The organism is Streptomyces sp. NPDC005728, from assembly GCF_040630895.1.
Lineage (GTDB): Bacteria > Actinomycetota > Actinomycetes > Streptomycetales > Streptomycetaceae > Streptomyces.
Genome location: NZ_JBEXYL010000034.1, coordinates 1 through 55,689, shown reverse-complemented (window position 1 = coordinate 55,689; position 55,689 = coordinate 1). Strand labels below are relative to the sequence as shown.

Annotated in this window: 53 protein-coding genes and 1 riboswitch (1 of these 54 only partly in view); of the genes, 21 read left to right on the top strand and 32 right to left on the bottom strand. The window is 71.9% G+C overall.

From position 1 onward, the window contains the following. From ABZ471_RS23305 to ABZ471_RS23285, 5 genes are all read left to right on the top strand, one after another. On the top strand, positions 1-1,158 hold the 3' portion of the coding sequence (locus ABZ471_RS23305; RefSeq protein WP_359068712.1) for an MFS transporter. The gene continues 162 nt to the left of window position 1, outside the view; 1,158 of the gene's 1,320 nt are visible here — the last part of the coding sequence; its start codon lies beyond the left edge, outside the window; the stop codon is at positions 1,156-1,158. Next, positions 1,155-2,000, top strand: coding sequence for a putative hydro-lyase (locus tag ABZ471_RS23300; protein ID WP_359068711.1), 846 nt, complete (start codon positions 1,155-1,157; stop codon positions 1,998-2,000). The genes ABZ471_RS23305 and ABZ471_RS23300 overlap by 4 nt, the downstream gene beginning before the upstream one ends. Before the next feature lie 48 nt (positions 2,001-2,048). Beyond that, positions 2,049-2,807: a 5-oxoprolinase subunit PxpA gene (locus ABZ471_RS23295; RefSeq protein WP_359068710.1), complete on the top strand. Its 759-nt coding sequence runs from the start codon at positions 2,049-2,051 to the stop codon at positions 2,805-2,807. After that, positions 2,804-3,421 carry a 5-oxoprolinase subunit PxpB gene (pxpB, locus tag ABZ471_RS23290; protein WP_359068709.1) on the top strand — a complete coding sequence of 206 codons (618 nt, stop codon included), beginning with the start codon at positions 2,804-2,806 and terminating at the stop codon, positions 3,419-3,421. Before ABZ471_RS23295 ends, pxpB begins: the two co-directional genes overlap by 4 nt. A gap of 171 nt (positions 3,422-3,592) precedes the next feature. After that, on the top strand, positions 3,593-4,462 hold the full coding sequence (locus tag ABZ471_RS23285; protein ID WP_359068708.1) for a biotin-dependent carboxyltransferase family protein: 870 nt from the start codon (positions 3,593-3,595) through the stop codon (positions 4,460-4,462). Here the strand turns inward: ABZ471_RS23285 and ABZ471_RS23280 are convergent. From ABZ471_RS23280 to ABZ471_RS23260, 5 genes are all read right to left on the bottom strand, one after another. Further along, complete coding sequence (locus ABZ471_RS23280; RefSeq protein WP_359068707.1) at positions 4,363-5,328, bottom strand: SGNH/GDSL hydrolase family protein; 966 nt, start codon at positions 5,326-5,328, stop codon at positions 4,363-4,365. The two genes, ABZ471_RS23285 and ABZ471_RS23280, sit on opposite strands and share 100 nt — an antisense overlap. Continuing rightward, the gene (locus ABZ471_RS23275; protein WP_359068706.1) at positions 5,325-6,506 is read right to left on the bottom strand and encodes a glycosyltransferase; all 1,182 of its coding nucleotides are present in this window, start codon (positions 6,504-6,506) and stop codon (positions 5,325-5,327) included. Before ABZ471_RS23275 ends, ABZ471_RS23280 begins: the two co-directional genes overlap by 4 nt. After that, positions 6,503-7,633: a glycosyltransferase family 1 protein gene (locus ABZ471_RS23270; RefSeq protein WP_359068705.1), complete on the bottom strand. Its 1,131-nt coding sequence runs from the start codon at positions 7,631-7,633 to the stop codon at positions 6,503-6,505. The genes ABZ471_RS23275 and ABZ471_RS23270 overlap by 4 nt, the downstream gene beginning before the upstream one ends. Before the next feature lie 196 nt (positions 7,634-7,829). After that, a complete protein-coding gene (locus ABZ471_RS23265) occupies positions 7,830-9,248 on the bottom strand; it encodes a HEAT repeat domain-containing protein (protein WP_359068704.1) in 1,419 nt (472 codons plus the stop codon). Between the two features lie 299 nt (positions 9,249-9,547). Continuing rightward, positions 9,548-9,940, bottom strand: coding sequence for an ankyrin repeat domain-containing protein (locus ABZ471_RS23260; RefSeq protein ID WP_359068703.1), 393 nt, complete (start codon positions 9,938-9,940; stop codon positions 9,548-9,550). Between the two features lie 264 nt (positions 9,941-10,204). On the opposite strand from ABZ471_RS23260, the gene ABZ471_RS23255 reads away from it, so the two are divergent. Next, a complete protein-coding gene (locus ABZ471_RS23255) occupies positions 10,205-10,399 on the top strand; it encodes a hypothetical protein (RefSeq protein ID WP_359068702.1) in 195 nt (64 codons plus the stop codon). A gap of 40 nt (positions 10,400-10,439) precedes the next feature. Beyond that, complete coding sequence (locus ABZ471_RS23250) at positions 10,440-12,038, top strand: ABC transporter ATP-binding protein (RefSeq protein ID WP_359068701.1); 1,599 nt, start codon at positions 10,440-10,442, stop codon at positions 12,036-12,038. A 127-nt stretch (positions 12,039-12,165) separates the two neighbouring features. On the opposite strand, the gene ABZ471_RS23245 is transcribed toward ABZ471_RS23250, so the two are convergent. After that, the gene (locus ABZ471_RS23245; protein ID WP_359068700.1) at positions 12,166-13,674 is read right to left on the bottom strand and encodes a PLP-dependent aminotransferase family protein; all 1,509 of its coding nucleotides are present in this window, start codon (positions 13,672-13,674) and stop codon (positions 12,166-12,168) included. A gap of 24 nt (positions 13,675-13,698) precedes the next feature. On the opposite strand from ABZ471_RS23245, the gene ABZ471_RS23240 reads away from it, so the two are divergent. The 4 genes from ABZ471_RS23240 (at position 13,699) to ABZ471_RS23225 (ending at position 17,313) form a co-directional block, all read left to right on the top strand. Further along, a complete protein-coding gene (locus ABZ471_RS23240) occupies positions 13,699-14,493 on the top strand; it encodes a hypothetical protein (RefSeq protein ID WP_359068699.1) in 795 nt (264 codons plus the stop codon). Further along, positions 14,490-15,257: a glycerophosphodiester phosphodiesterase gene (locus tag ABZ471_RS23235; RefSeq protein ID WP_359068698.1), complete on the top strand. Its 768-nt coding sequence runs from the start codon at positions 14,490-14,492 to the stop codon at positions 15,255-15,257. The genes ABZ471_RS23240 and ABZ471_RS23235 overlap by 4 nt, the downstream gene beginning before the upstream one ends. 61 nt (positions 15,258-15,318) lie before the next feature. Beyond that, on the top strand, positions 15,319-16,671 hold the full coding sequence (locus ABZ471_RS23230) for an MFS transporter (RefSeq protein WP_359068697.1): 1,353 nt from the start codon (positions 15,319-15,321) through the stop codon (positions 16,669-16,671). Between the two features lie 267 nt (positions 16,672-16,938). After that, the gene (locus ABZ471_RS23225) at positions 16,939-17,313 is read left to right on the top strand and encodes an RNA polymerase-binding protein RbpA (protein ID WP_003977404.1); all 375 of its coding nucleotides are present in this window, start codon (positions 16,939-16,941) and stop codon (positions 17,311-17,313) included. A gap of 123 nt (positions 17,314-17,436) precedes the next feature. On the opposite strand, the gene fxsA is transcribed toward ABZ471_RS23225, so the two are convergent. From fxsA to ABZ471_RS23205, 4 genes are all read right to left on the bottom strand, one after another. Beyond that, a complete protein-coding gene (fxsA, locus tag ABZ471_RS23220) occupies positions 17,437-18,000 on the bottom strand; it encodes an FxsA family membrane protein (RefSeq protein ID WP_359068696.1) in 564 nt (187 codons plus the stop codon). Between the two features lie 83 nt (positions 18,001-18,083). Further along, complete coding sequence (locus ABZ471_RS23215) at positions 18,084-18,878, bottom strand: polyprenol monophosphomannose synthase (RefSeq protein ID WP_359068695.1); 795 nt, start codon at positions 18,876-18,878, stop codon at positions 18,084-18,086. Positions 18,879-19,411: 533 nt separating this feature from the next. Beyond that, positions 19,412-21,016: an amidohydrolase gene (locus ABZ471_RS23210; RefSeq protein ID WP_359068694.1), complete on the bottom strand. Its 1,605-nt coding sequence runs from the start codon at positions 21,014-21,016 to the stop codon at positions 19,412-19,414. A gap of 53 nt (positions 21,017-21,069) precedes the next feature. Beyond that, positions 21,070-21,510 (bottom strand): Lrp/AsnC family transcriptional regulator, encoded by a 441-nt coding sequence (locus ABZ471_RS23205; protein WP_030951019.1) that lies wholly within the window; start codon positions 21,508-21,510, stop codon positions 21,070-21,072. A gap of 294 nt (positions 21,511-21,804) precedes the next feature. Between ABZ471_RS23205 and ABZ471_RS23200 the strand changes: the two genes are divergently transcribed. Next, complete coding sequence (locus ABZ471_RS23200; protein ID WP_359068693.1) at positions 21,805-22,242, top strand: hypothetical protein; 438 nt, start codon at positions 21,805-21,807, stop codon at positions 22,240-22,242. Between the two features lie 21 nt (positions 22,243-22,263). Here the strand turns inward: ABZ471_RS23200 and ABZ471_RS23195 are convergent, their stop codons facing one another. The 3 genes from ABZ471_RS23195 to ABZ471_RS23185 all read right to left on the bottom strand — a co-directional run bounded on the left by ABZ471_RS23195 (position 22,264) and on the right by ABZ471_RS23185 (position 25,983). Beyond that, the gene (locus ABZ471_RS23195) at positions 22,264-23,358 is read right to left on the bottom strand and encodes a phosphotransferase family protein (RefSeq protein ID WP_359068692.1); all 1,095 of its coding nucleotides are present in this window, start codon (positions 23,356-23,358) and stop codon (positions 22,264-22,266) included. Positions 23,359-23,370: 12 nt separating this feature from the next. Then, on the bottom strand, positions 23,371-24,468 hold the full coding sequence (locus ABZ471_RS23190; protein WP_359068691.1) for a hypothetical protein: 1,098 nt from the start codon (positions 24,466-24,468) through the stop codon (positions 23,371-23,373). Between the two features lie 342 nt (positions 24,469-24,810). Beyond that, positions 24,811-25,983, bottom strand: coding sequence for an acyl-CoA dehydrogenase (locus ABZ471_RS23185; protein WP_359068690.1), 1,173 nt, complete (start codon positions 25,981-25,983; stop codon positions 24,811-24,813). A gap of 331 nt (positions 25,984-26,314) precedes the next feature. Between ABZ471_RS23185 and ABZ471_RS23180 the strand changes: the two genes are divergently transcribed. Next, on the top strand, positions 26,315-27,553 hold the full coding sequence (locus tag ABZ471_RS23180) for a glycoside hydrolase family 18 protein (protein ID WP_359068689.1): 1,239 nt from the start codon (positions 26,315-26,317) through the stop codon (positions 27,551-27,553). Between the two features lie 51 nt (positions 27,554-27,604). Here ABZ471_RS23180 and ABZ471_RS23175 read toward each other — a convergent pair whose 3' ends face one another. From ABZ471_RS23175 to ABZ471_RS23155, 5 genes are all read right to left on the bottom strand, one after another. Further along, positions 27,605-28,264 carry a TetR/AcrR family transcriptional regulator gene (locus ABZ471_RS23175; RefSeq protein WP_359068688.1) on the bottom strand — a complete coding sequence of 220 codons (660 nt, stop codon included), beginning with the start codon at positions 28,262-28,264 and terminating at the stop codon, positions 27,605-27,607. 74 nt (positions 28,265-28,338) lie between these two features. Continuing rightward, on the bottom strand, positions 28,339-28,479 hold the full coding sequence (locus tag ABZ471_RS23170; RefSeq protein ID WP_359068687.1) for an SCO1431 family membrane protein: 141 nt from the start codon (positions 28,477-28,479) through the stop codon (positions 28,339-28,341). Positions 28,480-28,586: 107 nt separating this feature from the next. Beyond that, on the bottom strand, positions 28,587-29,954 hold the full coding sequence (locus ABZ471_RS23165; protein ID WP_359068686.1) for a peptidase C39 family protein: 1,368 nt from the start codon (positions 29,952-29,954) through the stop codon (positions 28,587-28,589). Between the two features lie 199 nt (positions 29,955-30,153). Then, positions 30,154-31,695 carry an amino acid permease gene (locus ABZ471_RS23160; protein ID WP_359068685.1) on the bottom strand — a complete coding sequence of 514 codons (1,542 nt, stop codon included), beginning with the start codon at positions 31,693-31,695 and terminating at the stop codon, positions 30,154-30,156. Positions 31,696-31,735: 40 nt separating this feature from the next. Then, positions 31,736-32,692, bottom strand: a complete 957-nt coding sequence (locus ABZ471_RS23155; protein WP_359068684.1) for a hypothetical protein — start codon at positions 32,690-32,692, stop codon at positions 31,736-31,738. Positions 32,693-32,944: 252 nt separating this feature from the next. On the opposite strand from ABZ471_RS23155, the gene ABZ471_RS23150 reads away from it, so the two are divergent. Both ABZ471_RS23150 and ABZ471_RS23145 read left to right on the top strand, forming a co-directional pair. Beyond that, a complete protein-coding gene (locus ABZ471_RS23150) occupies positions 32,945-33,565 on the top strand; it encodes a hypothetical protein (RefSeq protein WP_359068737.1) in 621 nt (206 codons plus the stop codon). A gap of 430 nt (positions 33,566-33,995) precedes the next feature. Further along, the gene (locus ABZ471_RS23145) at positions 33,996-35,858 is read left to right on the top strand and encodes an AAA family ATPase (protein WP_359068683.1); all 1,863 of its coding nucleotides are present in this window, start codon (positions 33,996-33,998) and stop codon (positions 35,856-35,858) included. A 120-nt stretch (positions 35,859-35,978) separates the two neighbouring features. Here ABZ471_RS23145 and ABZ471_RS23140 read toward each other — a convergent pair whose 3' ends face one another. The 9 genes from ABZ471_RS23140 to ABZ471_RS23100 form a co-directional block, all read right to left on the bottom strand. Beyond that, positions 35,979-37,064, bottom strand: a complete 1,086-nt coding sequence (locus tag ABZ471_RS23140) for a hemolysin family protein (protein WP_359068682.1) — start codon at positions 37,062-37,064, stop codon at positions 35,979-35,981. Continuing rightward, entirely contained in the window at positions 37,061-38,395 is a 1,335-nt protein-coding gene (locus ABZ471_RS23135; protein WP_359068681.1) for a hemolysin family protein, read from the bottom strand. The genes ABZ471_RS23140 and ABZ471_RS23135 overlap by 4 nt, the downstream gene beginning before the upstream one ends. A 204-nt stretch (positions 38,396-38,599) precedes the next feature. Next, entirely contained in the window at positions 38,600-39,055 is a 456-nt protein-coding gene (locus ABZ471_RS23130; RefSeq protein ID WP_359068680.1) for a PH domain-containing protein, read from the bottom strand. Positions 39,056-39,068: 13 nt separating this feature from the next. Further along, entirely contained in the window at positions 39,069-39,917 is an 849-nt protein-coding gene (gene hisG, locus ABZ471_RS23125; protein ID WP_359068679.1) for an ATP phosphoribosyltransferase, read from the bottom strand. Between the two features lie 58 nt (positions 39,918-39,975). After that, positions 39,976-40,248, bottom strand: coding sequence for a phosphoribosyl-ATP diphosphatase (locus tag ABZ471_RS23120; protein WP_031486114.1), 273 nt, complete (start codon positions 40,246-40,248; stop codon positions 39,976-39,978). Positions 40,249-40,282: 34 nt separating this feature from the next. Continuing rightward, a complete protein-coding gene (ribH, locus tag ABZ471_RS23115) occupies positions 40,283-40,768 on the bottom strand; it encodes a 6,7-dimethyl-8-ribityllumazine synthase (protein ID WP_359068678.1) in 486 nt (161 codons plus the stop codon). A gap of 21 nt (positions 40,769-40,789) precedes the next feature. Further along, positions 40,790-42,124: a bifunctional 3,4-dihydroxy-2-butanone-4-phosphate synthase/GTP cyclohydrolase II gene (locus ABZ471_RS23110; protein WP_359068677.1), complete on the bottom strand. Its 1,335-nt coding sequence runs from the start codon at positions 42,122-42,124 to the stop codon at positions 40,790-40,792. Next, a complete protein-coding gene (locus tag ABZ471_RS23105) occupies positions 42,121-42,762 on the bottom strand; it encodes a nicotinamide mononucleotide transporter family protein (protein ID WP_359068676.1) in 642 nt (213 codons plus the stop codon). Before ABZ471_RS23105 ends, ABZ471_RS23110 begins: the two co-directional genes overlap by 4 nt. After that, positions 42,759-43,364 (bottom strand): riboflavin synthase, encoded by a 606-nt coding sequence (locus ABZ471_RS23100; protein ID WP_359068675.1) that lies wholly within the window; start codon positions 43,362-43,364, stop codon positions 42,759-42,761. The genes ABZ471_RS23105 and ABZ471_RS23100 overlap by 4 nt, the downstream gene beginning before the upstream one ends. A gap of 157 nt (positions 43,365-43,521) precedes the next feature. After that, positions 43,522-43,652: riboswitch (FMN riboswitch) on the bottom strand. Between the two features lie 261 nt (positions 43,653-43,913). Between ABZ471_RS23100 and ABZ471_RS23095 the strand changes: the two genes are divergently transcribed. Then, positions 43,914-44,804, top strand: coding sequence for an RNA polymerase sigma-70 factor (locus ABZ471_RS23095; RefSeq protein ID WP_359068736.1), 891 nt, complete (start codon positions 43,914-43,916; stop codon positions 44,802-44,804). A gap of 105 nt (positions 44,805-44,909) precedes the next feature. Next, a complete protein-coding gene (locus tag ABZ471_RS23090) occupies positions 44,910-45,659 on the top strand; it encodes an NAD(P)H-binding protein (protein WP_359068674.1) in 750 nt (249 codons plus the stop codon). Between the two features lie 117 nt (positions 45,660-45,776). Here the strand turns inward: ABZ471_RS23090 and ABZ471_RS23085 are convergent, their stop codons facing one another. Together ABZ471_RS23085 and ABZ471_RS23080 are read right to left on the bottom strand one after the other, a co-directional pair. Then, a complete protein-coding gene (locus tag ABZ471_RS23085; RefSeq protein WP_359068673.1) occupies positions 45,777-46,466 on the bottom strand; it encodes a methyltransferase domain-containing protein in 690 nt (229 codons plus the stop codon). A 238-nt stretch (positions 46,467-46,704) separates the two neighbouring features. Then, a complete protein-coding gene (locus tag ABZ471_RS23080; protein ID WP_359068672.1) occupies positions 46,705-47,988 on the bottom strand; it encodes an ROK family transcriptional regulator in 1,284 nt (427 codons plus the stop codon). A 124-nt stretch (positions 47,989-48,112) separates the two neighbouring features. Here ABZ471_RS23080 and ABZ471_RS23075 point away from each other — a divergent pair, with 124 nt between their 5' ends. Then, positions 48,113-49,327: an MFS transporter gene (locus tag ABZ471_RS23075; protein ID WP_359068671.1), complete on the top strand. Its 1,215-nt coding sequence runs from the start codon at positions 48,113-48,115 to the stop codon at positions 49,325-49,327. Here the strand turns inward: ABZ471_RS23075 and ABZ471_RS23070 are convergent. Beyond that, positions 49,287-49,745, bottom strand: coding sequence for a thioesterase family protein (locus ABZ471_RS23070; RefSeq protein WP_359068670.1), 459 nt, complete (start codon positions 49,743-49,745; stop codon positions 49,287-49,289). The two genes, ABZ471_RS23075 and ABZ471_RS23070, sit on opposite strands and share 41 nt — an antisense overlap. Positions 49,746-49,845: 100 nt before the next feature. After that, positions 49,846-51,102 carry an alginate lyase family protein gene (locus ABZ471_RS23065; RefSeq protein ID WP_359068669.1) on the bottom strand — a complete coding sequence of 419 codons (1,257 nt, stop codon included), beginning with the start codon at positions 51,100-51,102 and terminating at the stop codon, positions 49,846-49,848. Positions 51,103-51,234: 132 nt separating this feature from the next. On the opposite strand from ABZ471_RS23065, the gene ABZ471_RS23060 reads away from it, so the two are divergent. Next, the gene (locus ABZ471_RS23060; protein ID WP_359068668.1) at positions 51,235-52,626 is read left to right on the top strand and encodes a solute carrier family 23 protein; all 1,392 of its coding nucleotides are present in this window, start codon (positions 51,235-51,237) and stop codon (positions 52,624-52,626) included. On the opposite strand, the gene ABZ471_RS23055 is transcribed toward ABZ471_RS23060, so the two are convergent. Next, a complete protein-coding gene (locus ABZ471_RS23055; RefSeq protein ID WP_359068735.1) occupies positions 52,608-53,729 on the bottom strand; it encodes a glycoside hydrolase family 6 protein in 1,122 nt (373 codons plus the stop codon). The genes ABZ471_RS23060 and ABZ471_RS23055 overlap by 19 nt on opposite strands. 243 nt (positions 53,730-53,972) lie before the next feature. Here ABZ471_RS23055 and ABZ471_RS23050 point away from each other — a divergent pair, with 243 nt between their 5' ends. Together ABZ471_RS23050 and ABZ471_RS23045 are read left to right on the top strand one after the other, a co-directional pair. Next, positions 53,973-54,659, top strand: a complete 687-nt coding sequence (locus tag ABZ471_RS23050; RefSeq protein ID WP_359068667.1) for a DUF5995 family protein — start codon at positions 53,973-53,975, stop codon at positions 54,657-54,659. A 97-nt stretch (positions 54,660-54,756) separates the two neighbouring features. Next, positions 54,757-55,686 (top strand): LLM class F420-dependent oxidoreductase, encoded by a 930-nt coding sequence (locus ABZ471_RS23045; RefSeq protein WP_359068666.1) that lies wholly within the window; start codon positions 54,757-54,759, stop codon positions 55,684-55,686. Positions 55,687-55,689 lie beyond the last annotated feature (3 nt).

Sequence of the window (55,689 nt, the reverse complement as noted above, 5' to 3'; positions counted from 1 at the left end):
GACTACTTCACCCTGCCGCTCAGCATGGTGGCGCTCGCGGCGTACTTCGGCCTGGACAGTGGCCAGACCGGCCTGTTCACCACCGTCACGCTGGTGGTCTCCGCGATCGGCGGTGCCGCGGCCGGAGTGATCGCGGACCGCGTGGGCCGGGTACGGGCCCTGATGATCACCGTGATCACGTACGCCGTCTTCACCGTGGCCTGCGGCTTCGCACCCGACTACGAGACCCTGCTGGTCTTCCGTGCCCTCCAGGGCCTCGGCTTCGGCGGCGAGTGGGCGGTCGGGGCGATCCTGGTCGCCGAGTACGCGAGCGCGAAGCACCGGGGCCGCACGCTCGGCGCGATCCAGAGTTCCTGGGCGGTCGGCTGGGCGCTCGCCGCGATCGTCTACACCCTGGTCTTCTCCTTCGCGGGCGACGACCTGGCCTGGCGGATCATGTTCTGGACCGGGGCGCTGCCCGCGCTGCTCGTGGTGTGGCTGCGCCGCCGTGTGCACGACGCACCCGCGGCGACGGCGGCCCGCGAACAGAGCCCGCAGCGCGGCTCGTTCGCGGCGATCTTCCGGCCCGGCGCGGGCGGCGAGCCCGGCCTGCTGCGCACGACGGTCTTCGCGGGCCTGCTGTCCACGGGCGTGCAGGGCGGCTACTACACGCTGGCGACCTGGGTGCCGACGTATCTGAAGACCGAGCGCGGCCTGTCCGTCGTCGGCACCGGCGGCTATCTGACCTTCCTGATCTCGGGCGCCTTCCTCGGCTACCTGACCGGCGGCTACCTCACCGACCGGCTCGGCCGGCGCCGCAACATCTGGCTGTTCGCCCTGCTCTCGGCCGTGTGCATCCTCGCGTACGCGAACATCCCGGATGGCGCCAACACCCTGCTGCTGGTCCTCGGATTCCCGCTCGGCTTCTGCATGTCGGCGATCTTCAGCGGCTTCGGCTCCTACCTCAGCGAGCTGTACCCGACGGCGGTGCGCGGCACCGGCCAGGGCTTCACGTACAACACGGGCCGCGCGGTGGGCGCGGTGTTCCCGACCCTGGTGGGCTTCCTGGCCGACAGCTGGGGCGTCGGCGGTGCTCTGGTCTTCGGTGCGATCGGCTACGCCCTCGCGGCACTGGCGCTGCTCGGGCTGCCGGAGACGCGCGGGAAGGAGCTGGCGTGACGCGGGTGAACCGTAACCGTACCGAGGACCGGCCCGTGACCCTCGTCGACGAGCACGCGCACGCGTGGCGCCCGGAAACCGCACGGGCCCGCTTCCGGGAGGGCCTGGCGGGTCCCACTGCGGGCGTCGCGGCGGGCCACACACAGGCCAATCTGATCGCGGTGCCGGCCGACTGGGCGTACGACATGCTGCTGTTCTGCCAGCGCAACCCGAAGCCCTGCCCGGTCCTGGACGTCACGGACGCGGGCTCCGTCAGCACCGTCCTCGCCCAGAACGCGGATCTGCGCACCGACCTGCCGCGCTACCGGGTGTGGCAGGACGGCGAGCTGGTCGAGGAGCCTACGGACGTGCGCGCGCACTGGCGGGACGACCTGGTGTCGTTCCTGCTCGGGTGCAGCTTCACCTTCGAGTGGGCGCTGGCCGGGGCGGGCGTCCCGATCCGGCACGTCGAGCAGGGCCGCAACGTACCGATGTACGTGACCGGCAGGCAGTGCCGCCCGGCGGGCCGGCTGCGCGGCCCGATGGTGGTGTCCATGCGTCCGGTGCCGCCGGAACACCTGCACAGCGCGATCCGGGAGAGCAGCCTGCTGCCCGCGGTGCACGGCGGTCCCGTGCACTGCGGTGACCCCTCGGCCCTGGGCATCGAGGACCTCGGCCGGCCCGACTTCGGGGACCCGGTGGACGCCGCTCCCGACGACATCCCGGTGTTCTGGGCGTGCGGGGTGACGCCGCAGGCGGCGGTGATGGCCTCCCGGCCGCCGTTCGCCCTCACCCACGCACCGGGCCAGATGTTCCTGACCGACGCCCGCGACGAGCAGTACCGCGTGGCCGGCCTCGACTGACGCCGGTCGGCAGCACCCACGACACGAGAACCGGAGACACGGAAGACCATGACCGCGATCGATCTGAACGCCGACCTCGGCGAGGGCTTCGGCCGCTGGCGGCTGACCGACGACGAGCAGCTGCTGTCCGTCGTCACCAGCGCCAACGTGGCCTGCGGGTTCCACGCCGGGGACGCGGCCACCATGCGCCGGGTGTGCGAGCTGGCCGCCGAGTGCGGGGTGACGATCGGCGCTCAGGTCTCCTACCGGGACCTCGCCGGCTTCGGGCGGCGCGGGATGGACGTGCCGCCCGCCGAGCTGGCTGCGGAAGTGGCCTACCAGATCGGCGCCCTGGAGGTGTTCGCCCGGGCGGCGGGCTCGCGCGTGGCGTACGTGAAGCCGCACGGCGCGCTCTACAACCGGGTCGTCCACGACGAGGAGCAGGCCGCGGCGGTGGTCGACGGGGTTCTCCTGGCCGACGGCTCGCTGCCGGTGCTCGGCCTGCCCGGCTCGCGGGTGCTGGAGCTGGCCGCGAAGGCGGGTCTGCCGGCCGTCACGGAGGCGTTCGCCGACCGTGCCTACACCGACGAGGGCACGCTGGTGCCGCGCGACCGGGAGGGTGCCGTGGTGACCGATCCGGACGCCGTCGTGGAGCGCTCGCTGAGCCTCGCGCGCTCCGGCGCGGTCCTCGCGCACTCCGGCGCGCGCATTCACGTGCGCGCCCGCTCGCTGTGCCTGCACGGCGACACGCCCGGTGCGGTGGAACTGGCCCGACGGGTGCGCGAGCGGCTGGTGACGGACGGCGTGCGGGTGGAGGCCTTCGCATGAGGGCGCTCCCCGTCGGCGACGACGCCCTGCTGGTGGAGCTCGCCTCGGGCGCGGAGGCGCAGGCTCTGCACGCGGAGCTGCTGCGCCGCCGCGCGGAGGGCTCCCTGGCCGTCCGCGAGATCGTCCCGGCTGCCCGCACGGTCCTGCTCGACGGCCTGGCCGACCCGGACCGTTGGGCATCCGAACTGACCTCCTCCGAAGTACCTCCGGCTCCCCCGCACGCGCGTGAGCTGATCGAGGTGCCCGTGCGCTACGACGGCCCGGACCTCGGCGAGGTCGCCGCCCACTGGAGCGTGTCCGAGCGCGAAGTGGCCCGGATTCACGCGGACACGGAGTTCACCGTGGCCTTCTGCGGGTTCGCGCCCGGCTTCGGCTACCTCACCGGGCTGCCGACCCGCTACGACGTGCCGCGCCGGGCCACGCCGCGCACGGCGGTACCGGCCGGCGCCGTTGCACTGGCAGGGTCGTACACGGGCGTGTATCCGCGCTCCTCGCCGGGCGGCTGGCAGCTCATCGGTACGACGGATGCGGTGCTGTGGGACCACGCGCGCGTGCCGGCCGCGTTGCTCGCACCGGGCACGCGCGTGCGCTTCGTACCGACGGGGGGCGCATGACCAGCCGACCGCGCCCGCGCCTGACACCCCTGAAGGGCGCATGACCAGCAGTCCGGCCGGCGCCCAGCTCCCCTGGACGGCGCATGACCAACCGCCCGCGCCGGCGCCCCGCACCCCTGGAGAGCGCATGACCGACCGCCCACGCCGGCGCCCCGCACCCCTGGAGGGCGCATGACCGACCGTGCGCTCCTCGTCGTACGCGCCGGGGCGCTGACCACCGTGCAGGACCGTGGGCGGACGGGGTACGCGCATCTCGGTGTGCCCCGCTCCGGGGCGCTCGACCCGCACGCGGCGGCCCTGGTCAACCGGCTGGCCGGCAATCCGCCGGACGCGGCCGTCCTGGAGACCACCCTCGACGGCTGTGCCCTGCGCCCCCGCTCGGCGGTGACCGTGGCGGTCGGGGGCGCGCCCTGCCCGGTCACCGTGGGCGGTCGCCCGGCGGCCTGGGGCGCGCCGGTCGTCGTACCCGCCGGCGCACTGCTGGAGGTAGGCGCGGCTGTCGCCGGCGTACGCGCTTATGTGGCCGTGTCGGGCGGCATCGCCGTGGAGCCGGTCCTCGGCAGCCGCTCCACAGACCTGCTGTCCGGCCTCGGGCCGCCGCCGCTGACGGACGGCATGGTGCTGCCGCTCGGCACCCCGACCGGCCCTCCCGCGCGCGTGGACGCCGTCCCGCAGCCGGGTCCGCCGGCCGAACTCGTGCTCCGGGTGACCCTGGGCCCGCGTGAGGACTGGTTCACGGCGCGCGCGGTCCGGGATCTCACCACGCGCGCGTACCGGGTGTCCTCGGCGAGCAACCGCATCGGCCTGCGCACCGAGGGGCCCGCCCTGGAGCGGGCCCGGACCGGCGAACTGCACAGCGAGGGCATGGTGCTCGGCGCGGTCCAGGTCCCGCCGGACGGCCGTCCGGTGGTCTTCCTGGCCGACCACCCGACCACCGGGGGCTACCCGGTGATCGCGGTGGTCGGCGCCGCCGATCTCCCGGCGGCCGCGCAGGCGGTCCCGGGCACTCCGGTGCGGTTCGTGGCGGTGCGGCGCCGCTGAGCCCCGGCGTCGGCACTGCCGCCCTCCGGCTGGTCCGGCGTCGACAGCGCGGCCAGCGCCTCGGACACCGCGGCGGACGCGTGCAGGTCCAGGCGGGAACTGGTGCCCCACGCGCGGTGCCGCAGTTCGTTGGCGGCCAGCCGCATCAGCTGCGGCAGCAGATCGGTGCACCGCCGGGCCACCCAGCCGGTACCGGCGGTGGCGAGCCACAGGAGGCTCGCCGAGCGGCTCGGGGTGGGGAACTCCGGTTCGGGCGACGGCGGCCTCCCGGTGGCCAGGCCGGCGTCGGCGAGCAGAGCGTGGAAGCGGACGGCCAGCTGCCGGTGGCCGCGCTCTCCCGGGTGCAGCCGGTCGGCGCTCCACAGGGCTCGGTCGGTGAGCCAGGTGCCCCCCGAGGCGTGCAGGTGGACGGCACCGTAGCGGTCGGACAGTGAGTGGACGACCTCGTTGACCGCCCGCTGCCGGCGGGCCAGCGGGCGGGCGAGGGCGCCCGGGAGTCCCAGCATCGCGCCGGGGTCGGGCAGGCAGGCGGTGAGCAGCGTGGTGCCCTGCCGGGTGAAGGCCGCGTACACCTCGTCGAGCCGGGTGGTCACCGCGTGGATGTCGAAGGTGTGGCGCAGCGTGTCGTTGACGCCGATGACCACGGAGACCAGGTCGGGGCGGAGTTCGAGACCGGCCGGAGTCTGCCGTTCGAGCACGTCCCGCGTCTGGGCCCCGCTGACGGCCAGGTTGGTGAACTCCACCTGCCCGGCCTCGGCGAGGCCGCCGGCCAGCAGCGCCGCCCAGCCCCGCCAGACGTCCCCGGCAGGGTCGCCCACGCCTTCGGTCAGTGAGTCCCCGAGCGCCACGAAGTGGACGGATCTCATGCCACGCCCTCACGGGCGGAGGGCCGGACCGGGGCGTCCGCACGCCTCAGCACGGTCGCGTCGTGCGCAGCCAGGAACGCCTCCACCGAGGTTCCCCACCCGAAGCACTCGGCCCGCGCGCGTGCGGCCTCCCGGCGCTCGGGCTCGGAGCGTGACAGGAGCCGCTCCACGGCGTCCGCGAAGGCGTCGGCGCGATCGGCCGCAGCCGCCCCCGCGGACCCGATCACCTCGGGCAGTGCCGAGGACGCGCTCGCCACCACGGGCGTCCCGCACGCCAGGGCCTCCAAGGCGGCCAGCCCGAAGGTCTCGGCGGGCCCGGGCGCCAGGCAGACGTCGGCGGACGCCTGGAGGGCGCCGAGCACGGCCCGGTCGGAGACGTACCCCAGGAAGGTGACCGGCAGCCCGCGCTCGCGCGCACGCTGTTCCAGCCGCGCCCGCAGCGGGCCGTCCCCGGCCACCACGAGCACCGCCCGCCGTCCGCGCCGCAGCAGCGCCTCCAGGGCGTCCAGTGCCGTGCCGGGCCGCTTCTCCACGGACAGCCGGGAGCACATCACGAGCAGCGCCTCGTCCCCGCGCGCGTGCAGGGCGCGCAGCCCCGGGTCGCGCAGGGCGGGGTGGCGCGCCATCAGGTCGACGCCGAGGGGGGCGCGTACGACGTTGCGCGCGCCGATCCGTACGAACTCGCGCTCGGCGAACTCCGTCGTGCACACGACCCGCGAGTAGACGTGCGCGGTACGGGTGTTGAGGCTGTCGGCGGTGCGGCGGGCGAGGCTCTCGGACAGGCCCCAGGTGCGCAGCACGCCGTCGGCGGTCTCGTGGGAGACCATCACGGCGGGCACGCGCGCTCGGCGGGCCCAGCGGCCGGTCCACCGCAGGGTGGTGCGGTCGGAGACCTCCAGGCGGTCCGGGGCCAGGTCCTCCAGGAGGGCGGCCACGCGCCGCTTGTCGGCCAGGACGCGGTAGCCGCCGGTGCCGGGCAGCACGGGGCCGGGCAGGGTGATGACCCGGCCCTGCTCCGTGTCACGGTCGGTGTGCCGCTCGCCCGGCACGATCAGCACCGGCTCGTGGCCTGCGGCACGGAAACCCTTGCCCAGTTCGTGCAGGGCCGTGCGCAGGCCGCCGGAGGCCGGGGTGACGAAGTTGGCCAGCCGGACGATGCGCAGGGGTGCGCCGGTCATACCGCCACCGCCGTCCTCCGTGCCGCGAGCACGTCCTGGTAGTGCGCGATCAACTGGTCGCCGACGGCGGCCCAGGTGCGCCCCTCGACCATGGCCCGCCCGGCGGCGCCGTACTGCGCCAGCAGGTTCGGATCGGAGGCCAGGGTGCGTACGGCCTCCCGTACGGCGTTCGCGTCGCGCGGCGGGACGAGCAGTCCGGTGCGGCCATGGGCGACCAGGTCGAGCGGGCCCCCGGCGGCGGGCGCGATCACCGGCACCCCGCTGGCCATGGCCTCCTGGACGGTCTGGCAGAAGGTCTCGAACGGGCCGGTGTGCACGAACAGGTCCAGCGAGGCGAAGATCCGGGCGAGTTCGCCACCGGTGCGGCGGCCCAGGAAGACCGCGCCGGGCAGGGCCTCGGTGAGGTGGGGCTGGCTGGGGCCGTCGCCGACGACCACGACCCGCACGCCCTCCAGGCCGCAGACACCGGCGAGGAGTTCGACCTGCTTCTCGGGAGCGAGCCTGCCGACGTAGCCGACGATCAGCTCGCCGTTCGGGGCCAGTTCGCGACGCAGCGCCTCGTCGCGGTGGTCCGGCCGAAAGCGGACGGTGTCCACGCCCCGCGGCCACAGCCGTACCCGGGGTACGCCGTGGGCCTCCAGGTCGTGCAGAGCGGCGCTGGACGGGGCCAGGGTGCGGTCGGCGGCGGAGTGCACGGAGCGGATCCGGCGCCAGGCGGCGGCCTCGCCGGCGCCCACGTAGGTGCGGGCGTAACCGGCCAGGTCGGTCTGGTAGACGGCGACGGCGGGGATGCCGAGCCGGGCGGCGGCGGCCATTCCGCGGACGCCGAGGATGAAGGGACTTGCCAGGTGGACGACGTCGGCACGGTGCTCTGTGAGCGCCGCGGCGAGGCGCCGGCTGGGGAGCGCGACGCGCACCTGGGGGTAGCCGGGGAGCGGGAGGGAGGGGATACGGACGACGGGGCACGGCGCCTCGAGAGCGTCGGCCTTGGTGCCGGGCGCGGTGGCCGGCGCGACGACGAGCGGGAGGTGGCCGCGATCCACGAGGTGCCGGGCGGTCTGGAGCGCGCAGTGGGCGACGCCGTTCACATCGGGGGGAAAGGATTCGGTCACTATGACGACACGCATACGGGTGTTGTCGCCGCGCAGGACGTGGCCGCGTCAACGTCGATCTTTCCGGACGGGGAACGTCCCATGAGCGTTGGGCTGCACACCCGAGCAGGTCAGACGGCCGCCATGCCCGCCTGACCTGCGAGTCACCCGATGTTCACATGACGGGCGGTCTCCCGCCCGTCATGTGCGCGTACGACGGTGCCCGGTGGGGTCAGATGGCCTGGGCGTCGGGTCCGAACCGGCTGCGGACCGCGGTCTGTACCTCGGCCTCCTCGGCCGGATCGGCGGCGAGGCGGCGGAGCCGTTCGACGACCCGGGCGTCACCGGTCTCGGCGTGCCGGGCGGCGACCTCCCGGGTGGTCTCCTCGCAGTCCCACAGGCATTCGACGGCGAAGCCGGTGGCGAAGGAGGGGTCGGTGGCGGCCAGGGCGCGTGCCGCGCGGCCGCGGAGGTGGGAGGACGCCGTCTCCCGGTAGATGTGGCGCAGTACGGGGGCCGCGCAGGCGATGCCGAGGCGTCCGGTGCCGTCGACCAGGGTCCACAGCGTGGGCGCGTCGGGGCCCTCGCCGCGTACGGCCTCGCGGAGGGCGCCGAGGACGAGGTCGCTGTCCTGGGCTCCGCCGCGACAGGCGAGCATGCGTCCGGCGGCGGCACCGAGGACGTCGGGGCGCTGGGCCCAGCGGCGCGCACGGTCGACGGCGGCGATGCTGCGCATGCGTTCGAAGGCGTCGACGGCGGCCTCCACGACGACCGTCGGTCCGTCGGCGACCGCGGCCTCGATCAGGTCGAGGGCGTCGGGGTCGTTGCTGTCGGCGAGGTAGCGCAGTGCCGTGCAGCGGGCGCCCTCGAAGCCGTTCCTGGCGGCCTCGAGGATCTCCGGCCGGTCCTCGGGGCCGGCCACGGCGACCAGACAGCGGGCGGCTGGGACATGCAGAGCCGCGCCGCGTTCGAGGCCCTGGTGGGCCCACTCGAAGACGGCTCGCACACTCCACCCGGGGCGGGGCCCGGTGGGCCGCATCTGGCGCTGCCAGCGGTCGAAGCAGCCGGTTTCCTGGGCGGCACGCACGCGCGTGGCGATCGATTCACGCGGATCCTCGGCCCACAGCCGCCAGGGCCTCGGCTCGAAGGCGTCGCGCACGGCGACTGCCAGCTCGGCCTCGCCCTCGGGGTCGGTGGCGAAGCGGGCCAGGACGGGGGCGGCGAGGGCTCGCAGGCCCGCGTCGTCGTCCCTGAGGGCCAGCTCGTCCAGCGCCCAGGCCCAGTTGGAACCGTGCGCGGCGTACCTGCGCAGCAGTTCGAGCGCGTCCCGCCTGCCGTAGGAGGCGAGGTGCCCGAGAACGGCCAGGGCGAGGCCGGTGCGGGATTCGTCCGAGTCGAGGACGTCTTCGGAGTCGAAGAGGTGGGCCTCGATGGCGTCCAGCTCGCCGTTCAGGTCGAGGTAGAGCCGGGCGTAGTAGAGGGAGCGGTTCTCCACCTGCCAGTCGTGGCGGGGGTCGCGGAGCACGCAGTGGTTCAGGGCCGCGAGCGCTTCCGCGCGCGGGGCGGTGAGCGCGTGCAGCGTGCCGTCGCCGCGGCCCCGCTGGAGCAGGCCGAGCAGCGTACCGCTGGGCGCTATGACCGGATCGAACATGGGAAACAGCCTCACATCAAGCGTCGACGCAACCGGGAAACACGCACTACCTGGCCGCGTGACACAACGTCGGAGCGCCCGCCGTCTCTTGCTTGCTGTAGACCATTTCTCTCTGCCTCTCGTCGGTGGCCCATGCGGACCGCATCACGGTCCGCGCGGTGCGGCAACACCTGCCCAGCCATCGCGTCCGTGAATCACGTCGTCATGATGACCCGCGGTGTGTGCTGCCGCGACCGTATTTCCGGCGGCCCTTTACCGCCTCCCCCGTTTTCTGTGTCGTGCCCGGTCAGGACATTCGATCAGTGTGCGCCGAACAATTCCAGGAGTTCTGTCTTGGCGAACATGCGTGCCGTGTCCACGGCCGAGGGAGTGCCCGCGGCGGGATCGGCGCCGCCCTCCAGGAGGGCCTTGATCACTTCTGTCTCACCCTTGAAGACGGCCCCCGCGAGCGGGGTCTGGCCTCGGTCGTTGATCCGGTCCGCGTCCGCGCCGCGGGCGAGCAGAGCGCGTACCGCGTCGGCGTGACCGTGGTACGCGGCGAGCATCACGAGCGAGTCACCGCGGTCGTTGGTGAGGTTGGCCGGAACGCCCGCGTCGACGTACGCCACGAGTTCCTCGGTCTGCCCCTGCCGGGCCAGATCGAAGATCTTGGTCGCCAGCTCCACGACCTCTGGGTCGGGGGCTTCGCTCATCGGCCGGACCGCCTCTCGTTACAACCGTTCAGGTGAATCGCAAGGGTACTGGCTCGCGCCTCACATGACCCGATGTGCCCGAGGTAAAGATCACTGCAGACCCCGCCGGGTGCAAGTGCCCTGCTCAACCGGCCTATGAACACTCCACCACCTGGGGGAAATGGGCTGAATTTCACCCAGTTGCACCTTTTATCGTATAGATACATCCTGTGATCCTGGAAGTACTCATGGTGACTGTCCCCTCTCGACACCAGGAGACCTCAAATGATCCTCTCCATGTCAGGCGTCGTCCTGCTCGGCATCGTCGTCTTTCTCTTCTTCCGGAAGGACGGGCTCAAGGGCTCACACGCGTGCATCTCGGCCCTGTTCGGCTTCTACCTGGCCAGCACGGCCATCGCCCCGAGCATCAAGGCCGGCGGCGAGAGCCTCGCGAGCCTCCTCGGCGGCATCAAGTTCTGACGCCCCACCACCCGCCCGTACGCACCACCAGGAGACAGCAGTGGCCCGGCGCCCTCTTCCCCGCATTCTGAGCAAAGACAGCGCGCAGATCGCCCGGACGCAGATCGCCCGGAGCCGGGAGCTGGCCCGGACGGCGGCCGACAGCGCCACCGACGTCCTCCACCCGCTGATCACCATCTCGCGCGGGCTGCGCCGGCTGGCCTCGGCCGGACGGCGCAAGTGGGCCGACACCCCCAAGGACAAGCGCGGACCGCTGCTGTTCCTGGCGTCCTCCGTGGTCCTCGTCGTGGCGCTGATGCCGTACGGGCCACTGCTCGCCGCCATCACCCTGATGGCGGCGGCGGCCTGGCAGGGTCGCGACCGCACCCCGCCGGCGCCCGAAGGGCCGGACGAGTCGCAGACCGAGCGGCTCCGGTCCCTGTACGAGGCGCTGGTGCCGTACTTCTCCACCGCCGAGGACCCGGCACCGCTGTACGCACACGGCGGGGAGTGGGAGAAGGCCTTCGAGGCACACGAGTTCGACGACGGCGGGCGCTTCGGTCACCTCGTGATCCGCTATCCCGCCTACTTCCCGGACGCCGAGCCCGCGGCCCGCGCGCGGATCGAGCAGTTGCTCACCGCCAAGGCCGGGCGGGGCCGCGAGTACCACTTCGAGTGGGACGGGGAGGGCAACCGGCTGACGGTGACCGTTCTCGCCCCGCTTCCCACCAACATCGCCGCCCAGCGCTTCGTCACCGCGCCGGGCGAGACGGTGCTCGGCTTCACCGACCCCAGCGAGGTCCAGCGCACGCTTCCCCTCTCCTACGGAGACGAACAGCGCGACGTCCCGCCGGTCGTCTGGCGCACCGGCATCCGCTCGACCGAGCCGCACCTGCTGGCCATGGGCCACCCCGGCAGCGGCACGTCGACCCTGTTGCGCTCGATCGCCCTGCAGGCGCTCCAGTACGGCGACCTGCTGATCGTCGACGGCGGCGGCACCGGCGAGTACGCGTGCCTGATCGGCCGGGACGGTGTGCTGGCCGTGGAGTGCGCGGCGGCCGGGGCGCTGGCCAGTCTGGAGTGGGCCGCGCAGGAGACCGAGCGGCGCCTGGTCGCGATCAACCGGGCGCGGCAGGCGGGCGCCCCACCGCCCGAGAACACCCGGCGCCCGCTGTGGATCCTGCTGGACCGGCCGACCGTCTTCACCCACCTCAGCGCCGCGGACGGCCGCAAGGACCCGCAGGCGCTGCTCCAGACGCCGTTGCGACACGGGCGTGCGGCGAACGTGACCGTGGTCGTGGCCGAGCAGTTCGAGAGCGCGGAGGCGTTGAGCGAGGGGGTGCGGCAGCACACGCGCGCGCGTGTCGTGCTCGGGTCTGCGACGCCTGAGCAGGTGGAGGCCGTGCTGGGGGCGCGGCCGCACACGACGACCCTGGCGCACATGTCGCCGGGGCGGGGCTATGCGCGGCTCGGTTCGGGGTCCGTGCACCGGCTTCAGGTGCCGTCGACCCCGGATCCCTACGACGATGCGACCAGCGATGCCGACCGGCAGGCGGTGCAGGAGTTGCTGCCGCCCCGGACGACTCCCGCCGTCGCCGCACAGACAGAGCCGGTCGAGGCCGAACCGCTGACCGCGGAGGCTGTGGCCGCGGAGAGCTGACGAGCGCCGCCGGCCGCGGCCGGTCTTCGCCGGACCGGCGCAGGGAACTGCGCGAGCCGCCACGACGGATCCGCAGCCGGGCGATGACACGCACCCCGACGGCGCGCAGCCGAAGCGGCCACCACGCCTACGCCACGAACGTGCGAAGGGACTCCGTACCTCCCGTCGCCCCCGACTGCACCAGCTGAGCCGCCGCGGCAAGCCGCGACGCGGCCTCCTCCGCCACCGCTCCGCCGACCGTGAACGGAAGGCGGACATAGCCCTCGAAGGCCCCGTCGACGCCGAAGCGGGGGCCCGAAGGGACCCGGACACCCACCCGCTCCCCTGCCTCGGCCAGCCTGGATCCCGAGAGGCCGCCCGCGCGGACCCACAGGGTCAGGCCGCCCCGGGGGATCTCGAACTCCCAGCCGGGCAGTTCACGGCGTACCGCGGCCACCAGGGCATCCCGGTTCTCGCGGGCCTGGGCCCGCCGCAGCTCGACCGCCTGTTCCCAGCCGCCCGTGCTGAACAGCCAGTTCACGGCCAGCTGTTCCAGCACGGGCGTGCCGAGGTCGGCGTACGCGCGGGCGGAGACCAGGCTGCGGATCACGTCCGGGGCCGCACGCACCCATCCGATCCGCAGGCCGGCCCAGAACGCCTTGCTGGCCGAGCCGACCGTGATGACGGTCGAGCCGGCCGGGTCGAAGCTGCACACCGGGCGCGGCATCCCGCCGCGCCCGAACTCCTCGTCGAGCCACAGCTCGGTCATCGTCTCGTCGGCCACGAGGACGGTCCCGGCCGAGCGGGCCGCGTCCACCAGCCGGCGCCGCTGGTCCTCGTCGGCGAGCGCGCCGGTCGGATTGTGGAAGTCGGCGACGACATAGGCGAGCCGGGGCGCGGCCTCGCGCAGGACCTGGCGCCAGCGGTCCATGTCCCAGCCGCTCAGCCCCTCGGCCATGGCGACCGGCACGAGCCGGGCGCCCGCCTCCCGCATCAGCTGGAGGATGTTGGCGTAGGACGGCGACTCGACGGCGATGCGCTCGCCGCGGCCCGCGAAGAGGTGGCAGATCGCGTCGATGGCGCCCATCGCCCCGGTCGTCACCATGATCTGCTCGGGCATGGTGGGGATCCCGCGCGCGGTGTAGCGCTCGGCGATCATCGCGCGCAGGGCCGGCAGTCCGGCCGGGTAGTCGCCGTGCGTGTGGGCGTAGGGCGGCAGCTCCTCCAGCGCGCCCTGCACGGCACGGGTGAGCCACGGCTCCGGGGCCGGCAGCGAGGCGCATCCCAGGTCGATCAGCGAGCCGAGGGCCTCCGGGGGCAGGGGCTCCAGGCCGCGTGCGGGAAGCGGGTTGCCTGCGGGCACGGCGGTCCAGCTGCCGGCGCCGCGCCGGGACTCCAGGAATCCCTCGCTGCGCAGCGCCTCGTAGGCCGCAGCGACCGTCGTACGGCTGACGGAGAGGGCGAGGGCCAGTTCACGTTCGGCGGGGAGCCGAGCAGCCACGGGCACGCGTCCTTCGAGCACGAGGAGCCGGATGCCGTCGGCCAGGGCACGGTAGGCGGGCGGACGGCGCGTGCCGGGGCCGGCCGGACGGTCCTGCTGGGAGGTGAGCTGCCGGGCGAGCTGTGCGGCCCCTACCGCTGAGGTCCACTGCGTCATGACGATCAGTCCACCTTCCCCGAATTGGCCATGGATGGGATCTCATACCAAGCCACAGAGTGTCATGCGCCAGGCCACCGCCACCACCCAGGGGGGTATGTCGTGTCCACTCCGGGCCGTCCCGTAACCACCACCAGCAGCCCCGCATCCGCTCCCAGCAGTCGGGCATCCGCTCCCGGCCGTCTCGGACGGCGTCTGTTCCAGCTGTACACAGGCCTCGCGCTCTACGGCGTGAGCTCCGCACTGCTGGTGCAGGCGGGACTCGGGCTCGAGCCCTGGAACGTCCTGCACCAGGGCCTCGCCGAACTCACCGGGCTCAGCATGGGCCTGGTACTGACGATCGTGGGGGCGGCCGTCCTGCTGCTGTGGATCCCGCTGCGCCAGCGCCCCGGGCTCGGCACCGTGTCCAACGTCCTGGTGATCGGTTTCGCGATGGACGCCACCCTGGCCGTGCTCCCGGAGGTCCACTCCCTGGCGGTCCGGGTGCCCCTGCTCCTCGCGGGCGTCGTGCTCAACGGCATGGCCACCGGCCTCTACATCTCGGCGGCCTTCGGTCCGGGCCCGCGCGACGGCCTGATGACCGGACTGCACCGGCGCACGGGCCGCTCGATCCGGCTCATCCGCACGGCCGTGGAGGTCACGGTCGTCGCGACCGGCTTCGCCCTCGGCGGCACCGTCGGCGTCGGCACCGTCCTGTACGCCCTGTCCATCGGCCCGCTCGCCCAGTTCTTCCTGCGCGTCTTCGCCGCCCCCTCGGCACCGGAGCGCAGCACAATCGTTGCCACCGGGCAACCGGAAGGGGCGATACTGCGTCCGTGACCACCGCGATACGCCACCCCTATCTCGACCACCCGGGCCCCATCGCCTTCGCCCACCGCGGCGGGGCGGCCGACGGGCTGGAGAACACCGTGGCGCAGTTCCGGCGCGCGGTCGACCTGGGCTACCGGTACATCGAGACCGACGTCCACACGACGGCGGACGGCAAGCTCGTCGCCTTCCACGACAGCACCCTCGACCGGGTCACCGACGGCGCGGGCCGTATCGCCGACCTGCCGTGGCAGGACGTGTCCCACGCGCGTGTGGGCGGGCAGGAACCCGTACCGCTCTTCGAGGAGCTGCTGGAGACCTTCCCCGAGGTCCGCTGGAACGTGGACCTCAAGGCGGAGCCGGCCCTGCGGCCCTTCCTGGAGCTGATCGAGCGCACGGACGCCTGGGACCGGGTCTGCGTGGGCTCCTTCTCCGAGGCACGGGTGCTGCGCGCGCAGCGGCTGGCCGGGCCGCGCCTGGCCACCTCGTTCGGCACCCGCGGGGTGCTCAGCCTGCGGCTGCGCTCCTGGGGGCTGCCGGCCTCGGTGCGCCGCTCCGCGGTCGCCGCCCAGGTACCAGAGGCCCAGTCGGGCGTCCCGGTGGTCGACGAGCGCTTCGTCCGCGCCGCCCACGCACGCGGGCTCCAGGTGCACGTGTGGACGATCAACGAACCGGAGCGGATGCACCGGCTCCTGGACCTGGGTGTCGATGGCATCATGACCGATCACATCGACACGTTGCGCAAGGTCATGGAGGACCGCGGCGTCTGGGTCTGAGCGCCCGGGGCGACCGGGCCGCGCCTTCGCACGGCACTTCAGCGGGGAAGCGAGGGCACGGGTGGGCACCGACACCGTGCGGACACAGACGGCCGAGGAGGCCGCTGGACTGCGGCGCGAGCAACACGGCTGGTACGTCTACGACTGGGCGTGCTCGGTCTATTCGACGACCGTTCTCACCGTCTTCCTGGGCCCGTACCTCACCTCGGTCGCCGAGAAGGCGGCGGACGCCGACGGCTATGTGCACCCGCTGGGGGTGCCGGTCCGTGCGGGCTCCTTCTTCGCCTACTCGGTGTCCCTGTCGGTGATCGTGGCCGTCGTGCTGATGCCTCTGGTGGGCGCGGCGGCGGACCGGACCGGCCGGAAGAAACCCCTGCTCGCGGCGGCGGCGTACACCGGCGCGGCCGCGACGACGGGCATGTTCTTCCTGGACGGCGACCGCTATCTGCTCGGCGGCGTGCTCCTCGTGGCGGCCAACGCGGCGCAGTCCGTGGGGATGATGCTCTACAACTCCTACCTGCCGCAGATCGCCCCGCCCGAGGAGCGCGACGCGGTCTCCTCCCGGGGCTGGGCCTTCGGCTACGCGGCGGGCTCCCTGGTCCTCGTGGCCAACCTCGTCCTGTATTCGGCGCACGACTCCTTCGGCCTCTCCGAGACCGCCGCGGTCCGGGTCTGCCTGGCCTCGGCCGGACTGTGGTGGGGCGCCTTCACACTCGTACCGCTGCGCCGGCTGCGCGACCGGCAGGCGCGCGTGGAGCGTGCGCGTGCCACCTCCCCTGGGCTGCGGCAGCTCGCGGCGACCGTCCGGGACATGCGCCGGCACCCGCTGACGCTCGCCTTCCTGCTGGCGTACCTCGTCTACAACGACGGCATCCAGACGGTGATCTCCCAGGCCTCGGTCTACGGCTCCGAGGAACTGGGGCTCGGGCAGTCGACCCTCATCGTGGCGGTGCTGCTGGTGCAGGTGCTGGCAGTGGCGGGCGCGCTCGCGATGGGGCGGCTGGCCCGGACCTACGGGGCCAAGCGGACGATTCTCGGTTCACTCGTGGCCTGGACGGTCACGCTGGGGGCCGGCTACTTCCTGCCGGCCGGGGTTCCGGTGTGGTTCTTCGTGCTGGCCGCCGGGATCGGGCTGGTCCTCGGCGGCAGCCAGGCGCTGTCCCGATCGCTCTTCTCCCACCTCGTGCCGCCGGGCAAGGAGGCCGAGTACTTCTCGGCGTACGAGATGAGCGACCGGGGGATGAGCTGGCTCGGGCCGCTGCTGTTCGGCGTGACCTACCAGCTGACCGGAAGCTACCGCTCCGCGATCATCTCGCTGGTGGCCTTCTTCGTCATCGGCTTCGCCCTGCTCGCGCGGGTTCCGGTGCGACGCGCGATCGACGAGGCGGGCAACCCGGTTCCGGACAGGATTTAGCGCTCAGCGCGAAAGGGCGGTAGTGTACGCGTTTGGCCTGCCAGGCGGACCGTTACTGCGCGTCAAAGATGCCGAAACGCTGGGTGACATCTGCTAGCAGATGTGACAAACCGGGCGCTGGTGGGTACAACAAGGGGCGGCTACGACGGCGACGCACGACCCGGAACGGGACCCGGAACGGGAATCTTTACCGCCGACCGGACGTTGACCGGATGACGACGACAGCGACACCTGTCCTGTGGGCGACAAGCCCGGGAGGCACGATTCATGAGTGAGCGAGCTCTTCGCGGTACGCGCCTCGTAGTGACCAGCTACGAGACGGACCGCGGTATCGACCTGGCTCCGCGCCAGGCCGTGGAGTACGCATGTGAGAAGGGGCACCGTTTCGAGATGCCCTTCTCGGTCGAGGCGGAGATCCCGCCGGAGTGGGAGTGCAAGGTCTGCGGGGCCCAGGCACTCCTCGTTGACGGCGACGGCCCGGAAGAGAAGAAGGCCAAGCCCGCGCGTACCCATTGGGACATGCTGATGGAGCGGCGCACCCGTGAGGAACTCGAAGAGGTCCTCGAGGAGCGCCTGGCGGTTCTGCGCTCGGGGGCGATGAACATCGCTGTTCACCCGCGCGACAGCCGCAAGAGCGCGTAGCGCGAGACACACGAAACCGCGGGCGCCGTACGTGAAGACGTACGGCGCCCGCGGTTTCGTGCTGCCCGGAGAAGGATTTTTGCTGCCCGGAGACAGCCTCGGCTCAGCGGGGCTCAGCGGGGCTCAGCGCGTCAGCGGCGGCCACTGCTCCCCCGGCTCGGACCTGTCCTCCCTGATCACCTCGCCCTGCACCACCTTCCCGTCGGGGCGGTGGATGCGGACCTGCTGGAACGCGTCGCCGAGGCTGCCCGGGGCCGCCTGGCGGAGCCTCCTGTCCAGGGTGCGCTCCGCGTAGCGGCTCACAGCCTTCTGGACCGGCGGGAGCAGCAGGAGCAGGCCGGCCGCGTCGGAGATCAGACCCGGGATGATCAGCAGCAGGCCGCCGAGCATCATCAGGCCGTTGCCGTTGCCGTTGCCGTTGCCGCTCGTCGGCGAGCCGCCGCGCTGCAGCGCCTCGTTGAGTTTCTGGAAGGCGCGCCGGCCCGCTCGTTTGATCACCACGGACCCGGCGACGAGGCCCGCCACCAGGAGCAGGAACACGGTGAGGCCGCCCGCCGCACCGGCGACCTGGATCAGCAGCCAGATCTCCAGCACCAGCCACGCGGCGATCCCCAGCGGCAGGTACCTGCGCAGCCGGGAACGCCGGGGCCGGGCGGTGGACGGAGAAGTGGGAGCACCAGTCGTCATGCCCCCAGTGTGCCTGGACACGGCTCAGCGCGGGATAAGGGGCCGATCAGCCACAGCTGCGACCCGAGGCCGCGAAGCGGCCGCTAGGCCTGCTTGCCCTTGCCCGTGAGCTTGCCGACGCGGTCGCCGACGCCCCAGGCGGTGACCCGCCACAGCGCCTCGACCACGATGTTGCGGCTCATCTTGGAGTCGCCGAGTTCGCGCTCCACGAAGGTGATGGGCACCTCGACCACGTGGTAGCCGGCCTTGACCGCCCGGCGGGCCAGGTCGACCTGGAAGCAGTAGCCCTGCGAGGCGACCTCGGTCAGGCCCAGGCCCTCCAGGGTCTCGCGGCGGAAGGCGCGATAGCCGCCGGTGATGTCGCGCAGTGGCAGGTCGAGGGCGAGGCGGGAGTAGAGGCTGCCGCCGCGGGAGATGAACTCGCGGGACTTGGGCCAGTTCACGACCCGGCCGCCGGGCACCCAGCGCGAGCCGAGCACCAGGTCGGCGCCCTTGAGGGCGGTGAGCAGACGGGGCAGTTCCTCGGGCTGGTGGGAGCCGTCGGCGTCCATCTCGACCAGCACGCCGTAGCCGTGCTCCAGACCCCAGCGGAAGCCCGCGAGGTAGGCGGCGCCCAGGCCCTCCTTGCCCTTGCGGTGCAATACCTGGACGTGGTCGTCCTCGGCGGCCAGTTCGTCGGCGAGCTTGCCCGTGCCGTCCGGGCTGTTGTCGTCCGCCACCAGGACGTGCACCTCGGGGACGGCCCTGCGCACCCGGCCGACGATGGTCTTGATGTTCTCCGCCTCGTTGTAGGTCGGGATGATCACCAAGGCCTTGCCGAGCGGACCGAACTGCCTCCCCTGGGCCTTGGCCGCGAGGGTCCCGTCGCCGTCGTTCACTGCTGCCCCTTCATGTCGTACACAGACGTCCACCATAGTGGCCGCGGCCTGGGATGACGCGACTGCTCGTTCGTACGGTGGTGTCGATTCCTCAAGAGTGGGGTAAGAATGCGCTTTTCGGCATCTTCGTCCCACGACGGATGGGGGCCCGGCGCCCTTCGGGCCGACCTGGGACCCGCCGGCTGCGGGTCGACCTGAAGCCGTTGTCTACTGAGCGCCCGGGCCCCACCCGGGTCACACCTTGCCGACCGGCCGGAACGTTCCCTCGTCGGCGCGGGCGCTGAGCCTGGCTCCCAGTGACGGTGCCCCGGTGCGGCACACCGTCCCTGACCCAGCGGCGCTGCGACGCGTGCGAACACTCCCCGGTAGGGCGTCCGGTGGTGGACTCGGCCGAACCTACCGGCCCCCGGCCGTCGACTGTCAACAGCCGTCTGACCTGCGCCGAAGCCCTCCCGTGCGGGGTGAGCGCGGAGGATGCGCAGGTGGGGCGACGCGGCAGCGGGGAACGATCGCCACCGCGCCACCCCGGGAGATCACTCGCCCGGCCGTACGAACACCGTCCGCCCGCCCACGACGGTGCGCAGACAGACCGGGAGGTCATGCCCCGGCGTCAGGTCGGGCAGACCGGGGGTGCCGGAGCGCGGGTCGGTCGACCAGCGGGCCAGGCGGTCGTCGGGGGCCTGGACGATCAGTTCGTCGGTCCGCCAGACGGCGTAGTCAGCGGGCGCGCCGGGCACCAGGACGCCTGCGTCGTCGCGGCCGATGGCCCGCCAGCCACCGCGCGTGTGCGCGGTGAAGGCTGCACGCACGGAGACCCGGTGCTCGGGGGTGTGGTGGAAGGCTGCGGCGCGGACCGTGCCCCACGGGTCGAGCGGGGTGACCGGGCTGTCGGAGCCGAACGCGAGGGGTACGCCGGCCCTCAGCAGGGCGGCGAACGGGTTGAGGGTGCGGGCCCGTTCCGCGCCGAGGCGCTGGGCGTACATGCCGTCCTCTCCACCCCAGAGCGCGTCGAAGGCGGGCTGGACGGACGCGATCAGGCCCAGCTCGGCGAAACCGGCAACGGTCTCGGGGGTGAGCATCTCGGCGTGCTCGACACGGTGCCGGGCGGCCCGGACGCGGGCGAGGCCGACCTTCCCGGCGGCGGCGCGCACCCCTTCCACGACCGCGTTCACGGCGGCGTCGCCGATGGCGTGGAAGCCTGCCTGGAGCCCCGCCTCGGTGCAGGCGGCGACATGGGCGGCGACGGCGTCGACGTCCAGGTAGGCGGTGCCGGTGTGGCCGGCGTCGGTGTACGGCCGGTGCAGACAGGCGGTGTGCGAGCCGAGGGCGCCGTCCACGAAGAGGTCGCCGGCGGCGCCGTGGGCGCCCAGGTCACGGGCCTTGTCGACGTTCTGCTCGGCCCAGTAGCCGACGACGCGCGGTCCCGGCACCTCGCCGGCCAGCTTCAGCAGGTCCGTGAAGTCGTCCTCGGAGGAGATCTGCGGGCCGCCGCACTCGTGCACCGAGCCGATGCCGAGGGAGGCGCCGTGGGCGAGCGCGGTGCGCTGGGCCTCGGCGCGCTGGGCGGGGGTGACGGCGGCGAGCGCGGCTTCGCGTACGGCGTGGTGGGCGTCGCGGGTGAGCGGTGCGTCCGCGCGGCCGATGTCGCCTGGCACCAGGTCCAGCAGGGCGGTGGTGACGACCGCCGAGTGGACGTCGATGCGCGAGAGGTACAGGGGGCGGCCGCCGGTGGCCGTGTCGAGTTCGGCACGCGTCGGCGGACGGCCGCCGGGCCAGCGGGCGGCGTCCCAGCCGTGGCCGAGCAGGACCCGGTCGTCCGGGCGGGCGGCGGCGAAGTCGCGGACCAGCGCGAGGGCCGCCTCCAGGGACGGCGCGTCGGACAGGTCCAGACCCGTCAGGGCGAGGCCCGTGGCGGTGGTGTGCACATGGGCGTCGGTGAAGGCCGGGGTGACCAGGGCGCCGTCGAGGTCGATCACCTCGTCCACGCCGTCGGCGAAGGCGTCGGCGGCACCCTCGGAGCCGACCCAGGCGACCTGGCCGCGCTCCACCACCATCGCGGTGGCGAAGGGGTCGGCGGGGCTGTGGACCTCTCCGCGGCGCAGGAGGACGGTCTCGGGGTCGGCGGACTGCTCACTCATGACCGACAGTCTCTCGCGTGCGCGGAGTGCGCCGGGCACCGGGGCGGGGCCCGTCAGACCTTCGGGGGACGCGCCTCGTAGGGGGTCGACAGCACCACGGTGGTGCGCGTGGAGACCCCGGCCAGGCTGCGCACCCGGGCGAGCAGTTCCTCCAGCTCGTGCGGGGTGGCCACGCGCACCTTGAGGATGTAGTTCTCGTCGCCGGCGACGCTGTGGCAGGCCTCGATCTCGGGGACGCCGGCGAGGCGGTCCGCGATGTCGTCGGGGGCGCTGGGGTCGAAGGGCTTCACCGAGATGAACGCCGTCATGGGCAGCCCGACGGCCTCGGGGTCGACGACCGCGGCGTAGCCGCGGATGACGCCACGCTGTTCGAGCCGGCGCACCCGCTGGTGCACGGCCGACGTGGACAGGCCCGTGGCCTTGCCCAGGTCTGTGTAGCTCATCCGCCCGTCCTTGACGAGCAGCTGCACGATCTGACGGTCCAGCTCCTCCATGGCGCCAAAACCTACAGTGCGCGTGATCTCCTCGGATACCCGAGCAACGCAGGTCATGCCCGGGTTGTGATGTGCCCGAGAGCTGCCTGTGCGCCGTCCGAGGGGCAAAACTGGGGCGGCCGGCGCGGGACGAACACCATCGCACCGGGCATCTGCGTGCGGCATGTGACGAACGCCACAGCGCTCGAACGGGCTCCGTGATGTTCTCGTGATTACCGCCGAGAGCGGACGGGAAGTGCTTGGTGTGGTCGAGGCCGCAGTGCCTTCACGGCCCAGCCTTAGGGGGAGAAACCCATGCAGAGTCTTAAGCGCCCTGGTCGTTCCGCGTCCAAGCGGCAGCAGTCGGTGGTCGAGCCCGAGCCGGAGGGCGTCGAACCCGACGTCGACGAGATCGAGGAACTCGACGCCTACGACACCCTTGAGATGTACCGGGTGATCTGCCCGGACTGCGCGCAGCCGATCGCGCTGCTCGCGGACGAGGAGATCCTGCCGGAGCACGCGCTGTGCGCCTCACCGTGGAACCCGTTCGGACTCACGGTCTGTGCGGGCACGGGCCGTACGGCGACCGATGCCCGACCTGCGGACGAGTCCTTCGCACCGCAGGAGCAGGACACGGCCCTGCTGCTCACGCTCCCCCAGGGGCTGGACTGGCGGACGCAGCCCTTCTCGCACGTCGGCGGCCCGGGCTCGCGCCCGATGCATGTGCCGGCGATGCGCCAGCACGCCGCCTGAGTCCCTCCGGACCGGCCCGGCTCAGTCCCAGTAACTGCCCTGCACCAGGGCGCGCAGACTGCCGTGGTGCAGGATCAGTGTGTCCGGGTCCGCCGGGACGGCGACCTCTCCGAAGTACGCCTGGCGGTAGGCGATGCGCAGCATGACGATCGCGTGCCGCAGGGCCGCGTAGAGGATGTGGAACTCCATGTCCCGCGGGGTGTGGCCGGTCAGCCGGGCGTAGCGGGCTTCGACGCGGTCGCGGCGCAGGAAGTCCGGCAGCCCGCGCTGTCCGGAGGACACCGTGAGGTCCTGGAAGAAGCGGTGCAGGTAGACGGTCCAGCCGAGGTCCACCTCGCGCGGGGCGAGGGCCGCCATCTCCCAGTCGAGGACGGCGACGGGGTCGAATCCGTCGTAGACGACGTTCCCGATGCGCGCGTCACCCCAGTTCAGGACGGGCGTGCCGGGCTCGCGCGGCCACAGCTGCTCCAGCCGGTCGAACGCGGCCTCGATGAGGGGCGAGCGGGCAAGCCCGTCGATCACCCAGGAGTAATAGGCCCGTTGGCCCGTCACATGCCGGCGCAGGGCGTCGCCTCGGCCGGGCAGCGCGAGGAACTCGGCCTGTGAGGGCGGGACTTGGTCGTGCAGCCGGGCGAGCAGACCCACCGTGGCGGATTCCAGCTGCTCGCGCTCCGCGTCGCTCGCCGCGTGCAGCCAACTGCCCCCGTACGTGTACGGCATGACGTCCGGAGGCACGCGACCCGCCACCCGTTCCATGACGAAGAACGGCGCCCCGAGCGGTTCCGGGTCCTCCTCCAGCCACAGCACGCGGGGCACCGGCAGGTCGGTGTGGTCGGCCACGAGCCGCAAGGTGCGGTACTGGCGGGCCATGTCGTACTCCGGGAAGACGGTGTACGCCGCCGGGTCCGCCGCGAGCCGCAGGGCGCAGGCACGCAGCGGTGGCCGGGGATGCTCGATGTCGAACAGCAGGGTCTCGCTGGACATGCCGTTGGAGGCCGGGACGGTGACGCCGACCGCCTTGGCACCGGGCAGCCGGGAGCCGAGCCAGACCGTCAGGCGCCGGCCGAGTTCCTCGGGGTCCCGGGTGCTGGTGCGTGGACGCGGTGCCGTGGCCATCCCGCCCCTCCTTCAGGGTGCGACCGAGTCGAAGCCGGTGAACCCGCTCGGGTCGTGCCGGCCGAACGAGCCGTGCTCGAAGATGCCGTAGCCCGTCCGGCCCTCCATGCGGAACCGGGCGGAGTGGTCGGTGACGCCGTAGGCGGCGCGGGGGTGCGGTGCCGACAGGTCGTAGGTGCGACGGTCGGTCCACGCCCGGCCCTGCCAGGTTCCGTGCTGCCAGTCGTCCGCCGGCGCATAGCCGGCGCCGATCGCGAGCGGCGAGGAGGCCAGGATCTCCGCCTCCACTTCCAGCGGCTTGCGCGGATCACCCAGGTGCAGGACCGCACGCTCGGGGCGGCGGGTGCCGGAGCGATACGTGATCTCGGCCTGGGGCCAGCCCAGTTGACGGTCGCGACGGCCGGGGCGTACCAGGGTCGCGTCGTTCAGGGAGCGGTGGCCGTCGGCGTCCTCCTGGGTGATGACCATCAGGAAGCGGTCCTCGAAGCGGACCGGGCACCAGATCCAGTGGAAACCCTCGGTCGGGTGGTCCTGGGCGAGCCGCCCGCCGTCCTCCCCGGGGACCGGCCGCACGCCCCAGCTGCGGTCCCGGGTGCCGGTCCAGTCCTGAGCGGTGACGTCGAACCGCGCACCGCCCGCCCGGATCACGCCCTCCACCGTGCCCGCCTGGACGAATCTGCGCCCCTCCAGGGTGAGCCGGTCGCCCCGGCGCTGGAGGTGGTGGGGCTCCCAGAGGGCCGGGAAGGCGGCGGTCCACGTGAGGTCGTACGACAGTTCGTCCTCGCAGACCAGGCGCAGCCGCCGGAGCGGCTCCTGGACCTCGATGCGCAGCGGGCCGACGGCGAGCCGCATCCGGTCCTCGCCGAGCGCGTCCGAGGCCCGGACGGCGTGCAGGGTGTCCCCGGTGCGCAGGGTCGCGTAGGCGTCGATCACGCCCAGATTGGGGTAGACGCCCAGGCCGAGGATGAGCAGGGCGCGGCCGGTGTGGTCGAAGACGTGGAAGATGCAGCGGTCATAGGCGTTCCGGTCCCCGGTCGCCACGTGCTTCATGGACAGCGGCACCTGGTGCACGGGGTACTCGTCGAGTGCGATGGGACGGTCGTCGGCCACGGACACCCCCTGGGAGACGGTCCGCTGACGGTACGTCAGACACCCTGAGGAGACCAGAGCGGGAACCGGACGTCCGTGAACTCACGCTCGATTCCGGGGAGCGGTGACCTGTCCCCAGTCCGCCGCGTTGCCCAGGTATGACCCCCACGTACACGGCGACCGGGCGTCAACGCCGCATCTTCGTGCCCCGTCCCGCAGAATCGGTTCCGCCGCCTCTGCCGCAGGACCCGCCCATCTACCGCGATCTGATGCGCGCCTGGGCCGACCGGGGCCGCATGCTGCCGGGCCGCCACGACCCGGAGTGGGTCAGGCTGGCGACCCCGACGGTCCTGCGGGGGCAGTTCAGCGACCCTCCGGTCCTGCCACGTGACGGGCGATGACCATGCGCTGGATCTGGTTGGTGCCCTCGACGATCTGCAGGACCTTGGCCTCGCGCATGTAGCGCTCGGCCGGGAAGTCGGCGGTGTAGCCGTAGCCGCCGAGTATCTGCACGGCGTCCGTGGTGACCTTCATGGCCGTGTCCGTGCAGTGCAGTTTGGCCATGGCCGCCTGCTTGGCGAACGGCTTGCCCGCGTCGCGCAGCCGGGCGGCCGCGAGGTACAGCGCGCGGCCGGCCTCGATCTGGGTCGCCATGTCGGCGATCATGAAGCGCAGGCCCTGGAAGTCGCCGATCGGGTGACCGAACTGCCGGCGCTGGGAGGCGTAGGCGATCGCCTCGTCGAGCGCCGCCTGGGCGAGTCCGACGGCGCAGGCCGCGATGCCGAGGCGGCCGGAGTCGAGGGCGGACAGGGCGATGGAGAAACCCTGGCCCTCCTCGCCGATGCGCCGCTCGCCGGAGACCCGGACGCCGTCGAGGTGCACCTGGGCGGTCGGGCTGCCCTTCATGCCCATCTTCCTCTCGGGCACCGCGGCGCTCAGCCCCTCGGCGTCGCCCGGCACCAGGAACGCGGTGATCCCCCGCGGACCGTCCTCCCCGGTGCGGGCCATCACGGTGTAGAAGTCGGCGATCCCACCGTGGGTGATCCAGGCCTTGGTGCCGGTGATGACCCAGTGGTCGCCGTCCCGGACGGCCTTGGTGCGCAGGGAGGCCGCGTCCGAGCCGGAGGCCGGCTCGGAGAGGCAGTAGGCGCCGAGCAGGCCACCGCCGAGCATCGCGGGCAGGCGCTCGACCTGCTGCTGCTTGGTGCCGTACGCGGCGAGGGCGTAGGAGGCGAGCGTGTGCACGCTGACACCGAGGCCGACGGTCAGGCGGGCCGCGGCCAGTTCCTCCAGGACCTGGAGGTAGACCTCGTAGGGCTGGTCGCCGCCGCCGTACTCGGAGTCGTACGGCAGGCCCAGCAGGCCCGCGTCCGAGAGCAGGGTGAAGACCTCGCGCGGGAAGCGTCCGGCGTCCTCCTCCTCGGCCGCCTTCGGCGCGATCTCGCGCTGTGCGATCTCACGGACGAGCGCGAGCAGATCGCGCGCCTCCTCCGTGGGCAGTTGACGCTCCACCGGCTGCGGGTCGCGGTCGGACATGGCGTCGGTCTCCTCCCTGTCGGGCACTGGCGGCCCGGCCCGTTGGGTGAGGGCGGCTCCGCCTGATCGTTCCGATTCGGCCGAGGGCGCCCGCTTCCGGGTCTCGGAAGCTGCTGACCAGCGGCTCTGCGGTGAGTATGCCCGATCGGCGACCTCTCGTCACCAGTTAACGACCGCTTACTTCAAGAATCCAGCCGGAACGCTCCGCATCCCCGAAATTGGTCCGAACCATTGACGCAGTGGTCTAGTCCTCCTACTGTGCATTGCCAACGCTTTACCGCGTTCATGCCAATCGGCGCGCGTTCCCCTCTCCCCCACGAGGAGCCACCCGATGCACACTCCCCACCGTCCCCGCGCCCGTTTCCGGGCGCTCGTCGCCGCCGCGTGTTCCGCCGTCCTGGGCGCCGGGCTGCTGGCCGGCGCGGGAACGGCGACCGCTGCCGCACCGGCCGCCCCGCAGCTCAAGGCGGGGTCCAAGGTCGTCGGCTACTTCACCGAATGGGGCACCTACGACCGCAAGTACTACGTCAAGAACATCGAGACCTCGGGCTCCGCGGCCAAGCTGACCCACATCAACTACGCGTTCGGCAACGTCACCGGCGGCAAGTGCGCCCTGGGCGACTCCTACGCGGCCACCGACCGCGCCTACACCGCCGCCGAGTCCGTCGACGGCGTCGCGGACACCTGGGACCAGCCGCTGCGCGGCAACTTCAACCAGTTGCTGAAGCTGAAGAAGAAGCACCCCGGCCTGAAGGTCCTCTGGTCCTTCGGCGGCTGGACCTGGTCCAACGGGTTCGGCGAGGCCGCGAGGAACCCTGCCGCCTTCGCCCAGTCCTGCTACGACCTGGTGAAGAACTCCAAGTGGGCGGGCGTCTTCGACGGCATCGACATCGACTGGGAGTACCCGAACGCCTGCGGCAACACCTGTGACACCAGCGGCCGGGAGGCGTTCAAGAACGTCATGGCCGCCCTGCGGTCCAAGTTCGGTTCCGGCAGCCTGGTCACCGCGGCGATCACCGCCGACGCAAGCAGCGGCGGCAAGATCGACGCGGCGAACTACGCGGGAGCGGCCCAGTACGTCGACTGGTACAACCCGATGACGTACGACTTCTTCGGCGCCTGGGACGCGGCCGGCCCGACCGCCCCGCACTCCGCGCTGAACTCCTACTCGGGCATCCCGAAGGCGAACTTCTACACCTCGGCGACCATCGCCAAGCTCAAGGGCCTCGGCATCCCGGCCTCCAAACTGCTGCTCGGCATCGGCTTCTACGGGCGCGGCTGGACCGGCGTGACGCAGGCCGCACCCGGCGGCACGGCGACCGGCCCGGCGGCGGGGACGTACGAGCAGGGCATCGACGACTACAAGGTGCTCAAGACCAAGTGCCCGGCGACCGGCACGGTGGGCGGCACGGCCTACGCCAAGTGCGGAAGCAACTGGTGGAGTTACGACACCCCGGCGACCATCGGCACGAAGATGACCTACAAGAACGCCCAGGGCCTCGGCGGCACCTTCTTCTGGGAGCTGAGCGGCGACACCTCGAACGGTGAGCTGATCAAGGCGATCAACTAGCCCCGGGACGGGGGCCGGGAGCGGAGGACCACGAGCCTCCGCTCCTCGCCGTCAGCCGTCGCGGCGGGCCTGCGGTGGGGCCGGATGGGCCGGGTCCAGTTCCTCGATGGCGCGCAGGGCTCCGCCGAGGGTCTTCACCAGCAGGTCGCGCATGGTGTCGCGGGAGAGCCCGGGCCGGTCGATCCAGTCGAGAGTGGCCCCCTCGACACTGCACACCCAGGAGAACAGGCCCATGCGGGCCAGCGGGGCGATGTCGCTGCGGCCGTAGGCCCCTTCGGCGATGGTGGCGACGATCGCCTCGCGCACGCCGTCCCGGATGGCGTGCACCTCGGTGTCGAAGCCGACCCCGCCGCTGACGATGGTGCGGTAGGCCGCCTGGTGGTGCTCGGCGAAGCGCAGGTAACTGTCGACCGTGCGGTGGACTCGGCTCACGGCGGGCAGTTCGAGGCCGCTCGCGGCGAAGGTGACCAGATCGGCGACGGAGTCCTGGATGATCGCCAGGTAGTAGCCGCGCTTGGACTGGAAGTAGTAGTAGATCAGCCCCTTGGCGACATGCGCCTGGCGGGCGATGTCGTCCATGGACAGCGCGTCGTAGGACGTGTCGGCGAACAACTTTCGCCCGATGGCGATCAGTTCGGCGCGACGCGCCACGGAACGCTCGGTGCCGCGCGCCCGGGGACGGACGGCGGCACGCTGTTGACGCATATTCAATTTCGACCCTGGTCTAGGCGGTCGGCGGGACATCCGCAGTATGTCAGAACATGCCGATCGCGCAGGGAGTCGGGTCAGAGCAGGCCGAGCCGGGTCACGAGCATCGCGACCACCACGACGAGCACCCAGCCCATGACGTGCTCGAGGATCTTCGGGCCGTCTTCCTTGGGCCCGCCGGTGCGGACGCGGGTGGCGGTGGCCGGGTGTGCGGTCATGGTTTCTCACTAAGGTCGGACGTACGGAGTGGAATCCCCCCACCCATTTGTCCACCTTGCCACCCGCGACGGCGTTTGCGGCGGAGACGTTGCTCACACAGGTCGGGTCAGCGCACGCCCACCGCCTCGAGCGCCCTGCGCTGGCGCGGGTTCGGGTGGGCCGGGAAGTAGAGGTAGCAGACCCCTCCGGTGCCGGAGACGACCTTCCCGGAGGCGTTGTACCGCTTGGTGCGCAGCCAGATGTTCTCGAACTCCCGCCGCAGATAGACCCGACGTACCGCCGCGTCGTCGGCCGAGGCCGGGTCGTTGGCGATCACGTCGCCGTCCGCGGTGAAGCCGATCACGGTCATCAGGTGACCGGAGGTGCCATAGCCGGCGCCGGTCAGCTCGGTCTTCAGGAAGGACTGGGACGTTATGGCCGGGATGCCGGCCGCGATCAGCCTCTCCAGCTCGGTCAGCGAGGCGAGCCGGGTGACCACGCCCTGGAGGTCCTTGAACGTGGCGGCGTAGGCGGCGTTGAAGGGCCAGTTGCCGCAGCCCTGGTACTGGTGGTCGTAGGTGAAGCGGGCCGCGTGGTCGACCTGCGGGTCGGCGTAGGACGGATCGACCCAGGACAGCTGCTCGGGAGTGAGGCGGCCGCCCCAGTACTCGACGATCATCTGCGAGGAGGTGGGGCTGCACCAGGCCTCGCCGCCGTTGTCGTACTCGGGGTACTGGCCCTTGTGGATCTCCTGCGAGTAGCGCGGGACGCCCAGTTCCGCGGCGAGCCCGGGGACGGAGGCCGGGACGGTGAAGCGGTCGGGGATGTCGGAGCCCATGGCACCGAGCCGCCAGACCGTCGGGGTGAGCCGGGTGCCGGGCTTGCGGTAGAGGGTCAGGCGCAGCCGGTACGAGGCCAGGCGCAGACCGGTGCTCGCGTCGTCGATGGCGAAGGTGTCGGTCCAGATCGTGCTCCTGCCGTCGCTCTGGTCGTCCACCGAGGTCCGCTTGATGTCCTGGTCCCCGGCCGCCCAGCGGCCCATCACGTACCAGGGGCTGTCGGTGCCGTCGGAGTACGTGCCCTGCAGTTCGACCTGGAGCCAGGTGCCGTCGGGGGTGCGGGCGTTCCAGGAGGCGACGGCCTCGGTCGCGGGCGCGGCGAGCCGGTGGACCGGTGAGGTCCAGGTCGCGTACTCCCAGGTGGCGGTGGTGCCGGTGTGCGGGTCGGTGTAGTCGGTGCGGCCGGCGGCGGCACCGATCTCGACACCCGGGCGGCGACCGGGGACGGCCCGCACCCCCTGCGCGGTGCCGCGGCGCCAGTCGCGGTACGTGGTCCAGGCGTGGTGGTCGATCGGGCGGACCGGCGCCTGGGCGGGTTCGTCGGTGTCGGCGACGGAGGCCGGTGCGGCGGCCGCGGGCACCGCTCCTGAGGCGACCGCGGCGACCACGGCGGCGGTGAGAACGGTACGGCGGGACGGCTGTTGGGCTCTGCTCATGAGCGCGGTTACCCCCAGGTGTCCGGGCTGGTCCGGTGTGGTTGTGCGCCAACTATGAAGGAGACGGCATGCCCCTGCCAGCACTTGTGCGCATGGCGCGCCACCAATATTGGTCTGGTCCACTGGAGTGATCCCTGCGGACACGGGACGGCCCCGGCGCGGGCGCAGTGCCGTACGCCGGGGCCGTGGCCGGTGAGGGTCAGACGAGGTCCATCGCGGCGACCTCGTCGGGGCGGCCGTAACTGACCGGGCCCTGGAAGCGGCGGCGGGCGGTGGCGAACCACCAGACCGTGGCCACGATCAGGACGACGGCCAGCGCGATCGGCGCGTAGTTGAAGGAATCGACAGTGATCGGCGAGGCCTGCGGCAGCATGAACAGCACGCTGCTGAGCAGGATCCAGATCACCGCGAGCCAGCCGATCGGCTTGCCCCAGCGGCCCAGGTGCCAGGGGCCGGGCTGGAACGCGTCGCCGAGCCGCAGCCGGAGGAAGATCGGCACGGCGTAGGCGAGGAAGAGACCCACCACGTTGACGCTGACGATGGCGGTGAACGCCGTGTGCGACCACCAGCCCGGGACGACCAGGGCGAGCGAGCAGGCCACCGCGAGCCACACGGCCTTCACGGGCGTACGGGTGCGCGGGGAGACCGAGTGCCACAGGCGCGAGCCGGGCATGGCGCCGTCCCGGGAGAAGGCGAAGATCTGCCGGGTGTTGCTGGTGAGATTGGCGAGACCACAGAAGAGCATCGCGCCGATCACGACGAGGAGCATCGCCTTGGCGGTGCCGAGGCCGAGCCCGTCGATCAGAATCTGGACGGGCGGGGCGGAGGAGCCCGCCACCTTGGCGTAGTCGCTAATGCTGTAGACCAGTGCCAGCATCAGGATCAGGCCGGTGATCGCCGAATAGCCGATGGCGCGCGTGATGCCCTTCGGCGCGTTGACCGTCGCGCGGACCGTTTCCTCGGACATGTGGAAGCTGCCGTCGAACCCGGTGAAGGTCCAGCTGGTCACCAGCAGACCGAGCATGCCGCCGTAAAGTCCGCTCGTGAAGCCGGTGTTGTTCTCGAAATGCGTCACGAACGACGCCGACTGATGATGGTCGGGCATCACTATGAGTGTACTGACGATCACCACGAGTCCGATCAGCAGCCACCACACGGAAATCCGGTTCAGCAGGGCGACGAGCTGGACGGTGTAGGTGTTGGCGAGGCCCTGGAGCACGATGATCACGGCTGTGATCAGGACCGTCTGGTGCGCGGTCGGCCGGTACGAGGACCACTGCAGGGCGACGAAGGCCTGGATGAACGTGGCCGCCGCGTAGCCGGTGGCGGCGGTACCGCCGATCTGGCCCACGAAGTTGAGCCAGCCGGTGAACCAGGACCAGGCACCCTTGTGCCGCTTGGCGAGTTTACCCGCCGAGAAATACAGCGCACCGCTCGTCGGATAGGCGGAAGCGACCTCGGCCATCGCGGCGCCGATGAACAGCACCATGACGGAGACGCCGACCCAGCCGAACACGAGAATGCGGGGGCCGCCCGCGTTCATTCCGTATCCGAAGGACGAGAAAATACCCGAAAGGATATTGATGATAGTGAAGGAGATAGCGAAGTTGTCGAATGCCTGGAAGCGTCGGGTTAGTTTTCGTGGATAACCCATCGCATGCAGGGTCGCGTCGTCGTCGAGCACGACCTTGTCTTCCTCCCCGCGAGCCTTCGCCCGTGGAGTCGATGTCCGTTCCGACACAGTTCGACCTTTCTCTCGGTGGGACAGAGCACGTACGGGTTCAGGCGGGTCCCGGCACGGGCAGGCCGCAGGCGCGCCGGGCCCGGGAGAGCTGCTCGGCGGGGTCACCGAAGGCGCTCCAGGGCATGCGCGAGGCGTACGGGCCCATCGCCGCGAAGACCGCCCGGGCCTCGAACTCGCGCTGGGCCATGACCAGCGCGTGCGCGAGGTAGGCCAGGTCGAGCACCGGGGTGAAGCGGTATCCGGCCGCTGCGGGCAGCCAGTTGTGATAGATCGCCAGCGCGGTGGAGCGCCACTGGGGCTGCTCCCAGACCCGGTCGGCGAGCAGTTGGGTGGGGTTGTAGCTCTCCACCAGGGCCACCAGTGGCAGCAGCCGGAGGGCGGAGTCGGCGGGCGCCCGCTGGCTGAGGAAGGCGGCCACGTCCCAGGCTGCGTTGACCGAGCCGCCGTAGCGCGTGAAGAAGAACGACAGGAAGCGGTGGTGGCCCTCGCGGTGCCACGGATCCAGGGACAGGACGTGGGCGAACAGCTGCCAGGGCCCGGGTGGGGCGGTGAGAAGCCCCTGCGGGGCGGGGTCGCGCAGCCGGTGCAGCCGGGCCATGGTCAGCTTGGCGACCCAGGGCGTGGGATCGTCGGGAGCCATGACGGCGGCCCGGTCGCAGGCGGTCAGCGCGATCCGCTCCAGCGCCTCGGCCCGCTCGTCGTGCGCGTCGGCGGCGCGCATCGCGCGTTGCACCGCGACCCGGGCCCACATCAGCGCCGCCTCGGGGGTCGGCTCCTCGGCCAGCCAGCGTTCGACCAGGTCACTGCCGGCGGCCTCGGAGGCCAGTACCAGCGAGCGATGGGCGCGCAGGGCGAAGTCGGAACGCGTCTCGGCAAGCGCTTCCGACGCGTATCGATAACGGCCCGCCCGCACATCGACGCATACGCTCGCCAGGACACGGTCGTCGGCCGCCGGATGCCATACATAGTGCCCTTCGAATAACTCCGCGGCCATGTCCCCCTGTCCGTCCCCGTCAGATGCGTCCCAGTTGCGCAGGAGGCACTTTACTCAGCAGTCGCCCCACCGGGAACGCCGGGTTTCACCTATCGGTCGGCGGATGGGAAATATTAATCCGTTCGATTGACCGGCAGTCAGCCAGTAGTTCAAGAAGTGACTTTTCCGGGCCCCCCGGGTCCAGTGCCTATGGGCCTCTATTAGACTGTTTCCGGAAAACACCCCACACCGCACCACACCTCAGGAATCGCCATTCACGACCTCGCCGCCCGGCTGCGCGGGCTCCCCCCGTCCGTGGGACCGGTGCGACTGATCGCCGTCGACGGGCATGCCGGCTCCGGAAAGTCCACCTTCGCCGAACGGTTGGCCGCGGCGCTGGGTGGGGCGCCGGTGCTGCACCTGGACGACATCGCCAGCCACGAGCAGCTCTTCGGCTGGACCGACCGGTTCCTGGCCCAGGTGATCGGCCCCCTCTCCCACGGCGAGAGCGCGTACTACACCCCGTACGACTGGCGCGCCCGCACGTTCGGCCCGCCGCAGCCGCTGCCGATCGCCCCCGTGGTCGTGATCGAGGGGGTCGGCGCCGGCCGCCGGGCCCTGCGGCCGTATCTGGCTCGGCTGCTGTGGATGGAGCTGCCCCGGGAGGAGTCCTGGGCGCGAGGCAGGCAGCGGGACGGAGCGGAGCAGCGGGAGTTCTGGGCCGGGTGGGTCGAGGCCGAGCGGGCGCACTTCGCCGCCGATCCCTCGCGCCCCCATGCCGATCTCCTGGTGCACCAGAGGCCGGAGGGGTACGCGGTGCTGCCGGGGCCCGCGAACACCCCTGGACCGGACCAGGATGTCACCCACGGTGACGGATCGTCCGCGATGTGCTGAACTTGTGAAGACCCTTGCGGGGGAACTTCTTTGAGAGCTCCAACGGCGCTTGACCCGGGGACCGTACAGGTCTTACGTTCTCAATGTGCGGCCATTCGAAGCCGCCCACCTACGCGAAGCCCCCGGTTGTTCCCCCGTGATCGGGGGCTTCGTTCTGCCCGCGTCCCGTTTTCCGGGCGCCCCGCGCACCGATCCGCTCACCCTCGGTCACTGTTTCGTGTGCGCCCCGTCTGCTCCCACCTCGCCAAACGGCCCGTGCGGCACCCTTCGGCGCGCGGTCGTCCCACGGGTACGATGCCCTCGGTGCGACCTTCGAGCGGCTGCCTCGCGCACCTGCAACTCCGGTCCGCGGCACAGCGGTTCGACCGCGGCGGCCGCCGGGCGACTGCCCGGCGGTGAACCAACGGGGGCACGGTCTGTGGGGGACGTGATGGACTTCGGCACGCAGGGCCCCGAGGCCCCGGCCGACCTCGCCTGGCTGCGAGGTGTGGACGCCTACACGATGGGTGCCTATCCGCAGGCGGAGGAGGAGTTCCGCGCCGCGGCGCGGATGGATCCGGGGATGGCCGACGCCTGGCTCGGGCTGCACGCGCTCCGGGTGGACACGACCACCGCGCTGCTCAGGATGTTCCGGCACCGGGACCGCTTCGGGGAGCAGCGCGCCCGGCACCGCCGGACCCTCAACTCCTGGTACTGGCTGGGCTGGTGGGTGCAGCCGGTGCTGGAGAGCCCCCGCGATCTGCTGCTGGCGCACGCCTCGCACTGGCTGGACGGCCGGCACGTCCCGGAGCTGGACCGGGCGCTCGCCGGGCTGCCCCCGGTCGACACCGACCCGCAGGTCCGCTTTCTGCACTCCTGCCGCGCCTATCTCGTCAAGGACTGGGACCAGTTGGTCCGGCACACCGATCCGCTGCTCGACGATCCCCTGCTCGGCATCGAGGCGGGCCTGTTCGGGGGCATGGCCCGGGTGCGGCTGGAGATGTACGGGCAGGCCGAGCCGCTGCTGTCGGCGGCCCTGATGCGGTGCCGCAGCGAGCAGCCGCAGCGCAAGGAGCTGCGGTACTGGCTGGCGCGAGCGCACGAGGGGACCGGGCGCAGTGCCGCGGCACTGCCGTTGTACCGCGCGGTGCACCGGGTCGACCCGGCGTTCATGGACACCTCGGCCCGGCTCGCCGCGATCGCCGAAGGGGACGGGTACGACGATGCGGCGGACCTCGCGGCGATCACCCTGACCGGGGCCGGTGCCGACGCCGTGGACGGGCCGGACGGGTTCGATCCGCTCTTCGGCGGCGAGGGGCGCGATCTGCGGCTGCCGGAGCCGGACCTGCCGACCGGGCCGCTGCCGTCGGTCCCCGATCCCGCGGTGCGCGTGAAGAGCGGTGTGCCGTCCTCGCTCCTGCCGGCGGGGCCGACCGACCCCGTGTTACTCGAGGAGGCGCTCGCCGAGCTGGAGCGCATGGTGGGGCTCGAGCCGGTCAAGCGCCAGGTCAAAGCGTTGTCGGCGCAGTTGAACATGGCGCGGCTGCGGGCCGGCCAGGGGCTGCCGGTGCAGCCGCCGAAACGGCACTTCGTCTTCTCCGGGCCCTCGGGGACCGGCAAGACCACGGTCGCCCGGATCCTGGGCCGGGTCTTCTACGCGCTGGGCCTGCTCGGCGGCGACCATCTCGTGGAGGCCCAACGGGCCGATCTCGTCGGGGAGTATCTGGGGCAGACGGCCGTGAAGGCCAACGAGCTGATCGACTCCGCGATCGGCGGGGTGCTGTTCGTGGACGAGGCGTACTCGCTGTCCAACTCCGGGTACGGCAAGGGGGACGCGTACGGGGACGAGGCGCTGCAGGTGCTGCTGAAGCGCGCCGAGGACAACCGGGACCACCTGGTGGTGATCCTCGCCGGCTACCCGGAGGGCATGGACCGGCTGCTCGCCGCGAATCCCGGGCTGTCCTCCCGCTTCACCACCCGGGTGGACTTCCCCTCCTACCGGCCGCTGGAGCTCACCGAGATCGGGAAGGTGCTCGCGGCGGAGAACGGGGATCTGTGGGACGTGGAGGCGCTGGAGGAGCTGCGGTCCATCGCCGGGCATGTGGTCGATCAGGGGTGGATCGACGAGCTGGGGAACGGGCGGTTTCTGCGGACGCTGTACGAGAAGAGCTGCGCATACCGGGATCTGCGGTTGTCCGCGTATCCCGGTGCGCTGTCGCGGGAGGACCTTGCGACGCTGCGGCTGCCGGATCTGATGCAGGCCTACGGGGAAGTGCTGTCGGGCCGCGGGCCGCACGGTCCGTCGGCCATGTGAGTGCGGTGGGCGGCTGCCGGGCGGGGGTGGGCACGCCAGGGCCTGTCCGGCGGGACCGCGACTCCCCAGGGGCGCGGGGCACTGCGCGACCGGCCCCCGCGCCCGCAGGCGGGGACGGCGCTACGTGGCCAGGGCTTCTTCCGGTTCCCCGCTTGCCCTCGGCTCGGAGAGCCTCGGTTCCGGTGTCCGCCGGTGTGCCGGGTCGCGGACCTCGCCCACCAGGAGTTCCAGTACGTCCTCCAGGGCGACCAGGCCGAGCACCTTGCCGGAGGCGTCCGCCACCTGGGCCAGGTGGGTCGCTGCTCGGCGCATGACCGTGAGGGCGTCGTCCAGGGGGAGTTCCGAGCGCAGGGTGGTCATCGGGCGCCAGACGTGCTGGGGGACGGCCCGGTCGGAGTCCTCCACGTCTAGGACGTCCTTGACATGGACGTAGCCCATGAACGCACCCGTACCGGCCGCCACCGGGAAGCGGGAGTAGCCTGTGCGGGCCGTGAGGCTGACGATCTCTCCCGGCGTGACCGCCGGAGTCACCGTCACCAGGGACTCGCGCCGCAGCAGGACGTCCGTCACCGGGCGGGAGCCCAGTTCCAGGGCGTCCTCCAGGCGCTCCTGCTCCTCGGGATCGAGCAGGCCCGCCTGACCGGAGTCCTCCAGCAGACGGTTCAGCTGCTCGCTGGTGACGACCGCCTCGACCTCGTCCTTCGGCTCGACACGGAAGAGCCGCAGGATCCCCTGGGCGCAGGCGCCGAGGGCGACCGTGATCGGCCCGCACAGGCGGGCGAAGGCGACCAGACCGGGGCTCAGCCACAGCGCGGCCTTCTCCGGGGCGGCCATCGCGAGGTTCTTCGGCACCATCTCGCCGATCACCAGGTGGAAGAAGACCACGGCGGCGAGGGCGATCACATAGCCCAGCGGATGGACCATGCCGTGCGGGAGGTGGACCGCCTCGAACAGCGGCTCCAGCAGCTGCGCCACCGTCGGCTCGGCCACCGCGCCGAGCGTCAGCGAACAGACGGTGATGCCGAACTGCGCTGCGGCCATCATCTGCGGCAGCCGCTCCAGGCCGTACAGCACCTGCCGGGCCCGGGCCGTGCCGAGCGGTTCGATCTGGCTGCGGCGGACGGAGACGAGCGCGAACTCGGCGCCGACGAAGAAGCCGTTGGCGAGGACCAGCAGTGCGGCGAAGACCAGTTGGAGGAGGCTCATCGGACGGCCTCCATGACGTTCCCCGCCGGGACCGTCCTGACCAGGCGGACCCGTTCGGCGCGGTAGTGGCCGACCTGGCGGACGGAGAGCCGCCAGCCGGGCAGTTCGGCCCGGTCACCGGGGGCCGGGATCCGGCCGAGCAGGTCGGCGACCAGGCCGGCGACGGTCTCGTACGGCCCCTCGGGCACGTCGAGGCCTATGCGCTGGAGGATGTCGACACGGCAGCTGCCGTCGACGTCCCAGGCGGGCCTGCCGTCCTCCGGCGGGGCGGCGGCCAGCTCGGGCACGTCCTTGGCGTCGTGCTCGTCGCGGACCTCACCGACGAGTTCCTCGACGATGTCCTCCAGGGTGACCACTCCCGCCGTACCGCCGTACTCGTCCACGACGACGGCGATGGGCTGCTCGCTGCGCAGCCGGGCGAGCAGGGGCTGGACCGGCAGCGTCTCGGGGACGAGGAGCGCCTTGCGGGCGATACGGCCGACCGGAGTGCGCAGCCGGTCGTGCACGGGGACCGCCAGCGCGTCCTTGAGGTGCGCCATGCCCACGATCTCGTCGATCTTCTCCCGGTAGACGGGGAAGCGGGACAGGCCGGTGGCGCGGGTCAGGTTGACGACGTCCTCGGCGGTGGCCGAGTCCTGGAGCGCGCTGACCTTCACACGCGGGGTCATGACGTGCTGCGCGGTCAGGTCGCCCAGGGACAGGGTGCGCACGAACAGGTCGGCCGTGTCCTGCTCCAGGGCGCCGGCCTGGGCCGAGTGCCTGGCCAGGGAGACCAGTTCGCCCGGGGTACGGGCGGAGGCCAGTTCCTCGGTGGGCTCGACACCGAGTGCACGCACCAGCCGGTTGGCGACCGTGTTGAGCACGGTGATCATCGGGCGGAACAGGCGGGCGAAGTGGTGCTGGGGGCCCGCGACGAAACGCGCGACCTGCAGCGGCCTGGACACCGCCCAGTTCTTGGGCACGAGTTCGCCGATCACCATCTGGACCGCGGAGGCGAGCAGCATGCCGACGACCACGGCGACACCGGAGACGGCACCTCCGGGGATGCCGACGGCCGCGAAGGGGCCGCGCAGCAGCTCGGCCAGGGCCGGTTCGGCGAGCATGCCGACGACGAGCGAGGTGATGGTGATGCCGAGCTGGGTGCCGGAGAGCTGGAAGGACAGTTCCTTCAGCGACTCCACGACCGTACGGGCGCGCTTGTCGCCCTCGGCGGCGGCCTTCTCGGCGTCCGGCCGCTCGACCGTCACGAGGCCGAACTCGGCCGCCACGAAGAAGCCGTTGGCGAGAATCAGCAGGAAGGCCGCTCCGAGGAGCAGCAGGGGGGTGGTCATGATGCCGCCGCCTCCGACTTGCGTAGGGAGGGGGCGGCGCAGGTACTACAGGACGATCCGTCCATCGCCGGAGAGGGTCACTCCTCGGTTAGCAGGAACCCTCTGTGCACCGGACGGCGCACAGAGGCGGAGGCGCAGCGAAAACGCCTCCGCCAACAGGTTAATCAAGACACGGCCTACTGGGGCAGAGTGGACGGCCCCGAGTCAGCCCCGATCTTCCGTCTCGGAGGCCGCCGAGTGGGCCTCGGCGAGCGCCCGCAGGGCCCTCGCATCGGCGATGGCGTGCTGCTTGGCGATGCCGGGCTGGATGCCCAGGGCGGGCAGGCTGGTGCCGTCGCTGAGGTCGAGGAACACCCAGGGGTCGCCCGGACGGAGGTTCACCTGGAGGATCTCCGCCCAGGCCAGGCGCCGTTTGCCGGCGATGTTGACGACGGTGACGCCGGACTCGTCGGCGACGACCTTCACCCGGGCGAGCTGGGCGAGCACCCAGAAGATCAGTGCTCCGGTGATGACGAAGCTGAGCCGCTCCCCCGGGCCGAGGTGCTCCAGCAGCATCGCGATGCCGGATATCACCAGGAAGATCGCGACACCGGCGGTGAGCAGGATCGCACGGGTGCGGCCCGGCCGGAAGGTGACGGGCAGGGTCGGCAGGTCGGACATGTCTCCGGGCCCCTCAGAGACGGCAGGCGTGGATGGCCGTGGTCAGGATGGCCCGGGCACCGATCTCGTACAGGTCGTCCATGATCCGCTGCGCCTCCTTGGCGGGGACCATGGCGCGGACGGCGACCCAGCCCTCGTTGTGCAGCGGGGAGACGGTCGGCGACTCCAGGCCCGGAGTCAGGCCGACGGCCTTCTCGAGCTGCTCGACGCGGCAGTCGTAGTCCATCATCACGTAGGTCCGGGCGACCAGGACACCCTGGAGGCGGCGCAGGAACTGCTGGACCTTGGGCTCGTCCTGGTCGGCGCCCACGCGGCGGATGACGACGGCCTCGGACTTCATGATCGGCTCGCCGAACACCTCCAGGCCGGCGTTGCGCAGCGAGGTGCCGGTCTCGACGACGTCGGCGATGACCTCGGCGACGCCCAGCTCGATCGCGGTCTCCACGGCACCGTCGAGGTGGACGACGGAGGCGTCGATGCCGCTGTCCGCGAGGTGCTGGGCGACGATCCCCTCGTAGGAGGTGGCGACGGTCCTGCCCTTCAGGTCCTCGATGCCGTTCGCGGTGCCCGGCTTGGCGGCGAAGCGGAAGGTGGAGCGGGCGAAGCCGAGCGGCAGGATCTCCTCGGCGTCGGCGGCGGAGTCGACCAGCAGGTCGCGGCCGGTGACGCCGATGTCGAGTCGGCCGGACGAGACGTAGATCGCGATGTCACGGGGGCGGAGGTAGAAGAACTCGACCTCGTTCTCCGGGTCCACGATCCGCAGCTCTTTGGACTCCCGGCGCTGCTGGTAGCCGGCCTCATGCAGCATCTCCGCCGCAGGGCCGGACAGTGAACCCTTGTTGGGGACGGCGATGCGCAGCATGAGGTCGGCTTCCTTTGCGTGAAGGGGAGTGTTCTTGCGGCTCTTTGCGGCGTGCGGCTTACAGGTGGGCGTAGACGTCGTCCAGGGAGATCCCGCGGGCGACCATCATCACCTGGACGTGGTAGAGCAGCTGCGAGATCTCCTCGGCGGCCGCCTCCTTGCCTTCGTACTCTGCGGCCATCCAGACCTCGGCGGCCTCCTCGACGACCTTCTTGCCGATGGCATGGACGCCCTTGCCCACCAGCTCAGCGGTGCGGGAGGTGGCGGGATCGCCGTTGGCGGCCTTGTGCTGGAGCTCGGTGAAGAGCTCCTCGAACGTCTTCTTGGACATGGTGAGCCCCACCCTACGCGGTGTGCGGGTCTCTCTAGTGCCAGGGTTCAGATACTGAGCGGAGCGTGGCAGCGGTCGCCACCGCGGCCGTCACCGCTTCGTGGCCCTTGTCCTCGTTGGAGCCCTCGATGCCGGCCCGGTCCAGGGCCTGCTCCTCGGTGTCGCAGGTGAGCACGCCGAAGCCGACGGGCACGCCGGTCTCGACCGCGACCTGGGTCAGGCCCTGGGTCACGCCCTGGCACACGTAGTCGAAGTGGGGGGTGCCGCCGCGGATGACGACGCCGAGGGCGACCACCGCGTCGTAGCCGCGGCCCGCGAGGACCTTGGCGGCGACCGGGAGCTCGAAGGTGCCGGGGACCCGGATCAGGGTCGGCTCGTCGATCCCCAGCTCGTGCAGGGCGCGCAGGGCGCCGTTCACCAGACCGTCCATCACCTTCTCGTGCCACTGCGCCGCGATGACGGCGACCCTGAGGTCGCTCACATTGCGTACGGACAGCTCCGGTGCACCCTTGCCGCTCACGTCTCTCCTAAGTGCTTTCGCTTACTGGTTGCCACAGGTGGCCGCGGACGCGGCCACAGAAGCAGTCGCGGACGCGGCCGCTGAGGCTGCCACGGCCGGTGTGTCCAGCCAGGGCAGGTCGTGTCCCATCCGGTCCCGCTTGGTGCGCAGGTACCGGAGATTGTGCTCGCCCGCCTGGACCGGCATCGGCTCGCGGCCGGTGACCTTCAGGCCGTGGCGTAGCAGCGCCTCGGTCTTGTCGGGGTTGTTGGTCATCAGACGGACGCTGCGGACCCCCAGGTCGGCGAGGATCTGCGCACCGGCACCGTAGTCGCGGGCGTCGGCGGGCAGGCCGAGTTCGAGGTTGGCGTCGAGCGTGTCGTGGCCCTGTTCCTGGAGTTCGTAGGCCCGGAGCTTGGACAGCAGTCCGATGCCGCGTCCCTCGTGTCCGCGCAGGTAGACGACGACTCCGCGGCCCTCCTCCTGGATGCGGTCCAGGGCGGTGTCCAGCTGGGGGCCGCAGTCGCAGCGCAGCGAGCCGAAGACGTCACCGGTGAGGCATTCGGAGTGGACGCGGACCAGGACGTCCTCGCCGTCGCCGATCTCGCCGTGGACGAGGGCGACGTGCTCGACGCCGGCGGTGGACCGGTAGCCGTAGGCGGTGAAGGTGCCGTGCGCGGTGGGCAGGCGGGTCTCTGCCTCGCGGCGGACGGTGGGCTCGCTGTTGCGGCGGTAGGCGATCAGGTCCTCGATGGAGATGATCGTCAGGCCGTGCTTGCGGGCGAACGGGATCAGCTTGGGCAGCCGCAGCATGCGGCCGTCCTCGCCGGCGATCTCCACGATGGCACCGGCCGGGCGCAGCCCGGCGAGCCGGGCGAGGTCGACGGCGGCCTCGGTGTGGCCGTTGCGGACGAGGACACCGCCGGGCCTAGCGCGCAGCGGGAAGATGTGGCCGGGGCGGACGAACTCGGTGGGTTCGGCGGTGCCGTCGGCGAGCAGCTGGAGCGTGGTGGCGCGGTCGGCGGCCGAGATGCCGGTGGTCACGCCGTGGGCGGCGGAGGCGTCCACGGAGACGGTGAACGCGGTCTTCATCGACTCGGTGTTGTCCTCGACCATCTGCGGCAGGTGCAGCCGGTCGAGTTCCTCGCCCTCCATGGGCGCGCAGATGAGTCCGCGGCACTCGCTCATCATGAAGGCGACGATCTCGGGGGTCGCCTTCTCGGCGGCGATGACGAGGTCGCCCTCGTTCTCCCGGTCCTCGTCGTCCACGACCACGACCGGGCGGCCGGCCGCGATGTCGGCGATGGCCTGCTCGACCGGGTCGAGCCCGAACTCCTCGATGTCGTCGGTGCGGTACAGCAGCGGTGCCGAGGTCATGCCGGTGCTCCTTCCAGGACGGGCTGCGGGCCCCGGCGGGAGCGCAGCCACCAGTCGCGCATGCCCCACAGGACAAGCGCGCCGTAGATGACGTAGACGAAGCCGGAGAAGGCGTAGCCGTTGGCGAAGTTGAGGGGCACGCCGACGAGGTCGACGAGCAGCCAGGCGATCCAGAACTCGACCATGCCCTTGGCCTGGGCGTACATGGCGACGATGGTGCCGACGAAGATGTAGGCGTCCGGCCAGGGGTCCCAGGAGAGGGTCGGGTAGGCCGTGAAGAGCAGGGCCACGGCGACCGTGCCGACGGCGGCGGCGGCGATCATCGCCCCGCGCTCGGTCCAGGTGGCGAACCGGGGGACGATGTGCCCGTCCCCGGACCGGCCCTTGGTGCGCTGCCACTGCCACCAGCCGTACAGCGCGACGGCCATGACGACGGTCTGCTTGCCGGCGCTGCCGGTCAGGTGGCCGTAGAAGGCGGCGAAGAGGACGAGGCCGGAGAGGAACTGGACGGGCCACGTCCACAGGGAGCGGCGCCAGCCGAGGGCGAGCGTGATGAGACCCAGGATGTTGCCGACCATGTCGGACCAGATGATGTGCTGGCCGAACAGCGTGAAGGCCTGGGAGTTGAGCCAGTTCACCGGCCGGCCCCCTGACCGGCCGCGAGCAGCCGCTCCACGTACTTGGCGATGATGTCGACCTCGAGGTTGACCGGGTCGCCGGGCTGCTTGTGGCCCAGCGTGGTCAGGTCGAGGGTGGTCGGGATGAGGCTGACCGTGAAGTGGTCCGTGCCCGCTTCGACGACGGTGAGGCTGATGCCGTCGACGGTGACGGAGCCCTTCTCCACTACGTAGCGGGCGAGGTCCGCGGGCAGCGAGATCTTCACGATCTCCCAGTTCTCGGAGGGCGTGCGCGCCAGCACCTGCCCGGTGCCGTCGACATGGCCCTGCACGATGTGCCCGCCGAGGCGCGCGCCGACGGCGGTGGGGCGTTCGAGGTTGACCCGGGAGCCGACAGCGAGTGCGCCGAGGCTGGAGCGGTTCAGGGTCTCCGCCATGACGTCGGCGGTGAACTCGTCGCCCTCGTGCTCCACGACGGTGAGACAGACTCCGTTCACGGCGATGGAGTCGCCGTGCTGCGCGCCCTCGGTCACAACGGGGCCACGGAGCCGGAAACGGGAGGCGTCGCCGAGATTCTCGACGGCGGTGACCTCACCCAGCTCTTCGACGATTCCGGTGAACACTTCCCGGGTCCTCCTGCCTCATTCGGGCACGGACTCCGGGGCCTGTCGATGGACGACAGAATGTACGGGTGAGCACACCCAGTGCGACGCCGACAAGGACCCGTCCGCATACGGACGAGCCCAGATACGGCGGCGCGCACGGATACGTGCCCGCCCGCCGCGCACTGCCTCCCATCCGGACTTTAACCGTCGGTCCAGGAATTTCACCTGGTCAACCGGCCGCTGGAAGCGACCGGGTCGCGGACTGTAACCGCCGGTTCGGACTTTCACCGACCCCGGAGTGCGCTGCTTCTGGTACACGGCCAGTGTGCCACGCCGGGTGGTCGTCCATACAGGTGACCGGTGTGGGTTCCCTCACAGTGCGTGTCGCTGGACTTGCGCGGCGAAACCGTCCTGGTCAACTGCCCTGCGCAGGGCGCTGGTTGACCTTGGTCCAGACCCATTGACCGTACTGGTCTAGTCCTTTTAGGGTGCGGGCGGGCCCGGTGGCGGTGACGACGGCCCTTGCCCGCCGCCGGGCCGCCACGCCTCTGGCAGGGTGGGCCCATGATGACGACGTCCCTGCTCGCCGACGAGTTCGAGCCCCACCGACCCCGGCTGTTCGGCCTGGCCTACCGTCTCCTCGGCTCCGCGCAGGAGGCGGAGGACGCGGTGCAGGACGCGTATCTGCGGTTCAGCGGCGCCGACCGTGCGGTGATCGAGCACCCGGGGGCGTGGCTCGCCAAGGCGGTCACCAACCTCTGTCTGACCCGGCTGACCTCGGCGCGGGCGCGGCGCGAGGAGTACGTCGGGGCATGGCTGCCGGAGCCGGTGGTCACCTCCGACGGCACGCTCGGGCCGCTGGAGTCGGCGGAGCGCCGGGAGCTGGTCTCGATGGCGGTACTGGTGCTGCTGGAGCGGCTGACACCGACCGAGCGGGCGGTGTACGTGCTGCGCGAGGCGTTCGGCTACGGCCACCGGGAGATCGCCGGCGTCCTGGAGCTGAGCGAGGCCAACTGCCGTCAGTTGTACCGGCGGGCGGTGCAGCGGGTGGCCGTACCGGAGGGCCGGTTCGAGCCCGCTCCCGAGCGGCGGGAGGAGCTGGTCACGTCGTTCCTCACGGCGGCCCGGGAGGGTGACCTGGCCGGCCTGGAGAAGCTGCTGGCGGCGGATGTGACCTGGTGGAGCGACGGCGGCGGCAAGGTCACCGCGGCCCGGCGGCCGATCGAGGGCCGGGAGAAGGTCATCCGCTTCCTGGTGGGCGCCGCCCGGCGGCTCGTGGGGGATCCGAAGTACACGCTGGTGGAGGTCAACGGCGCGACCGGGCTGGCCGCGTGGGAGGGCGACACCCTGTACGCGGTCGCCGAACTCGAGCTGCGGGACGGGCGGATCGCGCAGGTGCGGGCCGTGATGAACCCGGACAAACTGGAGTACGTACGACGGCAACTCACGGCCCCGTAGCCGGGCCCGCCGGGGGTTGTCACATTTCACGGGGGCTGCGCGGTCCCAGCTGTGGAAGGGCGCTCCGACAGGGAGCGCCCCGGTGTCCGGAGGGACGGAAACAGCATGACCACGATCCTGGTGACCGGCGGAACCGGCACGCTCGGGCGGCTCGTCACCGAGCGGCTGCGGGCGGACGGACATGAGGTGCGGGTGCTGAGCCGGCACACGCAGCCGTACGCCGTCGACCTGCGCGAGGGCGGGCCCGGTCTGGATGCGGCCCTTGCGGGTGTGGAGACGGTCGTGCACTGCGCGAGCACGCCGCGGGGCGGGGACGAGCAGGCGGCGGACCATCTGATCGCGGCGGCGCGGCGCGCCGGGGTGGGCCACCTGGTGTACATCTCCATCGTCGGCGTCGACCGGGTGCCGTTCGGCTACTACCGGTCGAAGCTCGCGGTGGAGCGCCGGATCGAGGAGTCGGGGCTCGGCTGGACCGTGCTGCGGGCGACCCAGTTCCACGACCTGCTGGTGACGCTGTTCCAGGGGCTCGCCAAGCCGCCCGTCATGCTGGTGCCGGCCGGGGTGCCGGACCAGCCGGTGGAGGTGGCCGAAGTGGCCGCCCGTCTGGCCGAGTTGGCCGTGGCGCCGCCGGCCGGACGGGTCCCGGACATGGGCGGTCCCGAGGTACGGTCACTCGACTCGCTGGCCCGCGCCTACCTCCGGGCGACGGGACGACGCCGGGCGGTGGCCCGCATACCCCTGTTCGGCAAGACGTACCGCGCGTTCCGCGCGGGCGGCCATCTGGCACCGGAGCAGGTGGGCAAGGGCAGCTTCGAGGAGTACCTGGCACGACGGTTCGGGGGCGGGCGGGGCTGAGGCACCCCTGGCGGTCCGGGCCATGACGCGATCGGATGCACCGGCGTTCACCCGAACGCCGGGCGCGTCCGTCACAACCCGGCGTCCTGCCGCAATCGCGCCACAAAACCGACCGCCTCAACTCCTCGCCTTCGGCCGGCAAATCATGAAGTACTGCGAGCTCAACCACCAGGGCGCATGCCGCACCGGGCTCAGATGCACGGCATCGATGTAAAACCGCTCGCTCACTACCTCTCGCAGTTCACGAAAGTCGAAACCCTTGTGCGTCGTGCGAGGGTTCTGCGGCCGAGTAACACGCCTTCCGACCATGGCCTTCAGTACTTCCGAAGGCGAGTATTCCGACCTGAGCGAGCGGCTGCGAATCATCCAGTTCGACACCTTCGGCGCGATCGCCAGGCCGTACATGATCGGTACGGACATCACGAGTGCGCCGCTCTCGTTGAGAATTCGTGATGCGTCTTTCAGCAGCGCATCGACTTCCTCGTCGTAAAGATGCTCGCAAACCTCGAACGCCGTCAGAACGTGCACACTGTCCGACGCGACGCTGTCCAGCGATTCTGCATACTTCAATTCGGGATACGTCGGTGCCATGTACGGATCGTGTCCGACGAGCGTGACGTCAGGGCGCACCTCGCCAAGCATGTGCAGAAAAAGGCCCGGCCCTGCCCCAAAATCGACGACAGTGCCACGCTCGGCACAGACCCCGGCGACGAGATCGATTCCCTTCTTCAGACGAGCGCGATGGGCGAAACGTGCCAGCGGATTTCCGGATCCGACTGTTTGTTCTTCGTAGGAAATTTCGCGCATACAGAGGCTCCGTCACCGTGACTACGGCCAGTTGGTCCCGAGTTTTCGCTGCGATTTTCGTCCCGCCACACGCCGACTTCTGAAGCGTTCGTCTCGGCGAGATACCGGCGGACGGACAGTAGCAAGGAGTCCGGACCGCACGAAGAGCAACGCGCCCCATCCGATGAAGGCCATCCCCCCGGGCCAATCGACGTCACCCAGCAAGTAAGCGCGGACGACGGGAATCGCCGGACAGGCCCTAGCGCTCCGGCGGTGCGAAGAGTTCGTCCTGGGCTCGTTCCCGGGCCGTCAGCAGGGCCCCGCGCAGGACCGCGGCGCCGCCGAGGCTGCCGGCCCGCACCTCGGTGACCAGCGGGGACATGCGTCGCAGCCGCTCCTCCACGAGCCGTGCCAGCACTGCTCCCCCGGCCTGCCCGATCTCACCGCCCAGCACCACGCATCCCGGGTCCAGCACGGCGACGACGGACGCGACACCGACGGCGATGCGGTCGGCCAGGGCACCGAGGAAGCGGGCGGCGCAGGACGCGGCCGAGTTGCTGCCGACGTACTCACGCGTGCCCGGTCCGGCGGACGGTGGCCGCTCGCCGGCGTCGCACTCGTCCGCCCCGGCCATCTCCTCCGGGAGCGCCGACACCGCCTCGGCCACTGTCGTCGCGGCGCCCGGGCCGTCCGTCGGTTCCGTCGCGGGCAGGCCGAACTCATGGGCCAGTGCGCCGATCGCCGCCGCTCCGGCGAGTGAGTGGAAGCCGCCGTCGCAGTCCGTTGCCGAGGGCAGGGAGGTCGTCCCCGGCACCGGCAGGAAGCCGATCTCCCCGGTGCCGCCGGAGGCGCCGCGGCGGAGGGCGCCGTCGAGGACGACCGCGGCGCCGACACCGTGGCCCAGCCAGAGCAGGACGAAGGTGTCCCGGTCCTGGGCGGCGCCCTCGCGCTGCTCGGCCAGAGCGGCCAGGTTGGTCTCGTTCTCCACGGTGACCCGGGCCTCGGGCAGCCGTTCCTGAAGGGCCGCGGCCAGGCGCCGGTGCCATGCGGGCAGGCCCCCGGAGTCGCGGAGGTCGCCGGTGGCGGGGTCGATGAGACCCGGCGCTCCGATGCCGACGGTGTGCAGCCGGTCGGCGCCGGCCTCCTTCGCGGTGCGCTCCACCGCCGCCACCGCCTGCTCCACGGCGGGGCCGGTCCCGGTGTCCCCGCCGATCGGCACGGACGCCTCCGCCAGCACCCGCCCGACCAGGTCGGAGACCAGCACGACGACGCCCTCGGTGCGTACGTCGAGCGCGGCCAGGTGGGCACGGTCGGCGACGAGGCCGTAGAGCCGGGCGTTCGGACCCCGGCGCTGCTCGCCGGACTCCCCTGCCACGGTGATCAGGCCGGAGGCGGTGAGGCGTTCGACGAGGTCCGCGACGGTCGGCCGGGACAGTCCGGTCAGCTGCTTCAACTGCCCTGCCGTCAGCGGGCCCTCCTGCTGCAGCAGCCGCAGGGCGAGCCGGTCGTTGATGGCCCGGGCGGTGCTCGGTGATGCGGGCATGACGGGAATCCTCCCAGACTCGGGCGGCCGTAATACTCCCTATCTATCAGGCAGGGTCCCTGATAGTTTACGGCGATGCGCCGAGGAAGCGGCGACAGAGCACACCCGGGGAGGGGTTGGAAACATGGGTGACGTGGGCTACACGCGCGACGAGGTCAGCCGCGCCCGGTACGCCGTGGCGGCCGTGTTCGCCGTGCACGGCGCCGTGACCGGCTCCTTCGCGACCCGTGTGCCGTGGATCCAGGAGCACGCCTCGCTGAGCGCGGGGCAGCTCGGGTTCGCGCTGGCGTTCACGGCGTTCGGCGCCTCGTGCGCGATGCCGCTGGCGGGCCGGATCAGCCACCGGTTCGGCAGCCGTACGGCCCTGCGGGGCCTGCTCGCGCTGTGGACCCTGTCGCTGGTCCTCCCGTCCCTCGCGCCGAACCTGTACATGCTGTGCCTGGCGATGTTCGCCTACGGCGCGACCGCGGGCATGGCCGACGTGGCGATGAACGCGCTGGGTGTCGAGGTGGAACGGCTCATGGGGAAGTCGATCATGTCCGGGCTGCACGGCATGTGGAGCGCGGGCGCGCTCGTCGGCTCGGCCGCGGGCACGCTCGCCGCCCACCTCGGCTCGGACGCGCGCGTGCACCACGCGCTGGCCGCGGCGACCCTCACCCTGCTCGGACTGCTGGCCTGCACCTGGGTGCTGGACCTACAGCCCGCCGCGGACGAGGAGCCGCCGCCGCGGTTCGCGCTGCCGCCCCGCTCCGCGCTGCTGATCGGCGCGGTCGGCTTCTGCGCGGTGTTCGCGGAGGGGGCGAGCCTGGACTGGTCGGCGGTGTTCCTGCGGGACCGGCTGGACAGCTCGGCCGGGCTGGCGGCGGCGTCGACGACCGGGTTCATGCTGACGATGGCGGTGGCCCGGATCGCCGGGGACGCGGTGGTGAACCGCTTCGGCGCGGTCCGTACCGTACGGGCCGGCGGTGTCCTCGCCGGGCTGGGCGGCCTGCTGGTGGTCGTCGCGACGCATCCGGCGGTGGCGATGGCCGGGTTCGGGCTGATGGGACTCGGTATCGCCGTGGTCGTGCCGCTGTGCTTCGCGGCGGCCGGACACTCCGGCCCGAACCCCAGTCAGGCGATAGCGGGCGTGGCGACCATCACCTACACCTCGGGGCTGATCGCGCCGAGCCTGATCGGCGGGGTGGCGCAGACGACCAGTCTGACCGTCTCGTTCTGCGTGGTGACCGCGCTGGCGTTCGGGCTCGCCGGGCTCGCGGGGGTGCTGCGCACCGCCGAGCGTGGCAGCCGGACCCGGATCAGTCCGCAGGCCGCAGCAGTGCCCGACCCGCGGCCCTGAAGGAGTCGCTCCACGGCGCGGGGCGCAGGGTCGCCGCGTCCAGCCGGACCAGCACCCGGGTGCCCTGCGCGTAGGTCTGCGTACCGTCGGCCGAGCAGAAGCGGAAGCCGTAGGTCAGGCCGGTGGTGCCGAGCTGTTCCAGCCAGAGGTGGACGGCGTAGACGCCCGGGCGGGTCACCGGAGCCTCGTAGCCGATGCGCAGTTCACGCACGGCGTTGCAGGCGTCGCCGGCGGCCGCCCAGTCGCCGTCGAAGCGGACGCCGTACTCGTTCCACAGCTCGGTCCAGGCGCGCTCCACCATCAGCGGATAGCGGGCGTTGTGGAGCAGCCCGAGCGCGTCCAGGTCGTCGAAGTGGACGACGACGGGGATCAGCCGGCCATGGGAGACGGCGGGGGCGATCGGGGCTTCGGCGGTCACGGGCAGGGCTCCTGAACGACAGGGTGCGGGGCGGTGCGGATACTCCATACTAAGCGACCGCTCAGGAGCCCTGGCCGGGACGGTCCTGGTCAGGCCCGGGTCAGCCCGCTATCGAGTCAAGCTGCTCGGCGGCGGGCCGCAGTGCCCACAGGTCGCCGCCGGGAGGCGTCTGGAGCTTCGGCACGGCCGCCCTGGCCGCCCGGTCACCGGCGTCCGCCGCCGCATGGACGACATCGCTCGCCGCGTACCGGTGGAACTCCAGCTCGGGATGTGGCCAGGCGGCGGAGCCGGTCGCGGCCGGCAGCAGATAGTCCACCGCCTTGAACATGCTCTGCCCGTCCGGCCCTCGATAGGACCAGAGGTCCACGCCCACCTGCCTGCCGATGGCGGCGAGCCGGGTGTAGGCGACGAGGTCGAAGGTCGAGTAGTGCCAGCTGCGGGTGCGGGCGAGTTCCTGCGGCTGACTGCCGTCGGCGGCGATCTGCGGGTCGATCCGCCTGCTCCGCGCGTCGAGCACGGTCCGCCGGGCCAGGGCCGTGTCGCCGGTGGCGTAGGCGAGGGCGGCGAGCTGCATGTCGTAGAAGGTGCCGTGGTTGTTGGCGGCCGCACCCTCCTGCCTGCCGAAGTCGCTGTTCTTCAGCCAGCCGAGGAAGTCGGTGTTCCACTTGCTCATCGCGGTGCGGTCCCCGGAGCTCCAGCCAGGGGCTCCGGTGGCGAGGATCGCCTGGGCGTCGAGCACGCTCGTGTACGACTGCGAGAAGTCGATGATGCCGATGGCCCGGCCGTCGTACTTGCACGGGATGAACTGGGCGTGGTCCAGGTCGGGGTTCATCCGGGTGGCCGGGTCGAGGAACCAGGTGCGCAGGATCTGCCCGGCCTTCTCGGCGTAGCTCCGCCTGCCGGTGTAGTACCACGCGAGCGAGAGGTCGTACGCGGAGTCGAAGACCTTCTCCACGTCCTGCCGGTCCGTGCCGCTGTCGACCTCCGGATTGCGCTGACCGTCGCGCTGGACGTAAGGGCAGCCCCAGGGGTTGTCGGCGGTGGGGGTCGTGGTGGGCCACCAGTAGGGGGCCTGGCTGAGGTAGTCGTGGACGTCCCCGCCGGGGGCGGGCTTCGGCTTGTCGACGACCGTCCAGGGCCCCTGGTCCAGCCAGGAGTCGGCGCGGGCGGTCAAGTCCTCGAGGGCGCGGCGGAGTTGGGGGTCACGGTCCAGTCGGGCCCGGGTCTGCTGGAGGCGGGCGCCGTCGAGGACGGCGGTCCGCGGGGCCTTGGGTGCCGCGTGGGCGGAGGGGACGAGCACGGCCGAGAAGCTCACCACCGCGGCCAGCAGCACGGCCGCACGGGATCTTCCACTCATCAGGCACTCCGATCGTCACGAGTCAGGTATGTGAACTGAGTTCATGAGTGGGACCGTGTGAGCGTAGAGCTGCCAGGTAACCATGACAATGGTGCGGACCGTCTTCACGTACAGAGAAAGCGAAACCCCACCATGGACCTCGGCGTGCGCTGGAAGCTGCACGGTGACGGGCGCACACCCGCACCCGGAGCGGTGGTACGCCCCGACGAACGGCTCTCCTGGCCACGCACGGCGGGCCTGGGCGCCCAGCACGTCGTGGCGATGTTCGGAGCCTCGTTCGTGGCCCCCGTGCTCATGGGCCTGGACCCGAACCTGGCGATCATGATGTCCGGCGTGGCGACCGTGATCTTCCTGCTCGCCACCCGCGGCCGGGTGCCGAGCTACCTGGGCTGCTCCCTGTCGTTCGTGGGCGTGGCCGCCGTCATCCGTGCGCAGGGCGGTACGAGTGCCACCGTGACCGGCGCGGTCTTCGTGGTCGGCGCCGCGTTGTTGCTGGTGGGTCTCGCGGTGCAGCGCTTCGGGGCGCGGATCATCCATGCCACCATGCCGCCGATCGTCACCGGCGCGGTCGTCATGCTGATCGGCTTCAACCTGGCCCCGGTGACCGCCTCCACCTACTGGCCGCAGGACCAGTGGACGGCCCTGCTGGTGATGCTCTTCACCGGTATGGCGGTCGTCTGTCTGCGTGGTTTCTGGTCCCGCATCGCGATCTTCCTGGGGCTGGTCTTCGGGTACGGCATCTCCTGGGCCTTCGACCGGATCTTCGGGCAGATCCACTCCATGAGCCCGAGCGGCAAGGTCACCGACCACTGGCGCCTCGACCTCTCGGGCGTCTCCGGGGCCGACTGGATCGGGCTGCCGTCCTTCCACGGACCGTCCTTCCAGTGGTCGGCGATCCTGGTCGCGCTGCCGGTCGTCATCGCCCTGGTCGCGGAGAACACGGGGCACGTCAAGGCGGTCGGCGAGATGACCGGCGATCCGCTCGACGACAAGCTCGGTACGGCGATCTCCGCGGACGGCGTCGCCTCGATGCTGTCGACGGCGGTCGGCGGCCCGCCCAACACCACCTACTCCGAGAACATCGGTGTGATGGCCGCGACCCGCGTCTACTCCACCGCCGCCTACTGGGCCGCGGCCGGTTTCGCGCTGCTCTTCGGCATCTGCCCCAAGTTCGGCGCCGTCGTGGCCGCGATCCCGGGCGGCGTCCTCGGCGGCATCACCGTGATCCTCTACGGCATGATCGGCCTGCTCGGCGCGCAGATCTGGCTCCACGCCAAGGTGGACCTGCGCAACCCGCTGAACCTGGTCCCGGCCGCCGCGGGCATCATCATCGGCGTCGGCAACGTGAGCATGAAGTTCACCGACACCTTCTCCCTGAGCGGCATCGCCCTCGGCACCCTGGTCGTCATCACCGGGTACCACGCCCTGCGCGCCTTCGCCCCCGCCCATCTCAAGGCGCAGGAGCCGCTGCTGGACGAGGGCACGTCCGCCTACGACGAGGGCGGTCAGCGCGCCAAGTCGTAGGCGTAGGACGGTGTGAACGTGCCGGCCGCACCCGTGCAGCCGTCGGACTCCCCCGGCAGCTTCACCCACAGGTAGGCGTCGATCTGCGGCTCGCCGGTGACCAGGGTCGGCGCCCGGCCGATCTTCCGGCCGGCCGGGTCGCACCACTGGCCGTCGGGCGGGGCCCCGTTGCCGTTGCGGCTGGTGTCGATCACCGCCCCGAGGGAGGCGGGGCCGCCGAGGGCGTCGAGGACCTGCCGGTCGTAGGCGATCTCGTCGGCGGTGGTGTGGAAGTTGGAGACGTTGCTGAAGATGCCGTCGGAGGCGGCGGCTCCCGCCTGCTTCAGGAGCGCGGCCTGCCGGGCGGGCGGGTTCCAGCCGGAGTGTCCCGCGTCGTAGTAGACCCTCGCGCGCGGGTTCGCCGTCTTCAGCGTCCGGCCCGCCCGGGCCAGCGAGGCGAAGCGGGCGGCGCGGGCGGCGTCCGACAGGCAGCCGGACTGGGCGATCGAGTCCGGCTCCAGGATCACGATCACCTCGCCGGAGCCCAGCCCCCGCGCGAAGGCGTCGATCCAGGCGTCGTAGGCCGCCAGGTCCGGCGCCCCGCCCCGGGAGGCGCCGCCGCAGTCGCGGCCGGGGATCGCGTACGGCACGAGTACCGGGACCCGGCCCTCGGCCGCCGCGCCCGCGGTGACCGCCCGCACCCGGGCGGCGATGGTGCCGGCGGCCCGGTCGGCGAACCACACCGCGGCCGGCCGGTCGGCGATCCGGGACGCGATGAGGGCGGTGCGCGGGTCGTCGGGATGGGCGCGGACCCAGTCCAGCACCTGGGAGTCGGGGTGGCGGTAGAGGCGGGGGGACACGGTGGTGGTCGGCTGCTTCCGCTCGGTCCGGGCCGGGGAGGGTGCGGGGAGCCTCGTCCGCGGCTTCTCCGGTGCGGGCGAGGGCGTCGTCCGGCCGGTCCTGGAAGGGGAAGGCGACGGCAGGGGGACGGCGGGCAGCGGCGCGCGGCTCGCCGCGCGGGTCACCTCGGGCCGGGCCCGGTCGGATCCCCCGGCCTCGTCGAACGCGGAGATCGTCCCGGTCACGGTGCCGACCAGGGTGACCATCGAGGCCGCCGCGACCATCGCCCCGCGCCGCAGAGCGCGCCTGCGCTCGGCCCGGCGCGCTGCCAGGCGCCGGGTGCGTAAGCCTGACACGGTCTCACACCCCCTCCCGCGCCCGTCCCGCGCGATGTCACTCCCACCCGTCCCGCGCGGATCGCTCCCACTCGTCCCGCGCTGCGTTCCCGCCGTTCCGGGTTCCCCCGTTCCGGCGAAGCAACGGGCCGGTCGGCACGCCGGTCAGCCTAGGGCTGGGACCCTTCCCCCATGGCGCAGTTGGAACACTTCAGCACGCCCGTCGACGCCGTCCTCGCGCGGATGCGCGCCCTCGACGCGGAGCTGCCAGAGCGGGACGGGGTCGCCGTGTTCAACCGCGTCTACCTCGCCGTCACCGAGGAGGTCGACCGGCGCCTGGACGCCGGGGAGTTCCCGGACCCGCGGGCGGCGACCGCGCTGGACGTCCGGTTCGCCGAGCGGTATCTGGCGGCGGTCGACACGGTGGCCCAGGACCGCCGCGCGCCCGCCTGCTGGCGGCCCCTGTTCCAGTTCCGCCGGCACCCCGGGGTACGGCCGCTGCAGTTCGCGCTGGCGGGCATCAACGCGCACATCGGGCACGATCTGGCCCTGGCCGTGGTGGACACCTGCCGTACGCTCGGCTGCGAACCGGCCGACCTGGAGGACGAGTTCGACCGCGTAGGTGATCTCCTCGCCTCGCTGGAGGAGCGCATCCGCGAGGATCTGATGCCGGGCCCCGACCTGCTCCAGATCGCCGACCCGCTCACCCATCTGCTGGGTTCCTGGAGCCTGGAGCGGGCGCGGGACGCGACCTGGACCGCGGCCCGGGCCCTGTGGGCGCTGCGCCACTGCGAGGACGTCGCGGAGGAGTTCACCGAACGCCTGGACGCGGCGGTCGGCTTCGCGGGCCGCATGCTGCTCACCCCGCTGGCCGACTGAGCCGGGCCGGATCCGGCCGCCTGGCGAGCCTCCCGCGGAACACCCTTGTGACCCCCGTATGTTGACGGCTCAACATCCAGCGCAGAGGAGCAACGGTATGGCGACCCGACTCGGCCTGAGTCTTCCCCAGATGCGCCAGTACTCCATCGGCAAGGACGTCCCCGACGTGGCACGCGCCGCCGAGGAGATCGGTTACGACAGTCTGTGGGTCTTCGAGCGAGCCCTGTTCCCGGAACCCGCCACCCAGGGACTGTACGGCATCGAGGGCATGCCCTGGCCCGACCAGTACCGGGGCGTGGCGGACCCGCTGGTCACGCTCACCCTGGCGGCTGCGGCCACCGAGCGGGCCCGGCTCGGCACCAGCGTGCTCGTCGCTCCCCTGCACATCCCCTTCCAGCTGGCCAAGGCCCTCGCCTCGCTGGACGCCGCGAGCGGCGGCCGGGTCCTGGCCGGCCTCGGCACCGGATGGTCCGTCGACGAGTACGCGGCCGCGGGGATCCGGCCGATCGAGGAGCGGGGCAAGGTACTGGACGAGATCATCGACGTGTGCCGGGCCGTATGGGGCCCGGACCCGGTCGTCCACGACGGGCGCATCACGAAGATCGCCTCCGCGGTCGTCGGCCCCAAGCCGGCCAGGCCGATCCCGATCCTGCTCGCCGCGAGCAACAAGCGGGCCTGGCGACGGCTCGTCGACCACGCAGACGGCTGGCTTCCGGTGGGCATGGGCGTGAAGCAGATCGCCGCGCAGTGGCGGGAGTTGCAGGACCTGGCGGCGGAGCGCGGTCGCAAGGAGCCGATCCAGACGGTACTGCGGGTCAACTGCGTCCGCCTGCCCAAGGCGTACGAGGGCGCGGACCGCCCGCCCTTCCAGGGCGACGTCGACCAGATCGTCGAGGACCTGGCGGCGCACGCGCAGATCGGCCTGGAGGAGATCCTCGTCGACCTCCAGGGCACCGCGCGGGACGCGCAGGAGCTGAAGGACGTCGCCTCCGAGGTGTTCGAGAAGGCGCGGGCGGCCGGAGTCTGAGTC

Excerpts from the sequence above, each read along its gene's own strand:
- ABZ471_RS23170 (WP_359068687.1), bottom strand. The coding sequence starts at position 28,479 with ATGACCGCACACCCGGCCACCGCCACCCGCGTCCGCACCGGCGGGCCC.
- ABZ471_RS23135 (WP_359068681.1), bottom strand. The coding sequence starts at position 38,395 with ATGACCACCCCCCTGCTGCTCCTCGGAGCGGCCTTCCTGCTGATTCTC.
- ABZ471_RS23060 (WP_359068668.1), top strand. The coding sequence starts at position 51,235 with ATGGACCTCGGCGTGCGCTGGAAGCTGCACGGTGACGGGCGCACACCC.
- ABZ471_RS23075 (WP_359068671.1), top strand. The coding sequence starts at position 48,113 with ATGGGTGACGTGGGCTACACGCGCGACGAGGTCAGCCGCGCCCGGTAC.
- ABZ471_RS23165 (WP_359068686.1), bottom strand. The coding sequence starts at position 29,954 with ATGAGCAGAGCCCAACAGCCGTCCCGCCGTACCGTTCTCACCGCCGCC.
- hisG (WP_359068679.1), bottom strand. The coding sequence starts at position 39,917 with ATGCTGCGCATCGCCGTCCCCAACAAGGGTTCACTGTCCGGCCCTGCG.
- ABZ471_RS23120 (WP_031486114.1), bottom strand. The coding sequence starts at position 40,248 with ATGTCCAAGAAGACGTTCGAGGAGCTCTTCACCGAGCTCCAGCACAAG.
- ABZ471_RS23210 (WP_359068694.1), bottom strand. The coding sequence starts at position 21,016 with ATGAGTGAGCAGTCCGCCGACCCCGAGACCGTCCTCCTGCGCCGCGGA.
- ABZ471_RS23280 (WP_359068707.1), bottom strand. The coding sequence starts at position 5,328 with ATGAGATCCGTCCACTTCGTGGCGCTCGGGGACTCACTGACCGAAGGC.
- ABZ471_RS23110 (WP_359068677.1), bottom strand. The coding sequence starts at position 42,124 with ATGACCTCGGCACCGCTGCTGTACCGCACCGACGACATCGAGGAGTTC.
- ABZ471_RS23085 (WP_359068673.1), bottom strand. The coding sequence starts at position 46,466 with ATGCGCGAAATTTCCTACGAAGAACAAACAGTCGGATCCGGAAATCCG.
- ABZ471_RS23065 (WP_359068669.1), bottom strand. The coding sequence starts at position 51,102 with ATGAGTGGAAGATCCCGTGCGGCCGTGCTGCTGGCCGCGGTGGTGAGC.
- ABZ471_RS23050 (WP_359068667.1), top strand. The coding sequence starts at position 53,973 with ATGGCGCAGTTGGAACACTTCAGCACGCCCGTCGACGCCGTCCTCGCG.
- ABZ471_RS23045 (WP_359068666.1), top strand. The coding sequence starts at position 54,757 with ATGGCGACCCGACTCGGCCTGAGTCTTCCCCAGATGCGCCAGTACTCC.
- ABZ471_RS23205 (WP_030951019.1), bottom strand. The coding sequence starts at position 21,510 with ATGGAGGAGCTGGACCGTCAGATCGTGCAGCTGCTCGTCAAGGACGGG.
- ABZ471_RS23155 (WP_359068684.1), bottom strand. The coding sequence starts at position 32,692 with ATGGCCGCGGAGTTATTCGAAGGGCACTATGTATGGCATCCGGCGGCC.
- ABZ471_RS23265 (WP_359068704.1), bottom strand. The coding sequence starts at position 9,248 with ATGTTCGATCCGGTCATAGCGCCCAGCGGTACGCTGCTCGGCCTGCTC.
- ABZ471_RS23260 (WP_359068703.1), bottom strand. The coding sequence starts at position 9,940 with ATGAGCGAAGCCCCCGACCCAGAGGTCGTGGAGCTGGCGACCAAGATC.
- ABZ471_RS23195 (WP_359068692.1), bottom strand. The coding sequence starts at position 23,358 with ATGGCCACGGCACCGCGTCCACGCACCAGCACCCGGGACCCCGAGGAA.
- ABZ471_RS23200 (WP_359068693.1), top strand. The coding sequence starts at position 21,805 with ATGCAGAGTCTTAAGCGCCCTGGTCGTTCCGCGTCCAAGCGGCAGCAG.
- ABZ471_RS23145 (WP_359068683.1), top strand. The coding sequence starts at position 33,996 with ATGGACTTCGGCACGCAGGGCCCCGAGGCCCCGGCCGACCTCGCCTGG.
- pxpB (WP_359068709.1), top strand. The coding sequence starts at position 2,804 with ATGAGGGCGCTCCCCGTCGGCGACGACGCCCTGCTGGTGGAGCTCGCC.
- ABZ471_RS23095 (WP_359068736.1), top strand. The coding sequence starts at position 43,914 with ATGACGACGTCCCTGCTCGCCGACGAGTTCGAGCCCCACCGACCCCGG.
- ABZ471_RS23295 (WP_359068710.1), top strand. The coding sequence starts at position 2,049 with ATGACCGCGATCGATCTGAACGCCGACCTCGGCGAGGGCTTCGGCCGC.
- ABZ471_RS23080 (WP_359068672.1), bottom strand. The coding sequence starts at position 47,988 with ATGCCCGCATCACCGAGCACCGCCCGGGCCATCAACGACCGGCTCGCC.
- ABZ471_RS23130 (WP_359068680.1), bottom strand. The coding sequence starts at position 39,055 with ATGTCCGACCTGCCGACCCTGCCCGTCACCTTCCGGCCGGGCCGCACC.
- ABZ471_RS23180 (WP_359068689.1), top strand. The coding sequence starts at position 26,315 with ATGCACACTCCCCACCGTCCCCGCGCCCGTTTCCGGGCGCTCGTCGCC.
- ABZ471_RS23140 (WP_359068682.1), bottom strand. The coding sequence starts at position 37,064 with ATGAGCCTCCTCCAACTGGTCTTCGCCGCACTGCTGGTCCTCGCCAAC.
- ABZ471_RS23245 (WP_359068700.1), bottom strand. The coding sequence starts at position 13,674 with ATGACGCAGTGGACCTCAGCGGTAGGGGCCGCACAGCTCGCCCGGCAG.
- ABZ471_RS23270 (WP_359068705.1), bottom strand. The coding sequence starts at position 7,633 with ATGCGTGTCGTCATAGTGACCGAATCCTTTCCCCCCGATGTGAACGGC.
- ABZ471_RS23090 (WP_359068674.1), top strand. The coding sequence starts at position 44,910 with ATGACCACGATCCTGGTGACCGGCGGAACCGGCACGCTCGGGCGGCTC.
- fxsA (WP_359068696.1), bottom strand. The coding sequence starts at position 18,000 with ATGACGACTGGTGCTCCCACTTCTCCGTCCACCGCCCGGCCCCGGCGT.
- ABZ471_RS23285 (WP_359068708.1), top strand. The coding sequence starts at position 3,593 with ATGACCGACCGTGCGCTCCTCGTCGTACGCGCCGGGGCGCTGACCACC.
- ABZ471_RS23185 (WP_359068690.1), bottom strand. The coding sequence starts at position 25,983 with ATGTCCGACCGCGACCCGCAGCCGGTGGAGCGTCAACTGCCCACGGAG.
- ABZ471_RS23055 (WP_359068735.1), bottom strand. The coding sequence starts at position 53,729 with ATGGTCGCGGCGGCCTCGATGGTCACCCTGGTCGGCACCGTGACCGGG.
- ABZ471_RS23255 (WP_359068702.1), top strand. The coding sequence starts at position 10,205 with ATGATCCTCTCCATGTCAGGCGTCGTCCTGCTCGGCATCGTCGTCTTT.
- ABZ471_RS23225 (WP_003977404.1), top strand. The coding sequence starts at position 16,939 with ATGAGTGAGCGAGCTCTTCGCGGTACGCGCCTCGTAGTGACCAGCTAC.
- ABZ471_RS23275 (WP_359068706.1), bottom strand. The coding sequence starts at position 6,506 with ATGACCGGCGCACCCCTGCGCATCGTCCGGCTGGCCAACTTCGTCACC.